We start from the raw sequence: 57671 nt of genomic DNA, 5'->3' as shown, positions 1-57671 counted from the left end.
CTCGCCCGGCTGCGGCACAAGGCCGGCCATCTCCTCACGCCCCACTCCCACGAGGCTGCCGACAAGATCGACACCGCGCTCGAATCGTCGGCGAAGGGCATGCGCGCGCTGTGGGTCTCGCTGACCGTCCTCGGCGTGACAGCGCTCGCGCAGGTCGTGGTCGTGGTGCTGTCCGGCTCGGTGGCGCTGCTGGGCGACACCGTCCACAACGCCGCCGACGCGCTCACCGCGCTGCCGCTCGCCGTCGCCTTCATCCTGGGCCGGCGGGCGGCCACCCGCCGGTTCACCTACGGGTACGGGCGGGCGGAGGACGTCGCCGGCATCGTCATCGTGCTGACCATCGCCGCCTCGGCGGTGTTCGCCGGGTGGACCGCCGTCGACCGGCTGCTCGACCCGCGGCCGATCCACTACCTGCCCGCCGTCGCGGCCGCGGCCGTCGTCGGCTTCCTCGGCAACGAGTGGGTCGCCCGCTACCGCATGCGCGTCGGCCGTGAGATCGGCTCGGCCGCCCTGGTGGCCGACGGGCTGCACGCCCGTACCGACGGATTCACCTCGCTCGCCGTCCTGTTCGGCGCGGGCGGCGCCGCGGTCGGCTGGCCGCTCGCCGACCCCGTCGTCGGTCTCCTCATCACGGCCGCGATCGCGCTCGTCCTTCGCGACGCCGCCCGCGAGGTGTTCCGGCGTGTCATGGACGCCGTCGACCCCGCGCTCGTGGACACCGCCGAGGCGGCGCTGCTGGACGTCGAAGGGGTGCGCGCGGTGGGCGAGTTGCGGCTGCGCTGGATCGGGCACCGGCTGCGGGCCGAGGTCGCGGTCGTGGTGAACGGAGAGCTGTCCGTACGTCAGGCACACCACGTCGCAGTCGAGGCCGAGCATGCCCTGCTGCACGCCGTACCGAAACTGACCGCCGCGCTCGTCCATGCCGATCCCGCTGCCGCCCCCGACGGGGCCGATCCGCACGCGGTGCTGACCCACCACACCCACAGCCGGGCCCATGCCCACGGCCACATCCCTGCCCACACCCACACCTGACCGGCGTGGCGATCGCGAGCGCCTGACGGCGGCTCGGACCCCCTGTGGGTAGGGGGATCTCCGCACTCCTGGGCCCTTGTTGGTTACATGACAGCTTCACTAGCGTGTGCCGGGTTCCATCCCCCACAGGAGGAGACCGGCATGAACGACCGAGCGAGATCCCCCTACCGACGGCGGGCCGCCGCGGCCCTGTCCCTGCTCGCCTGCGTGGGCGTGGCTGTCGCCACGCCATCCGCCGGGGCAGCCGACGGCCAAAAATCCACGCGCGTAGAAACCTCGCCGATCTCCTGGTCGGCGGATCTGACGCGCGTCACCGAGGACGACGTCAACGTGCGTTACACGAAAGGCGCGTTGAGCGTACGGGACACCGCCTTCCGCCCGGCGTCGGCGGAGACCGGGCGAGGCTACGGCGCCCAAGTGCTCGCCCCTGAAACGCTCGACGCCCCGGTCAACCGGGTCAGCGCCGAACTCGTCGCCGACCTGCCCGGGGACGCCGGCGCCGAGGTGGTCGTCGACGTGCGGGGCCGCTCGGCACAGGGCACCTGGACCGAGTGGGTACCGGCGGGCGCACGAGGCACGGCGGACCAGAGCACGGAGGAACAGGGCGCGGCGGTCCTGCCCCGCGCGGTCACCACCGTGCAGGCCCGGATCACCCTCTGGGACACGGAGGGAGAGGCGCGCGTCCGGAGCCTGCGGCTCACTGCCGAGAAGGGGGCAGCGCCCCGTACCTCGGCCGGTACGACCGCCGTCACCGCCCGGGTCTTCGCCACGCGTGAGGGACTCGTCGGCGGTACGACCGCCAACGGCCATGTCATCCAGCCCAACGACCACTTCGTCGCGCTGCCCTCGCGACGCGGTCTGTCGCCCAACGGCAGTGCCCAGTACTCCGTGCAGGTCTGCGGTCCCGCTCGCTGCGAGACCGCGCCGGTGTGGGACGTGGGGCCGTGGAACACCAAGGACGACTACTGGAACCCGTCCCCGACCCGCGAGATGTTCAAGGATCTGGCCCAGGGCATGCCCGAGGCGCAGGCCGCCTACGAGACCGGCTACAACGGCGGGAAGGACGGCTCCGGCCGTACCGTTCTCAACCCGGCCGGTATCGATCTCGCCGACGGCACCTTCTACAACGTCGGTCTGAACGACAACGGCTGGGTGACCGTCACCTACCTGTGGACCGGCGACCAGACGGGCAAGTCCTTCCCCACCTGGGGCACGGACGTCCGGATACGTCAGCAGGCGACCACCGCCTCGCCCGAGGTGGCGCGCCTGGCCGGCCCCACCACGGTCAACGTCAAGTGCCAGGTCCACGGCCAGCAGATCACCGTGGACGGAATCACCAATGACGGCTGGGCGTACCTGCCGTCCTTCGGTGGCTACATCTCCAACATCTTCATCGACGTGGTGGAGTCCTGGCTGCCGGGCGTACCGAACTGCTGAACCGGCCGCACCGCTGTACCGGCCGGGGCACCGGGACCGTCGTCCGGTCCCGGTGCCCCGGCACGCCGGGCCCGGTTCAGCCCGTCGCCGACGCACTCGCCGACGTGGCTTCGGGCGTCGCGCCCGGCGTCGTGCCGGGCGTGGCTTCGCGCGTGGCCGGCGGTGCGAGCCGGCCGGTGCGGTGCAGTGCGCCGAGGGCCGCCGCACAGGCCACCCCGAGCGCGAACAGAGCGAACCAGGGGAGCGCGGACACCCCGGCCTTCCGGGCCGCGTCGAGTGCCGCGCCCGTCAGCAGGTTCCCGAGGGTGATGCCGATGCCGCAGATGGTGTTGTAGAGCCCGTAGTGGGTGGCGACGAGACGGTCACCGGCGAGCCGGACGATGGTGTCCATCTCGAAGGGGTACACGATCATCGTGCCCAGTGCGAGCAGCAGCGCGGCGAGCGCCGGCGGAACGGCCGCCAGGGCCCACCGGCCGATCCCGTCGTCCGGCAGCGGAATCGCGGTGGCCGCCAGGAGCGGCAGGAACGCGCCGCCCATCACGGCCGGCCCCCATGTGAGCGCGCGCCCCGGTTCCATGCGCGCCGCGCACCAGGCGGTCACCCGCGTCTGGAACAGGATGGTGGCGAGTCCGGAGATGGCGAAGAGCAGTGCCACGGCCGCCGTGCCGAACTCCCCCTCGCCGCCCACCCGTCGTACCTCCAGCGGAAGCGCCAGATACACCTGGAAGGTCAGCACGTACGAGCCGATCATCGCCGCCGAGAAGAGCAGGAACGGCCGGTTGGCCGGCACCGAGCGCCACTGGGCCGCCACGCCCGCGCGTCCGCCGGCCTTGCCGTCGCCCTCACCACGGCCTGCGCCGCCGTCCTTGCCGCCGTCCTTGCCGTCGGCCCCGCGCCGGGCCGGGAGCGCCCGGATCTGGACGGCGCTCAGCAGCGCGAAGATCCCGGCCGATGTGAGGCAGGTGATCCTGAAGTCGACACCTGTCAGCACCATGCCCACCAGCGGGCCGAGCAGGACACCGGCCTGGTAGAAGACATTGAACAGCGCGAACGCCTCCACCCGCCGCTCTCCGGCGTCCGCCGCGAGATACGCCCGGACCGCCGGGTTGAACAGCGCGCCCGCGAATCCGGTCGCCGCCGAAGCGGCGACCAGCGCGGGTAGAGAGTCCACCAGACCGAGCGTCGCGAAGCCCACCGTGCGCAGTACGCACCCGGCGACGATGAGGGGTTTGTACCCGAACCGGTCGGCCAGTGTCCCGCCGACCAGGAACATCCCCTGCTGGCTGAAGTTCCGTACGCCCAGGACGAATCCGACCAGCCAGCCGGCCAGCCCGAGGGTGCCGGACAGATGGGCGGCCAGGTACGGCATCAGCATGTAGAAGCCCAGATTGATGGTGAACTGATTGACCATCAGCAACTGGACGCCGCGCTCGTACGAACGCGTCTGCCGGATCAGTCCCCTCACCGGGCCTCCCCCTTCGGGGAGTTGACGGCCCCACCGGCCGGAGCGGCGTCGGTCGCACGGCCCGAAGTCAGCGGATCGGCGACCTCGGCGCACCGGGTCCAGCGGCTGACCTCCTTCTCGTCGGGCCGTCCCACCACCTCCGGTTCGGCCGCGGGCGCCGAGTCCAGCAGTCCATGGGCGGCGCAGTAGTCGTCGTCGTACACCGTGCCGAGATAGCGCTGGGGCCCGTCCGGGAAGACGGCGGCGATCCGGCGGTCCGGCGAACCGGTCCGGGCCAGCCAGCCGGCCACCAGGGCGACGGCGCCGACGCTCCAGCCGCCGGTGGCGTAGTGGGACGCGGCGAGTTCGCGGCAGGTCCACACCGCCTCGGACGGCGCGACCCAGTGCACCTCGTCGAAGTTCTCGTACGGGACGTTGCGCGGATGGATGCTCGATCCGAGGCCGCGCATCAGCCGGGTCCCGGCCGGCTGTCCGAAGATCGTGGACCCGACGGAGTCCACCGCGACCACCCGCAGTTCAGGGTAGAGCTGGCGCAGCACCCGCGAGATCCCGGCGGAGTGGCCGCCGGTGCCCACGCTGCACACCAGGACGTCGATATGGCCGAGCTGGGAGGCGAGTTCGAGGGCCAGAGGCGTGTACGCGGCTGTGTTGTCGGGGTTGTTGTACTGGTCGGGGCACCAGGAACCGGGGTGCCGCTCCAGCAGTCGGGCCACGCGCTCGCGGCGGGCCTGCTGCCAGCCGCCGGTGGGGTGCGGCTCCGGGACGGTGTCGACCCGGGCGCCGTAGGCGGTCAGCAGCCGGGTCATCGGCGGTTCGAGGCCGGGGTCGGTGACCAGGGTGACGGGGTGGCCGTGGACCATGCCGGCGAGGGAGAGCCCCAGCCCCAGGGTGCCGCTGGTCGATTCGATGATCCTGCCGCCGGGCAGCAAGTCACCGCGGGCGCGGGCCCGTTCGACCATGTGGAGCCCGGGGCGGTCCTTGATGCCGCCGGGGTTGAAGCCTTCCAGTTTGGCCCAGAAGCCGCGCCCCGCCGGGGCGAAGGGCTCGTGGACACGTAGGAGCGGGGTGTTGCCCACCAGCCCGGCCGGGCTGTGGGCGGCCGGCGGGATGGTGGCCTGCGGGGCGAGGGTGACGGCGCGGGGCGGGGCGGTGGGGGTCTGGTGGCGCATGGTTCGCTTTCGTTCGAAGTACGGGAACGCGGAGGCCCGTCGCGGCGCACGCGAAATCATCTGAGCGCGTGAATGGGTGTGCGCGCGAATGCCTCCGTGTGTGGGCGGTGATCGCGGCTGAACGGGCACGCGGAAATCGGCCGGACCGGTCGCACAACAAGTCGGGCGGCGGATAGCGGCCCGATTTCGTGTTGCGTGTTCGAAGAATCGCGCGTTCGGAAGTCGTGCGGGAAATCCCGTGTTCGAAGAATCGCGCGTTCGAAAAGGGAAGCGACCGATCCGGAAGGGCGTTCTACACCCGCAGAATTCCGGGGTCTCTCAGTTCTGCGCACGACGTCGGGAAGGTATCGGCCGTCGCCGAGGAAGCGGGGGCGTGAATTCGCGGCAGTTCCGCGACACACAATGGTGTGGTGCCACGAGCGGGCAGGTCGGCGCGGTACTGCGGCTGGCCGGACGCGCAGCTCTCCGACCCGTGCTCCGCCTCGTCCCCGTCGTGGTGACAGGGCGCGGTGTCGTGATTACCGAACTCGGCCGGAGCCGTCGCGGTCACCGCGACGACCGGAGACGCGTGGGTGGCGGCGTTGTGGCCGTTGACGCCGTGCGTATAGAGCAGCGCCAGAAGAAGTACGGCCAGCCAGAACGCCCGCGACGGGCCCGCCAATTTTCGGCGGGCCCGTCGCGGGCGTGAAATCCGGAAGGCCGTGAACATACCGTGATCGTAGCGTCACTTCGTGTGTGGTGCGCGAGTAACACCATTGCCGACATCGATCGTGAAAACAGCCGGAAAATTCACTTGGTGACGCCCGTTAGCCGACAACGGCCAGCCCCCGGTCCGTGGCGTTGAGCCGACGGCCGCCGGTCTCGGTGACCGTCACGATGTCCTCGATCCGCACGCCGAAGCGTCCCGGCAGATAGATGCCAGGCTCCACGGAGAAGCACATGCCCGGGACGAGCGGCAGCTCCTCGCCCTCGACCATGTAGGGCGGCTCGTGGGTGGTGACGCCGATGCCGTGGCCGGTGCGGTGGATGAAGTACTCGCCGTACCCGCCCTCGTTGATCACCGCGCGCGCCACCCGGTCCACATCCTGGCAGGCGATGCCGGGCCGCACCGCCTCGCAGGCGGCGCCCTGCGCCGCGCGCACCAGGTCGTGGACGCGCCGCTCCTCCTCGGTGGGCTCGCCGACATGCACGGTGCGGGAGGTGTCGGAGCCGTAGCCCTGGCACAGCCCGCCGAAGTCGAGCACGACCATGTCCCCGTCGCCGATGACCCGTTCACCGGCCTCGTGGTGGGGGTTGGCGCCGTTGGGGCCGGAGCCGACGACGGTGAAGTCGACCTGGGAGTGGCCGAAGCCGCGCAGCAGTCCGGCGAGGTCGGCGGCGACGTCGGTCTCCCTGCGGCCAGCGAACGGGACCTTCTTGATCTCCTCGTAGGCGGCGTCGGCCGCGGCGCCCGCCAGCGCGAGCCGCTCCACCTCGCGGGCGTCCTTGACGGCGCGCAGCATCGGCAGCGCGTTCGTCAAAGGGGTGTAGGAGGTGCCGGGCAGGGTCTCCTGGAGGCCGATGAGGTGCAGGGCCCAGGTGTTGTCGCTGATGCCGTAGCGGCCGGTGGCGACGAGCGAGGGCGCGGCCACGCCGTACGGGTCGACGCCGTCGGTCCAGTCGCGCAGGGTCAGCGCGGGCGCGCCGACGGCCTTCTCCGCGTCGGGCGCCTCCAGCTTGGGCACGACGAGGACGGGTTCGGCGTCGGGGGTGAGCATCAGCAGGGTCAGCCGCTCGGTGTCGGCGGGCGGCTGATAGCCGGTGAGCCAGACCATGTCGGGACCGGGCGCCACCAGCACGCCGGCCAGCCCGGCGGCGGTGGCGTCCCGCACGGCGCGGCCCATGCGCGCCCGGTAGTCGTCTGCGGTGAAGGGGGCCGGGGCCGCGGGGGCCCCGGCGGTCGGGTGCGCGGATGTCGCGTCGCTGCGAGTCATGCGCCCATCCTGCCGCCGTTCCGAGCCGCGGCCGCGGCTGGGCTCCGACGACGTGGCAGGGCGGGGCTCCCTTACGACTTCGGCTGGGTGAAGCGGATGTTGTTGCCGAAGGGGTCGCGCAGTCCGCAGTCGATGCCGTACGGGCGCTCGGTGGGCTCCTCGGTGAACTCCACGCCACGGGCCAGGAGCGTCTCGTACGTCTTGCGGCAGTCCTCCGTGCTGAAGATGAGCGAGCCGCCCGTCGCGCCCTTGGTCAGCAGCTCGCGGACCTCCCGCGCCGTCTCCTCCGACATCGCCGGGGGGCCGGGCTTCTCCAGCAGGATCTGGCGGTCCGGGTGGCCGGGGACGTTGACGGTCAGCCAGCGCATGAAGCCCAGGTCGGCGTCGGTGTTGACCTCCAGGCCGAGTGTGCCGACGTAGAAGTCGAGCGCCGAGTCCTGGTCCAGGACGTAAATCTGTGAGTGTGTGATCGCGGTGAACATGCGTTTCACGTTACGGGGCATGCCGGGGAGAAACTTGTCCAGAACTGCTCAGTCGGCGCGTGGCGCTCGCGGCGGGTGCGGGTGCGGGGGGCGGGGAGCGGGCAGGTGGGGACGGTCAGACGCTCGGCCGGGTCCACGCCTTCGTGAAGCACGTCGGTACGGCCCCGGCCGTACGCGGCGCCTCCTTGCGGTACGTCCTGGGCGGCCGGCCGACGATCTCGTGGAACGTGCGGCTGAAGGTCGCCGGGCTGCCGAAGCCGACCTCGTAGCAGATGTCCGTCACGCTGCGGTCGGTCTCCCGCAGCAGGAACATCGCACGCTCGACACGGCGCCGCTGGAGATACCGGTGCGGCGTTTCACCGAACGTGGCCCGGAAGGTCCGTGTGAAGTGCGCCTGCGACACGTGCGCGATCCTGGCCAGGGCGGGGACGTCCAGCGGCTGCGCGTAGTCACGGTCCATCGCGTCCCGCACCCGGAGCATGCGGCGATTGGTCTCTTCCACGTCACGGCCCACGGATCCATCAGACCACGGACCGCCCGCCGGCCCCGGAGCGGTGTGCCGGTGGCTCCCGAGCGAACGCCCGGCTGGCCGCCGCGATGGGGCGGTCCTAGCGTGGACAGTCGGGGGTGAACGCGGTGCGAAGACCTCGGGACATCCGGTCTCCGCGGGTGTCGGACGCCTCCGGCGGTCCGCGCCCTTCGACCTCTGTGAAGGAGCACGACATGGCTGACAAGCCGTCGATCGTCCTTGTCCACGGTTTCTGGGGCGGAGCCGCCCACTGGGGCGGTGTCATCACCGAGCTGCACCGGCGCGGCTACGGCTCGCTGCACGCGGTGGAGATGCCGCTCACCTCGCTGGCGGACGACGCCGAGCGCACCGCCAAGATGGTCCGGCAGGTCCAGGGGCCCGTACTGCTGGTCGGCCACTCCTACGGTGGGGCGGTCGTCACCGAGGCGGGCGATCTGCCGAACGTCACCGGGCTCGTGTACGTCGCCGCGTTCGCGCCGGACGCCGGGGAGAGCCCCGGACAGATCACCGAGGAGATGCCGCCCGCCGCCGCCGACGACCTGGCCCCGGACTCCGACGGGTATCTGTGGATCCCGCAGGACAAGTACCACGAGAGCTTCTGCCGGGACGTGCCCGCCGACCAGGCGCTGGTCATGGCCGTCACCCAGAGGGCTCCGCTCGCCTCCACCTTCGGCGACGCCGTCACGTCTCCCGCGTGGCGGTCCAAGCCCTGCTGGTATCAGGTCTCCACCGAGGACCGCATGATCCACCCCGACAACGAGCGCCGCATGGCGCAGCGTATGAACCCCCGTAAGACCGTCGAACTCCCCGCGAGCCACGCCTCCTTGGCCTCCCGGCCCGGCGACATCGCAGACCTGATCGATGTCGCCGTCGCGGGCTGAGCGGCCGGCATTGGAGGCAGACTGACGCCGCATGACTGACATCGCCGCGGCCGACTGGTGGGACCTGCTGCCGGCCGGAGTCCGCGAACAGGTCGACGGGTACGTCCTTCAGGACGCCCGCATGCGCGCGATACGAGCCGTCTTCGAAGCCGGCCGGGCCCGTGGGCTGGGGCTCGTGGACGCCCAACTCGTGGTGCACGAGCGGTATCTCCTGCACGGTGACCGGATCGCCCGTACGCCCGAGAGCCCGCTCGACCTGGAGTCGCTGGCCGCGCGGGCCGCGGGCGCCACCGGGCGCGTCGTGGTGATCGAGGCCGTCTGGGACGGGGACACCGTCCACGACTGGTTCGTGGATCTGCTGGCCGTGACCGCCGATCCGGCGAGTGAGCTGCGGCTGGCCACCATCTACCGGAGTACGGCCGCGCGGCATCTCGGGGACGTCGACCTCGGCCCGCTCCACCCGTCGGCGGCGGCGGCCGAAAGCGCGGGCCGGGCCCTGGCCGCCCATCTCGCGGTGCCCTTCCACTTCGTGAGCCCGCACACCCCGGACGATCAGGTCCAGCGCTGGAAGCCCTGAGCGTCAGCTGTGGCGACGAGGCTGCTGCCTCAGTGCCCGTGGCTCTCGCCCTCCCCGCTCTCCTCGCTCTCCTGGCTTTCCTTGCTCGCACCGGCGCCCGCGGCCGGTACGTCGACGGTGAACGCGGCCGTGCGGACCTCGCCCTTGTGCTGGAAGTCGAGGAAGAGGCGGTACGCGCCCGAACTGGGGGCCGTGGCGGTGAAGGACACCTCCGGGCCCGGCTCGGTGACGCCGTCGTCCGGCTCGCCGTTCGGGTGGACGTGCAGGTAGGCGAGGTCCCCGGCGCGCAGTGCGACGAGGTGGCCGTACGCCCCGAGGTAGGGCTGGAGATCGGTGACGGGCTCCCCGTCCTTGCTGACGGTCAGCTTCAGTTCGCGCGCCTTGCCGGGGGCGAGGGCGCCGTCGAGGGTGACCCGGTAGCCGTCGACCTCGGCCGAGGCGCGGACGGGCGGGAGCGCGGCGGGCTCGGACGTGCCGGAGACGGCCAGGTCGGCGCCGAGCGTGATGCCCGTCGCGCCCTTCCCGGCGGGCTTGAAGTCGGCGAAGGCCCGGTAGCCGCCCGCCGCGGGCAACATGGCGGCGACGCTCCAGGTGCCGTCGCCCGCGCGGGTCGGGTGGAGATGCCGATAGACCGTCAGATCCCTTGAGGCGACGATGAAATGCAGTTCCTTGCCGTGCTCGCGCTCGTACGAGGTGAGGTTGCGCCCGCTGTCGTCCTTGACGGAGAAACGCAGGACGGTCGACTTCCCGGCCACCACACGCGGTGTGTCGAGCGCGAGTGTGTAGCCACCCTCGGAGATCTGCAACCCGCCGGCCGCCGCGCTCGCGGCGCCGCCTTCATCCGCCCCGCCGTCGTGCCCCGCCTCGTCTCCGCCCGTCTCCTTGTGCTCGTCGTGGGCCGCCGGCGGCTTCTCGGCCACGACGGGGCCGATGCTCGCGCCGACGCCGTACGCGGTGCCGAACGTCGCGACGATCGCGGCCGCGAAGGCGCTGATCCTGAGTCCCGTGTTCATCGGGGTCTCCTCCGTGAGGGGCCACTCCGCAATGGCGGCCGACACCTTCAACATACCCTCTAGGGGTATGTAGTCAAGTCGGATCCCGCTCTGCGTCAAATACCTGCGGGGGGTATGTGTGGGAAACCTCGAGTCCGGTCCGGCGGGCAGGCTTTAATTGGCTGGCGCGTCCGGCGGGGGAGCGGCTATGTTCGCTCGTGTTCCCGACGGACCGATCGGGCCCCGTCGGCCGTGTGTGATCCAGGAGGTGTGTACCGATGACTGTCTCTGCGCCGGGCCTTGCCCGCGATCAGCTGATCGTTCATGTCACCTCCGTGGTCTCCGGCTGACCTTCCTCTCTTCCGCGCCCCGTCGGCGCGCGTGCCGGGACCGCCCTTGTGAAGGGTTTCCCGTTGTCTTTCTCTCCCGCCTCTCCTGAGGCATCCTCCGCTTCGCATCCGCTCGCCCCGTACGGCTGGGACGAGGGCTGGGAGGCGGAGTTCACCCCGTACGCCGCACAGGGCCTGCTGCCGGGCCGTGTCGTGCGGGTCGACCGGGGGCAGTGCGACGTCGTCACGCCCGGCGGCACGGTACGGGCCGACACCGAGTTCGTCGTACCGCGCGACCCGCTGAAGGTCGTGTGCACCGGGGACTGGGTCGCGGTCGACCCCGGCGGTGATCCGCGGTACGTGCGGACGCTGCTGCCGCGCCGTACCGCCTTCGTACGCTCCACCTCGTCCAAGCGCTCCGAGGGGCAGATCCTCGCGGCCAACGTCGACCACGCGATCATCGCCGTCCCGCTCGCGGTCGAGCTCGACCTCGGGCGCATCGAGCGGTTCCTCGCCCTGGCCTGGGAGAGTGGCGCGCAACCGCTCGTCGTACTCACCAAGGCCGACCTCGTGCCGGACCCGACCGGACTGTCGTATCTCGTCGAAGACGTCGAGACCACGGCGCCCGGCGTACAGGTCCTCGCCGTCAGCGCGGCGACGGGGGAGGGCGTCGACGTACTGTCCGCCGTCGTCTCCGGGAGTACGAGCGTGCTGCTCGGCATCTCGGGCGCCGGCAAGTCGACCCTCGCCAACGCCCTGCTCGGTGAGGACGTCATGGAGGTCCAGGCCACCCGTGACGCGGACGGCAAGGGCCGGCACACCACGACCACCCGCAATCTCCTCGTGCTGCCCGGCGGCGGCGTACTCATCGACACACCGGGGCTCCGGGGCGTCGGACTGTGGGACGCGGGGCAGGGCGTGGGGCAGGTGTTCGCCGAGATCGAGGAACTGGCCGAGAAGTGCCGGTTCCACGACTGCGCCCACGGCAGCGAGCCGGGCTGCGCCGTGCTCGCCGCACTGGAGGACGGCTCGCTGCCCGAGCGGCGGCTGGAGAGCTACCGCAAGCTGCTGCGGGAGAACCAGCGCATCGTCGCCAAGACCGACGCCCGGCTGCGGGCCGAGATCCGGCGCGACTGGCGGCTGAAGGGCGCGGAGGGCCGTGCGGCGATGGAGGCCAAACGGGGGCGTATCCGGTAGGCGCGTCCGGCGGGTGCGTCCGGAAGGGCCGGGCTTCGACCGGAAGCCCGGCCCTTCCACCTCCATGTCCGAATCCCGCGAGTGCCACGGCCGGGGGCGGCGCACACTGGGCGGTGTGATGGACGAGGAGACCAGGTACGAGGCGGTGGCCAGCCGCGACGCGCGCTTCGACGGCGCGTTCTTCTTCGCCGTCGAGACCACCGGCATCTACTGCCGGCCGAGCTGTCCGGCGGTCACCCCGAAACGCAAGAACGTCCGCTTCTACCCCACCGCCGCCGCGGCCCAGGGCAACGGCTTCCGCGCCTGCCGCCGGTGCAGGCCCGACGCCGTGCCCGGGTCGGCGGAGTGGAACGTACGGGCCGACGTCGTCGGCCGCGCCATGCGCATGATCGGCGACGGCGTCGTGGACCGCGAGGGCGTGCCCGGACTGGCCGGGCGGCTCGGCTACAGCGCCCGGCAGGTCCAGCGCCAGCTCACCGCCGAACTCGGCGCCGGACCCGTCGCCCTCGCCCGCGCGCAGCGCGCGCACACCGCGCGGACGCTGCTCCAGACCACCGTCCTGCCGGTCACGGAGATCGCCTTCGCCGCCGGGTTCGCGAGCGTGCGGCAGTTCAACGACACGATCCGGCAGATCTACGCCCGCACACCGAGCGGCCTGCGCGCCGAGTCCGGCACCAGAGGCGCGCGAGCCACCCCCGCCGCTCCCGCGCTCGCGGGCATCCCGCTGCGACTCGCCTACCGCGGCGTCTACGCGGCGCGCGCCATGTTCGACCTGCTCGCCGACGAGGCCCTGACCTCCGTCGAGGAGGTGATCGGCCTACCGGGCGCCCGTACCTACCGGCGCACGCTGCGCCTGCCGCACGGCCCCGGAGTCGTCTCGGTGGACGAAGCGCTGCCGTCCACCGATGCCCCGCGCCCCGGCTGGCTGGAGGCCCGGATCCACCTCACGGATCTGCGCGACCTCACCACCGCCGTACAACGGCTGCGGCGCCTCCTCGACCTCGACGCCGATCCGTACGCCGTGGACGAACGCCTCGGCGCCGACCCGCTCCTCGCGCCCCTCGTCGCGGTTCGCCCCGGACTGCGGGCGCCGGGCACCGCCGACCCCGAGGAGTACGCGCTCCGCGTTCACCTGGGCGGGGCCGAGGCGCGGCGGCTCGTCGCGGCGTACGGGGATCCGGTCGAGCGCCCGTGCGGCACCCTCACCCGCCTCTTTCCCGCACCGGCCGCCCTGGTGGACGACCCGGTGGCCGGCCCGCTCGCCACCGCCCTCGCGGACGGCGCCGTACGGCTCGACACCGGCGCGAGCCGCGAAGAGGCCGAGCGGTCACTGCTCACCGTGCCCGGCGTGAGCGCCCGGACGGCGGCGCTGATCCGGATGCGGGGCCTGGGGGATCCCGATGTCGCACCTGACGGCGAGTCCGGTGACGCGGCCTGGCGGCCGTGGCGTTCGTACGCGGTACGGCACCTGCGTGTGGGGCTGCCCGACCGCCGGAATCAGCCGGTCTCCTCCAGCCCCCAACTGTGAATCTTCCGTGGATGGATACGGATCAGTTCTTCACTGAAGTGCGGCCCCAAGTCGTGCGGGCCGGTGAGCAGTTCGGCCTCGCCGCGGATGTCCACACCCCGCACCTTCCACGGCTTGAGGCTGACGATGTCGTCCACCACCAGTGCCACCCGCGGGTTGGACCGCAGGTTCCGCCACTTCTTGGTGGTGCCCAGCGCGTACCCGCCGACCAGGATCGTGCCGTCCGCCTGCGGGAAGAACCCCACCGGGTTGGCCTGCGGCTGGCCCTTCGGGTCGACGGTGGCCAGCCGGCCCAGCCGCTGGGAGGAGAGGTACGAGCGCTCGGCCTCGCTGAATTCGGTCATGACTCCAGCCTCACACGCCCGCCGCGCCGGTAGGCCTTCCCGCCCGTCCCCGGTGTTTCGCACCCGCCCGCGCCACCCGCGGAGTGTCTGACGGCGAGGTTCGGCCGGAAAGCGGAATGCAATCGGCCGATGGCGCAGCAGTTGCTCCCCACCTGGCCCTATTTCTTCCCTCATGATCATCACGGGCCGTTCACTCGCGCTGTGGGCAGGTGGTCAACTCCCCTAAACTGGCAAAGCTTTGGCATGATCCCTCACCTGGATGCGGCGGCACTCGATGGCGGAAGTCCACCGGTGTACTCGCCCGTGCCTCCTTCGAACCCCTAGGACCCCTTTTCCGTGATCTCTCCCTCAGAACCCGCCCTTGCGCTCGGCGCCGTGACCGTGGTCATGGCCGCCGTCGCACTGCTGCTGGCGCTCTCCCGTCGCAAACAGACGCGACGGTGCAGAGAAATGGACGCGGCGCTGAAGAGCGCCGAATCCCGGACGCGGGAAGCCGAATCCCGCACGCGCTTTGCCGATTCCCGTACGCGGGAGGCCGAAGCCCGCGAGGAACGGTTCCGCGCCGAGGTGACTCACCTCGTCTCCGCCCGGCTCCCGGCCGTTCCGCTCCATCTGATCAGCTCTCACCACCCCATACCCGGGCTGCTCAACGTGGGGGAGGCGCGACCCGAGGACGCGGAACTCCTCGACTCCGTACTCACCCGGGTCTCGGAGATGGTCCTGAAGGAGCGTCGTCGCGTGGACGCCGCCGCCAGGGCGGCCCTGCGCGGCGCGAGCCAGGACTCGCAGGCGTTGTCGTACCGGTTGCAGTCGGAACTCGACTCCCTGCAACGGGAGTTCACCGGGTCACGGCATCTGACGCACCGGATGCTCGCCGCCGACCACCTCAACGAGCAGAATCTGCGCCTCATCCAGCGGACCGCCATCGTGTGCGGCGCGTGGCCGGGGCACGTCCGCAAGGACACCTACGTCGCCGAGATCGTCACGGGTGCCTCCTCCCGTCTCCGCGGCTTCGACCGGATCAAGATCAACTCCCGGATCGCCACCAACGTCGGGATCGTCGGCCGTGCCGCCGAGCCCATCGCCGTGGCCTGCGCGGAGCTCATGGCCAACGCCCTGGAGCACTCCCGTGACGACCTCGCGGTGGATGTCGGTCTGATCCAGAGCGGAAACGGCAACGTCTGCATCACGGTTGACGACGCCGGCAAGGGGATGACCGCGGAAGCGGCCACCCGGGGTGCGCGGCTGGTGTCGGCCGACACGCACGACGTCATGCTCACCGAGCTCGGCGACCCGCCGTCTCAGGGTTTCGCCGCCATCGGCCGCCTCGTCGCCGACTACGGCTTTCATGTCTCCATCGACCATTCGTCTCCCTATGGCGGGGTGCGCGCTGTGGTGACCATTCCCCCGAACCTGCTCGCCTCGATCGACGAGGAGGCCGAACCACTTTCTGCCATGGCTCCCCAGGCGGCCGTCGCGCCGAAGGCGGAGAGGCGTCCCTCCTCGGTCCCCGAAACCCCGGTGGACGACGACGAGAAATCGCGAACTCCCGTACCGGACAGCGCGGACGGTCTGCCACAGCGTCGCCGCCGCGGCCCCGCGGGACCCGCCGGAGGACTCGCCGCTCCCACGTACCGCGCCCCGGACCCGGAGCGGTCCCTCAAAGCCTGGAGTGAATTCCAGGACGGCCTTGAAAGCGGCCGAACCGGTACTGATTTGGAGGAAACACAGTGACCATGCCCCACGGCGAAAACGAGACCTGGTACCTGACCCCCATCACCGAGATCCCAGGTGTCCGACACGCCCTGCTGATGACCCTCGACGGGATGGTCCAGGCCAGGTCCGAGAACCTTTCGGCCGACGACGCGGACGGAGTGGCGGCGATGACCTCCGCACTGCACGCCGCCTCCCGTGCCGCCGTCATCCCGGTGCTGGGGGCCGCGGCGGACACCCCCATCGAGACCGTCACGGTGAAGGTGGCCGAGGGCACTTACATGGTCATGCCGGCCGGCGCGAACACCCTGATCGCGGCCGCCGGAGACGATTCGATGCACATGGGTGTGGTCGTCCACATGATGGCGCGCCAGGCGAAGAAGCTGGGGGAGCAGCACATGTCTGTCTCGGCGCGTACCCATGACGGCGCGTCATGAGCCGCGGTCAGCATCAACGGCGGCTGCTTCCGGCGTATCTGGCGACCGGAGGCGGCGGCGGTGCCCCGTTGCCCACCACCCTCGACACGCTGACGGCTCTGCGTGCCAGCGGCCATCCGTTCTCCTCGTACCACACGACGGTGCACCGCCGTGTCGTCGAGCTGGTGACGGGCGGTTCCCTCACCGCCGTCGAGATAGCCGCCTATCTCGCGCTGCCGGCCAGTGTCGGCCTGATGCTCGCCGAACAGCTCGTCAGTGACGGCTTGTTAAACGCCAGCGTGCCGATCCCGGAAGCTCTCGCCCCCTCGCGCGCCGGACGGCCGTCGTTGCAACTCATGGAAGAGGTGCTGAGTGGACTCCAATCCCTCCGTGTCGCCTAGCCCGCGTCCCGTGTACCTCCCCGAGGGGGAGCACCAGAGGGTCAAGATCCTTGTCGCGGGTCCCCTCGGCGTCGGCAAGACGACCGCGATCAAGACACTTTCACAGATCCCCACGCTGCACACCGACGAAGTCATGACGGACGCGGCGGCCGACGCCGACGACGTCAGCCTCGTCGGTCTGCGGGACAAGAAGACCACCACGGTGGCCATCGACTTCGGTCGTATGACCCTGCCCGGCGACCGGATCGTCCTGTACCTGTACGGAACTCCGGGGCAGCGTCGGTTCCTTCCCCTGTGGGAGGGCATCGCCTTCGGGGCCCTCGGCGCGCTCGTCCTGGTGGACACCCGGCGCCTCGACGAGTCCTTCGAAGTGATGGATCTTATCGAGGAGCGCGGTTTGCCGTACGCCGTGGCAGTCAATACCTTCCCTGACTCACCTGACTACGACCTGGAGATCGTTCGCAAGAAGCTCGACCTCGCCCCGGACACCCCACTCGTCACATGTGATGCCCGCGAGATGAACAGCAGTCTCAGCGCACTCATCGCACTGACCGCCCATTCCATATCCTCGGCCGGAGTCGGAGCCTCGTGAGTATCACACCACCGGACGCCACAGCTGTGCCCCTGCACGGGCCGGAACACGCGGCCGATCCCCAGCGCAGCTATGAACTGCTGCGCCGCCAGGGGCCGGTCGGCGTCGCCGAGATCTCCCCCGGCGTCTTCGTCAACCTGGTCACCGACTACCAGGCGGCGCTCGCACTCCTCCAGGACACGGACACCTGGACCAAGGACACCCGTAAGTGGCTGCCCCAGGTGCCGGAGAGCAGCCCGATCAGACCCCTGGTGGAGTGGCGGCCCAGTCTCCTCTTCGCCGACGGTGAGGAGCACGCGCATCTGCGCAAGGTGATCACCGACAGCTTCGCTCTCCTCGACCCCAACGATGTCCGCGTCGTGACGTTCCGTTTCGCCGACAAGCTCCTTCAGGACTTCGCGGACACCGGGACGGTCGACCTCGTCAGCCAGTACGCCCAGCAGCTGCCGTTGATGGTTTTCAACGCTCTGTTCGGTATGGAGGACGAGCACGGTCCCCGGCTCGTGGGGGCACTCGCGGCCATGATGGACACGGATCCGGAACGCAAGGCGTACGGCGCGCAGGTGTTCGGCGCCTACCTCCAGACCCTGTATCAGACCAAGGCCGAGAAGCGCGGCCATGACCTGACGTCCTGGTTCATCGACCACCCCAACGGGCTGAACCCGGAAGAGGTGATGAACCAGATCATCATCATCTTCGGCGCGGGGAACGAGCCGACGGCCAACCTCATCGCGAACACCTGCGTCCGGATGCTGAGCGACGACCGGTACTTCGGCACGCTCACCACCGGAAGCCTGCCCGTCCAGCACGCCATCGACGAGGCGCTGTGGCACGACTCGCCGCTCGCCAACTACAGCTTCCACTTCCCCAAGGAGGACGTCACCTTCCACGGCAAGCGCATCCCCGCCCACTCCCCGGTCATGGTCTCGTACGCCGCCGCCAACACCTGCCCCCACTCGGGGGTTCCGGCCGACGGCTACCGCTCGGGAACCAAGGCGCACCTGGCGTTCGCCGCCGGACCGCACGCCTGTCCGGCACGTGATCTCGCCCTGCTGATCGCGACCGCCGCGATCGAACGACTCGCCAGCTACCTGCCGGACATCGAACTGGCCGTAGCGCCCGATCAGTTGACATACCGCGACGGACCCGTCCACCGGACGCTCACGTCGCTTCCCGCCCGGTTCACTCCGCTGACTCCCGACGCCAAGGGCATCACCCCCTGGAGCCGCAGCTCCGCCGGCCCGGAGACAGCCACCGGGGCGTCCTCGACAGCAGGCGACCGTGTGTCGGTGACAACTTCCTAGCCTGCCCTCCCATGCCGTGTCGCGGTGGTGCCGTCGGCCAATGACCCGCACCACCGTGACACCCGCGGGAAAGCGGTGTCCTGGCCGCGTCCTCTGCCCGAACGGAACCACCATGACGGTTCTTGACCGAAAGGGGATCAACCACCGATGGCAACCACACCTCCCGCCACCAGTCCGCCGGACCTGATGTCCGTACGGCACAAGGTGAGTGCGGCCCTGACCAGTTTCCTCGACGCCAAGGACGAGGCCGCGCCAGGAACCGAACTGCTCTATCTGACCTCCACGTTGCGCGCGTTCCTCACCGGCGGGAAAAGGCTGCGATCCGTGCTGTGCGTCTACGGATGGCAGGCCGCCGGCGGGGACGGAGAGATGACGGCCGCCATCCGCGCGGCCGCGAGCCTCGAACTCTTCCAAGTGTTCGCCCTCGTGCACGACGACGTGATGGACGACAGCGACGTCCGCCGCGGCCGGCCGTCCGCACACCGTGCGCTGGCCGCCGCGTACACCGACAACGGCGGTCCCCGCGGCCGTGCCGCGGCGCACGGACTGGGCGCCGCCGTCCTCCTCGGAGACCTGGCGCTCGTGTGGTCCGATGAATTCCTCCACACGGCGGGCCTCGACCCGGACAGGCTCGCCCAAGTGCTGCCCCTGGTGGCCGAGATGCGCAGTGAGGTCATGTACGGCCAGCTCCTGGACCTCCAGACCACCGGTCGGCTGACCGGCGACGTCGAAACGGCACTGCACGTCATCCGGTACAAGACCGCCAAGTACACCGTGGAACGCCCTCTTCACATAGGAGCGGCGGTGGCGGGAGCCCCGCCGTCCGTGCTCGACGCCTGCACCGCGTTCGGCATCCCACTAGGAGAAGCGTTTCAGCTGCGCGACGACCTGCTCGGTGTGTTCGGCGATCCCGCCCGGACCGGCAAACCGATACTGGACGATCTGCGCGAGGGCAAGGCCACCGTACTGATGGCCCTCGCCGTCCAGCGAGCCTCCACCACCGAGCGCAGGACCCTGCGCGGACTCGTCGGCCGCAGCGACCTCGACGAGGACCAGGCCGCCGAGATCCGGAACATTCTGGACTCCACCGGCGCCCGGCAGACCGTCGAAGAGAAGATCACCACGCGCCGGGACGCGGCCCTCGCCGCGCTGGACGAGGCGCCCTTCCCGGAAGAGACCACCGACCAATTGCGTGAGATCGCCCTGGCCGCCACGGAGCGACAGACATGACCGCCCGCCCGTCCGCCGTCACCGCAACCGTGAGGTCGAACAAGCCGATGAGCGACACGGTCGCGAACGCGACCTACCCCGAAGAGGCCGCCCGACTGGTGGCGAGCGTCGACCGGGACCCGTGGGGCAGCGTCCGCCCCTCCCTGTACGAGACCGCCCGGGTCATCTCGGCGGCCCCCTGGCTGTCCAGGGAACCGCGCCGGATCGCGTATCTGCTCAACGAGCAGGCGCCCGACGGGAGTTGGGGTGAGGGGCCGGAGCGCTACCGCCTGCTGCCGACGCTCAGCGGTGTGGAAGCCGCACTGGCGGTCCTGCGGCGGGGCGCCGCGCCCGAGGAGACGACCCGGCGGCTCACCACGGCGGTCGACAGCGGCCTCGCCGCGCTGCGCGCGCTGCCGCCGGCCGGACCGTGGCCCGACACCGCCGCTGCCGAAATACTCGTCCCCAGCCTGGTCGCGAAGATCCACGAGCAGCTCACCCTCATCGGCGACGACAGGACACCGGCCGCCGGCCACTGGCGTCCGGGGCCCGCACCCGCACTTCCCCGAGGCTACGACCAGGCCGTGCCCGCGTACGTGGCCAGGCGGTACGCCTCGGCGGGCAGCCTCCCCGTCAAGCTGCACCACACGTTCGAAGGCGTGGCCGGGTACATAGCCGGGGCGCTCATACCCGACGGACCGGACCTGCTGGGCAGTTCACCGGCCGCCACCGCCGCCCGGGCCGCGGCCACGCAGGCGCCATCGGCCGGAACCGTCGCGGCCCTCGAAACCGTGGCGGAGCGCTACTCGGGCCTCTTCCCGGAGGCTGCCCCGATCCTCGTCTTCGAGCGTCTGTGGGTCGCCGCCGCGCTGGCCGGCGCCCATCTGCCGGCCGCCAGTGTGCCCACCGTCCGCAAATGGGCCACCGACCTCTACGACCCCCGGGGAGTACGCGGCGCACCCGGACTCATGACGGACGCCGACGACACCGCCATGGCCGTGCTGGTGTCCTCACTGGTCGGCCTGGACCACACCCCCGAGCCGCTCGACCTGTTCCACAACGGCAGTCACTACGACTGCTACATCGGCGAGGACACCGGATCGGTCACCGCGAACGCCCACGCACTCCAAGCGCTCGGCAGCTATCTGAGTCACCACCCCGAGGCACAGCACACCTACGGCCCCCGGACGGACAAGCTGATCGACTGGCTCGTCGGGCAGCAGCGGCCCGAAGGGCCGTGGCCCGACAAATGGCACGCCTCCCCCTACTACGCCACCGCGCGGTGTGTGGCCGCGCTCTCGCGTCACGGTGGAGACCGGGCGGCAACGGCCGTCGGGACCGCCGTGGCCTGGGCCGTCGACACCCAGCGTGACGACGGCTCCTGGGGGACATGGGGCGGCACCACGGAGGAGACCGCGTACGCCGCGCAGATCCTGCTGTCGGCCGCCGACCACCGGCCGCGGCACGCCCGCGCCCTGGACCGTGCCGAGACGTATCTGAACGAGGGGGCCGGATCCGGCCACCACCCCGCACTGTGGCACGACAAAACCCTGTACGCGCCCGGCGCCATGATCGAAGCCGAAGTCCTCGCCGTGCGGGAGCTGCTGCGGACACGTCATGGCGTGAACCGGCAGACCACACCGACCGACGCGCGAGGGTAGGACAGACACGTGACGACCGACATGATCGTTCCACCGATGGCGCCCGGGAAACTGCCGCTCGTCGGCCACGCCGTACCTCTGATCAGGGACCGCCTCGCTTTCATCCAGCGCCTGCGCACGCACGGCCCCGTCGTCCGCGTCACCGTCGGCCCCAAGACGCTGACCGTGGTCAACTCGCCCGAGCTGATGCACGAGATGCTCACCAGCCAGGCCGACGAATTCACCAAAGGGCTGCTCTTCGAGAAGCTCAAACTCTTCGGCAAGGACGCCCTGCCCGTAGCGGAAGGCAAGCCGCACCTGCGTCGGCGCCGTCTGATGCAGCCGGCCTTCCACCGCCGGCAGATCGCCGGCTACGTCAACACCATGCGACAAGCCGTGGAGCCGTACGTCGCGGGCTGGGACGGCGGAACCGCACTCGACGTGAAGACCGAGATGCAGCTCATGGCGCAGGGCGTCGTCATGTCGGCCCTGTTCTCCGCGGCGCCCCCGCGGGAATCCGCCTACACGATCCTCGACAGCGTCGACACCGTCTTCAAGGCCGCCCTGCAACGTGCCCTGCTGCCCATCTCCGCCCTGGAACGACTGCCCACCCGGCGCAACCGGAGGGCCGAGGCCGCCGGCACCGCGCTACGCACCGCGGTCGCCGGCATCATCGCGGAACACCGCGCGCACCCCGATACGTACGACGACATCGTGTCGTTGCTCCTGACCGCACAGGACGACACCGGCGCGACGCTGCCCGACGACGAGATCCTCTCCGAGATCGTCGCACTGCTCGCGGCGGGCTCCGAGACCACCGCGGTCGTCCTCGCCTGGCTCTTCCACGAACTGGGCCGCAACCCGGACATGGAGCGCCGGCTCCACGAAGAAGTCGACTCCGTGCTCGCCGAGGGTCCACTCACCGCCGAGCGCGTTCCCCGCCTCGTCTACACCCGCATGCTCGTCAGCGAAAGCCTGCGTCTGTACAGCCCCGCGTGGCTCGTGACCCGGCAAGCCGTCTCGGACGTGAGACTCGGCGAGTTCACCCTGCCGGCCGGCTCGGATGTGATCTGGAGCGCCTACGCACTGCACCGGGATCCCGACATCTACCCCGATCCGCTGCGCTTCGACCCCGACCGCTGGCTCCCGGAGCGCCCCCAGCCACCGAAGGGCGGCTTCATCCCCTTCGGTTCCGGCAAACGCATGTGTATCGGGGACGCGTTCGCCTGGACCGAGACGGTCATCATCACCGCGCTGATCGCGTCCCGCTGGCGGCTGCGGCCGACACCCGGCACCGTACGTCCGGTCGGAGCGATCTCCACGCACCCCTCGTCCCTGCGGATGGTGCCCGAGCTCAGACACCACACCATCGGGAGGAACGCCCGATGAACGACACGATCCGCACGGACTCGCGCGCCCTGCCGATGCCCGATCTGCGGGACTCCTTCCCCGGCCCCTTCCCGACCAGTGCGTACGCCGACGACATCGAGCGGCACGCCACCCAGTGGCTCGGAACGTTCCCGCTCGTCGGCTCACCGCGCAAACTGGGCGCCCTGGCCAACATCACGGGCCACGGCATGGCCCGCACCTTCCCGACCGCCGAGCGGACCGACCTCTTTCTCTGCGCCGACCTCTTCCTGTGGCTCACCGCGTTCGACGACACGCACGGCGAGGCCGCAGGAGCCCGCGACCCGGCCCGCCTGGTCCGCACGATCAGTGAGTGCGTCCACCTCCTCGCCGGTCACGACGAGCCACCGGGAAACCCGAGCCCCTTCGGCGCCGCCCTGGCCGACCTCCTGGCCCGGTTCGGGCAACTGGCCACTCCCACGCAGTACTTGCGGCTCACCGCACATCTGCGGGACAACCTCCTGGGCATCCTCTGGGAGGCACACCACATCGGCGGACCCGACCACGTCACCATGTCCGACTACCGCGCGATGCGTCCGCACACCGTCTTCGTGCGGACCCTCATGGCCACGGCGGAGATCGCGCTCCGGTACGAACTGACCGAACAGGACCGGTCCTTGGAGCCGGTCCGAGAGCTCCAGACGGCCGTCGCGGACCTCGCCGGCTGGATCAACGACCTCGCCTCGTACGCGAAGGAGACGGCCGACGATGGACCGGCCTCGCTCAACCTGCCGTCACTGCTGATGCGGCAGCACGGGTGTGACATCGAAGAGGCGTTCCGGCTGGCCTCCCGCATGTGCGAACAGCGGGCCGCCGTGGCCGCCGCCCGAATCGCCGAACTGGCCGCCGGCGAAGGCCCGCTCTCCATTCACGCACAGGCCCTCGGGTCCATCGCCTCTTCGTACGTCTGGCACATCGATCACTCCCGCTACCAGACCTAGAACATGTCCGTCGGATCGGGCCGGACCGGGCCGTGCGCGACCGCGATCACCGCGCGACCCGGTCCCGCTACACTCCGGCCTGAACGCACAGGCTTTCCGGGGGAGTCCAACGTGCTGCGAGTCGATCTCCGTGGACGGGAGCTGAACCGGCTGCGCGTGGCGGACGGGGCCGACGCTCTGTGGGAGGCCGCGCTCAGCCTGCACCTGCTCCAGAACCAGCACGTCCCGCCGGCCTTCGCGCCCTGGCGGCGCGAAGTCCGTTCGGCCCTGGAACGCGCCGGACTCGCTTCCGCCGTACGGGAGTTGATGCTCCTGTGCCCGTCGGCCGAGTACTTCCCCGACTTCCTGACGCCCGGCCGCGGCGAGCTGGACCTCGACATCGGGGTGGACCGGCTGCTGTCGACTCCCCGCCGTCGCCTGGTCGCCGATCTCACACGACTCTACGCGCGCAGACGCGGGCCGGTCCCGGCCACCGTACGGCGGCTGTCCGAGGGTGATGTGGAGGCACTGCGCTGGCTCGGGTCGACGCTGCGGCGCTACTACTCGCTCGCCGTGGCGCCGTATCTGCCCGCCATCCGCGCGCAGGCCGCGGCCGACCGCTCCCGCCGCGCCGAGGCGGCGCTGACCGGCGGAGCGGAGGGGCTGGTGGCCAGCTACGAGGAGATGCCCGGCTGGCGCTGCGAGGAGGGCATCCTGCGTACGCCGTACCCGGTCAGCCGTGAACTCCAGTTGTCCGGACAGACGTTGACACTGATTCCGGGATTCTTCTGCGTCGGCACGCCACTGGCCCTCGTCGACGACGAGCTTCCCCCGGTGCTGGTCCACCCGCTCTCCCCGGCGCCCGGCTGGCTGGTGCGCCACCGGCAGGGTGAGGTGACGCCACCGGTGGCCCAGCTGATCGGGACCTCGCGCGCCCGGCTGCTCGAACTGCTCGACCGGCCGATGACGACGACGGGTCTGGCGGGGGCGCTGCGGATGGCTCCCTCGACGGCGAGCCGTCATGCCTCCGTACTGCGCGAGGCGGGACTGCTCACCTCGCACCGGCACGGCAACCGGATGATGCACCACCGCACCCAGCTGGGCACGGCCTTGCTGGACGGCCCCGCCCGCTGAGGCGGCGATGCATCAACTACGACTGAGCGGTCAGCAGTTGGGCACGCCCGGCAGCCACGCGTCCGAGACGTCGATGAAGATGTTCGAGATGTAGCCGCCGTAGTCCGGCAGATACGACCAGGCGTCGTTGCTGTACCCCTGGTAGTTGACCAGCTCTCCGCGCTTCTGGCACTGGACCTTGACCGATGTCGGTCCCGCCAGACTGGCCACCTGCGCCGAGGTGGTCGCCGCCTCCTGACGGATGCTCACGCCGGTGCCCCACGTCGGGAACGAGGTGCCGGGGCCGGGGCCCGGGTCACCCGTGCCGCCGTTGACCAGCGACATGTAGTAGGTCCAGTTCCAGTTCGCACCGGGGTCGGTGTGGTCGTTGCCCGGCACCTCGCTGTGGCCGACGACGCCCGTGCGGGTGCGCGGGATGCCGTACTTCGCGGTGAGGTGACGCGTCAGCGCGGCCGACGAGCGGTACATCGAGTCGGTGAACCAGGACGGGTCGGCGACGAAGCCCTCGTGCTCGATGCCGATGGAGCTGGCGTTCGCCGAGCGCGCGTGCCAGGCGGTGTTGGCGTCACGGACCATCTGGGTGACCTGGCCGTCCGAGGAGCGGATCACATAGTGCGCGCTGACCTGCGAGGACGGGTTCTGGAACCAGCTGATGGAGCCTGCGTACGACCCCTGGGTGACGTGGACGACCACCTTGTTGATCGCGGCCGTACGGCCGCTCTGGTAGTTCGACGTGCTCGCCGGGACCCAGAGCGCCGGTCCGTAGTCGTCGCTCAGCACGCCGAAGTCGGAGGCGATGCTCGCGTACTTGCCGCGGTCGGGCGTCACCTTGCGCGCCTTGACGAGGATCTGCTCGTTGCCGGCGGCCTGGGCGCGCAGACCCTTGTTCAGCAGGTCGTACGCGGTGTCCGCGTACAGCCGCGCCGTCTGGTCGTTCGTCGCCGCGCCGTACTCGGCGGCGACCGGGTACCACTGGGCGAGCGAGTCGCGGTCGGCCGAGTCCAGACCCTGCTCGTCGGCGACGGCGCGCAGGACGGCGGCGCCGCCGCGGATGTTGGCCGTGGTGTCCTTCTTGAGCTCGGCCACGGACTCGCCGGTGAGCTTCGCGGCCCGCTCCAGCGTCTGGTGCTTCGGCTGGCTGACCAGGTGCATCACACCGTAGCCGTTCGCCTGACTCGGTCTGCCGCCGTGGCCGTCGAGGTGCGTCTCGCCGTATCCGACGGCGACGAGCAGGTCACGGGGTACGTCGAACTCGGCGGCGGCCTTCGAGAACGCGGTGTTCATGGTGCCGGAGCCGGCTTCTGAGCCGGCGTCGGAACCGCCGCCGGGGTACGGCGCGGCCGCCGCCGGCTGGCCGGCGAGGGCCAGCGACGCGGCGACCACGGTGCCGAGGAGCGCGGCCCGGCCGCGCTTCCAACCTGTCATGCCTGTCATCAAGGTCATCGATCTTCTCTCCGCTCTGTGGTGCGCGGGTCCGGGACCTGTGCGCACAAGTGGGGGCAAGGCGGGGTGAGGAGCTGTCAACTCCTGCGGGATACAGGTGACTTGTGGGGTGGTGCCAGGTGGGGCAGTGGGGGTGGGGCAGGCGGGACGTACTCTGCCGCACCGGCGGCACCGACGCCATGATGGAGCGCCGACTTGTCAGGAGCAAGACATTTCATCTCCGACGAAACGCGCTGTCCAGTCGTTGTGGGACGGTGCGCCCGTCGCTACTTTTGCCGGGTCTCGCAGTGGTCGCGGCCCGCCCGCCCGACCGGCTGCTTCCCCCACACCCGGGAGCATTCGTGACCCGTCTCAGACGCCTATCGACCACATTCGCCGGTGTGCTCCTCGTACTAGTCGGGGTGCTGACGGTACCCGCTGGAGCGGCCGAAGCAGCTGAAGCCGGCACCGCCGACACGGCCGCCGCGGCGGCGGGCCCCAACTTCAAGGCGCCCTACCCGTGCGGGCAGCGGTGGACCTACAGCCACCACTCCGCCGAGGTCCGCCGTGCGCTGGACTTCGTACGGGCCGACGGCGGCACCACCAACGGCACCCCCGCCCTCGCGTCGGCCGCCGGCACGGCGACCCGGCACAGCCAGCCGAGCGGCGCGGGCAACTACATCTCCATCGACCACGGCGGCGGCTGGAAGACGTACTACTTCCACCTCGGCTCCTACTCGGTGGCCAGCGGACAGTTCGTCAACCAGGGCCAGCAGATCGGCACCACCGGCTCCAGCGGCAACTCCTCCGGCCCCCATCTGCACTACGAGCAGCTGCTCAACGGTGTCGGACAGAACATCGTCATCAACGGCGGCGGCCTGCCCTACCCCGGCAGCTACAACCAGCACTTCCTCACCAGTGACAACGGCTGCGGTGGCGGAGGCGGCGGTACCCCCTTCACCACCTGGGGCACCGGCGTCAGTGTCCGCGCCGACGCCCGGCTGAACGCCGCCGTGGTGACCCGGCTGGCCGGCCCCACGAACGTCCACGTCGTGTGCCAGAAGCAGGGCGACACCGTGAACGCCGAGGGGTACAGCAACAACTGGTGGAGCAAGCTGCGCGACCAGGGCGGCTTCATGTCGAACATCTACATCGACCACCCGGCCGCCCAGCTCCCCGGCGTGCCACTCTGCTGACCGGCCCATCCGCACGACGTACACCCGCGCAAGCACGACCGGCGGCTCGGAAGGCAGACTTTTTCCGAGCCGCCGGAGCGTTCGCCTCGACCGGCTGCATACGTGGCACCGGCCGGTCACCGACCGCGGTGATCAGCGCCGCGTCCCCCGTTCAGCCCCAGACCAGCACCCCCAGCCACGCACCCGCCACGAGCAGGCAGCAGAACAGCTCGACCAGCACCGGGACGCCGGCCGAGCGCATCACCGCGCGGGTCGAAGCCCAGCCGTCGCGGTGGCTGCCCAGCCGTACCCGCTCGACCGCGTAGATCCCCCCGACGAAGGCCGGCGCCGTGCCCACCACCGGCACCACGAAGAAGCCCACGATCCCCGCCAGCCCGCCGGCCAGCAGCGTCCGCCGGCGGGTCCCGGTCTCGCGTGTACGACGGGACGGCAGCAGTGGTCTGAGCGCCTGATTGAGCAGCAGCAGCGCCGTGGCGGCGATCAGCACCGCCCAGGCCGTGGCCGAGGTGTCGCTCAGCGCCCACCAGACCACGGCGGCCCAGACGATGGCGGGTCCCGGCACCCCCGGAATCAGCACACCGAGGACGCCCAGCAGCATGACCAGACCCACCAGCACGAGCTGCCACACGTCCATCTGCCAAGAGTGCAGGATCCCGGTCGGAGTGGCACGCGGGCGATCCGCCCCGCCCCCGTGCCCTCACTCCCGCGGGTCGCGGGCCACCCAGCCCTTCTCGTACGCGTGCCAGCCCAGCTGGAGCCGCGTCGTCACGCCCGCCAGCTCCATCAGGCCCTTCACCCGGCGCTGCACGGTCCGCAGCCCCAGATCGAGCTGCTTGGCGACGCTCGCGTCCGTCATCCCCGCGAGCAGCAGGGACAGGACCTCCAGATCGGTCTCGCCCGGCCCCTCGACCGCGTCCTCCACGACCGTCGCCCCGTCCCCGCCCGGGACCAGCCGCAGCGGCAGCGCGTCGCGCCACACCGCCTCGAACAGTCCCGACAGTGACTCCAGCAGCCCACTCGCGTGGACGACCAGGGCCGCGGGCTCCGCGTCACCCGCCGTCAACGGCACCATCGCCAGGGCGCGGTCGGCGATCACCAGCTTGGTCGGTACCCGGTCGACGACCCGTACCTGCTCGTCACGGCCGAGCGCCGCCGACAGCTCGGTGATCCCGTCGGGCAGCGACAGCACCTCGCGCTCGATCACCACGCGGTAGCGGACGCCGCGCGTCACCACCCGCTCCTCGGACTCGTTGTCGATCCCCGTCACCACCACCGGCCGCCCGGTGACCAGTGCCCGGATCTCCTCCGTCGCCCCCAGCTGGAGCTGGTGGAAACGGTGCGCCACCGCGCTCGCGCCCGTCACCACCTCGACCAGATCGTGCACGGCGGGACCCGCCGACTCCGCGCGGTACTCCTCCGCGAGCAGCACGGCGGCCAGCTCGGCCCGCTCCAGCTCATGACGCTGCTGGGTGAGCAGCGCGCCCAGCGCCACGGCGGGCGGCGCGGCCACCCAGCGCCCGGTGCGGGCCGACGACTGCGCGGCCAGCCCCTGCTGCTCCAGCCGGCGCAGCGCGCGCTCGGTGTCCTGCTCGGGCATCGCGAGCCGATGCGCCAGATCGGCCGCCTCGGCGGCGCCGAGCGCCACCAGCGCGCGATACGCCGATTCCTGTCTCTCGTCGAGACCTATTGCTCCCAGCACCCCTGCACCCCTCCCCGGACGGACGTTCAAACCCGGCGGGGTGTGGCGGATACCGGCCACGGCGTAAACCCGCCGCGCACATCATCCCCGTATCACCCGTCACTCTGCCAATGTGGCGACATTGCCGGATCGACAGACCTCAGGGATATGCCCCGGTCGCGTCGGTGCGTGTCCGCCCCTGTCCGGCGGACCTCGTATGCCGGATAAGCTGACTACCCGGACGTTCCTGTCGAACCCCGACGAGTCGCTACGATTCGAATCGGCGTACGGTCGACACTACGGCCGGTCTCCGGCCCCGAATCCTGGTCGGCGCACCTGGTGCGCTCCGACCTGCCGAACGTCCGCCGGGCGTCCTTCCCGTGGGGGGTGGGGTCGCCCGGCGGACTTGGGCCGGGTGCTCGCGGCGTCATCCGGCCACGCCTCTTATTTTTCTCGGTGCCCCGTTTTCTGACGCCTCGTGCGGTCGACAATAGGAGCATGAGCCAGCAGGGGGACCGGCCCGCCACCACCGACGACTGGTGGGGCCGGCTGTACGACGAGTCCGCACGCGACACCGGTCCGGCCGAGGCGCCGGACGACACGATCGACGACCGTTTCGACTCGGCGGCGGACACGCTCGGCGCCGAGGGCGCGGCGGACGCGACGACGCGGGCGGGGTACGGGCAAGCGGTCGACGCGATCGGTGTGGACGACGAGGACGACGAGGACGACGCGGGCGACGAGGACGACGACGTGGACGTGGACGTGGCGGCCGCCGCGGGCAGCGGGCCCGTCTCGCGGCCGCTGGCCTGGTGGGAGGCTCGCGGCGCCTACCCGGTGATCCAGGCCCCCGCGCCCGCGCCGGCGTCACCGCCCACGATCGTCGACACGCCACCGGCAGTCCCGCCGCCCCCGCCTCCGCCCCCGCAGGCTCCGACGCCCGCGCCCAGCCCCGTCGCGCCGGCCCCTCTCACGCCCCGGCCACGCGCGCCGTGGGAGCCGCCGCCCGCCGCGTTCGATCCCAGCGACGCCAGACCGCTGCCGGGCGCCGTCGATCCGGCGCCGCCACGGCTCACCACCCCGGCCCCGGCCCCTGCCCCGGATCCGCGCGCCGCCGCTCCCGAGGTCCCGATTCCTCCCGCGCCCGAGCCGGCACCCGCCGCCCCGCTCACCTACGTCGGCGACAGGCCGCCCACCTACGACGCCGAACCCACCGCGCTGCCCGCCACCGAGGCCGAAGCGCTCGGCCAACTCGTCGCCGACACGGTGCTCGACGGCGCGCGGTACGGCACGTACACCCTGCGCGCGGCCTCCATGCGCGGCGATTCGGCGCGCTATCGGGGCGAGCCCCGCAGGGACGCCCTGCTCACCGCCCGCTTCGGCGCCGGCCCGAGCGCCCTCGTCCTGGTCGCCGTGGCCACCGGCGCGCGCGCCACCGAGGGCGCGCACCTGTCCGCCGCCGACGCCTGCCGGTGGATCGGCGGCGCCGTCGGCCGCAGCCACAGCCGGCTCGGCGAGGACATAAGAGCCGGCCGCCGGGGCGACCTGAAGTCCGGTCTGCACCGGCTCACCGACCGCACGTACGGCAAGCTGCGCGCCCGCGCGGCCGAGTTGGGCCGCGAACCGGAGGACTACACCGCGAGCCTGCGCTGTCTGCTGCTCTCCGCCGACCCCGACTGCCGGACCCGCGTCTTCTTCGGCGTCGGCGGCGGCGGGCTCTTCCGGCTCAGGGACGGCGCCTGGCAGGACCTGGAGCCGCTGCTCCCCGAACCGGCCGACATCAGGGGCGAGCCGGTGCTGGGTTTCGGCTCCGCCCGGTCCGAAGCCTCCGCCGAACAGACCCCCGAGGGCGACCGCCTCACGATGGATCTGGAGATCACCAAGCCTCCGGGGCCGGTCGTCGAGGATCCCGTTCCGCCGCCGCCGGAGCCGTTCCGCTTCCGGGCCTCGGTGGCCCGTCCGGGCGACACACTGCTGCTGACCAGCGTCGGGCTCGCCGAGCCGCTGCGCGGCGAACCGGCACTGGGCGACGAACTGGCCGCGCGCTGGGCGTCCGCCGAGCCGCCGGGGCTCGCCGAGTATCTGTCGGACGTCCGGCTGCGGGTGAAGGGTTACGCCGACGACCGTACGGCCGTGGGGGTCTGGGAGGCGTAACCGCGCGGGGCGTGGGTTGATGGACAGCGGGTACCGGGGGGGACCCCGGGCCGCGTCCCACCGGCCCGGCACCCCGGACAGCAGAAGGGCGCGCTTCCATGGCCAGGCAGAACGTGGCGGAGCAGTTCGTCGACATCCTCGCCCGCGCGGGCGTGCAACGCATGTACGGAGTCGTCGGCGACAGTCTCAACCCCGTCGTCGACGCCATCCGGCGCAACGCGGCCATCGACTGGGTGCAGGTCAGGCACGAGGAGGCGGCGGCCTTCGCGGCGGGAGCCGAGGCCCAGATCACCGGCAAGCTCGCCGCCTGCGCCGGCTCCTGCGGGCCCGGCAATCTGCACCTCATCAACGGGCTGTACGACGCGCACCGTTCGATGGCCCCGGTCCTCGCGCTCGCCTCGCACATCCCCACCGGGGAGATCGGCCTCGGGTACTTCCAGGAGACGCATCCCGAGCGGCTGTTCGAGGAGTGCAGCCACTACAACGAGATGATCTCCAGCCCCGAGCAGATGCCCCGGCTCGTCCAGACGGCCATCCAGCACGCGGTCGGCCGGGGCGGTGTCAGCGTGGTGACGCTGCCCGGCGACATCGCCTCCCGGCCGGCCCCGACGAAGGCGATCGAGCACGCCCTGGTGACGTCCCGGCCGACGGTCCGGCCCGGCGACCTGGAGATCGACAAGCTGGTCGACATGATCGACGACGCGGACCGGGTCACGCTCTTCTGCGGCAGCGGCACGGCGGGGGCGCACGACGAGGTCATGGAGTTCGCCGAGCGGATCAAGTCCCCGATCGGCCACGCCCTGCGGGGCAAGGAGTGGATCCAGTACGACAACAAGTTCGACGTCGGTATGAGCGGACTGCTCGGATACGGCGCCGCCTACGAGGCCACCCACGAGTGCGATCTGCTCATCCTGCTCGGCACCGACTTCCCGTACAACGCGTTCCTGCCCGACGGCACCGACGTGAAGATCGTCCAGGTCGACGTCCGGCCCGAACGCCTCGGCCGCCGCTCCCAGTTGGACCTCGCCGTGTGGGGCGACGTACGCGAGACGCTGCGCTGTCTGACGCCCCGGGTGCGGATGAAGAGCGACCGCCGGTTCCTGGACAAGATGCTCAAGAAGCACGCCGACGCGCTCGAAGGCGTCGTCAAGGCGTACACCCGCAAGGTCGACAAACACGTCCCTATCCACCCCGAGTACGTCGCGTCGGTGCTGGACGAAGTGGCCGACGACGACGCCGTGTTCACCGTGGACACCGGTATGTGCAACGTCTGGGCCGCCCGCTATCTGTCGCCCAACGGCCGCCGCCGGGTGATCGGTTCGTTCAGCCACGGGTCGATGGCCAACGCCATGGTGCAGGCCGTCGGCGCGCAGTTCGTGGACCGGGAGCGTCAGGTCGTCTCGATGTCGGGCGACGGCGGGTTCACCATGCTGATGGGTGACTTCCTGACCCTCGTCCAGTACGAACTGCCGGTGAAGATCGTCCTGTTCAACAACTCCTCGCTCGGCATGGTCGAGCTGGAGATGATGGTGGCCGGGCTGCCGTCGTACGGCACCACCAACCGCAACCCCGACTTCGCGGCCGTGGCCCGCGCCGCCGGGGCGTTCGGGGTCAGGGTGGAGAAGCCCAGGCAGCTCGCGGGCGCGCTCAAGGACGCCTTCAAGCACAAGGGTCCGGCCCTGGTGGACGTGGTCACCGACCCGAACGCCCTGTCCATGCCGCCGAAGATCAGCGCCGACATGGTGCAGGGCTTCGCACTCTCCGCCGGGAAGATCGTGCTGGACGGAGGGGTGGGCCGCATGGTCCAGATGGCGCGCTCCAACCTGCGCAACCTGCCGCGACCCTGACCCCTCCCGCCCGCCTTCCTACGCCGGTGTGAACCGCAGTGTGAGGATCTGGAACGGGCGCAGTGACACCCGAAGACCCTCCGCACCCGTGCCCGCCTCGTGCAGCGGTCGCTCCAGCAGATCGGTGACCTGTGCCTGCACGACGGGGAAGCCGGTGCGCAGCAGGGCCGACGCGCGGTTGCCCGCCGACTCGTAGAGCCGTACCACCACATCGCCGCTACGGTCCTCGGCGAGCTTCACCGACTCCACCGTGACCGCCGGATGGTCGACGGAGACCACCGGCGCCGACGTCGCAGCGGCGGCCACCCGCAGCGGCAGATTGAGCGCCAGTCCCTCCCTTACCGCGTCCGTCACCTCGGCGCCCGGCGCCAGCGCGTAGCTGAACCGGTGCGTGCCCAGGTCCGTCTCCGGGTCCGGGCTGTGCGGCGCCCGCAGCAGCGTCAGCCGTACGGTCGTACCCAGCCCCTCGTCGTGCGCGGTGCGGGTCACGTCGTGGCCGTACGTCGAGTCGTTGACCACCGCCACCCCGTAGCCGGGCTCGGCGACCCGCAGCCAGCGGTGCGCGCAGATCTCGAACCGGGCGGCGTCCCAGCTGGTGTTGGCGTGCGTGGCGCGGTGCACATGCCCGAACTGGATCTCGGCGGTGGACCGTTCGGCGTGCACGTCCAGCGGGAACGCCGCCTTGAGCACCTTCTCCGACTCCTGCCAGTCGACCTCGGTGACGATGTCGACGCGCCGGCTGCCGGCCGCGAGCCGGATCTCCTGCACGATCCACGACGAGCCGAACGTACGGACCACCCGGACCGTCGCCCGCAGCGGCCCCTGCTCCACCAACTGAACGGACTCCGCCGCCGTGAGGTCGGTGTGCCGGTGCCGGTAGTGCCGGTCGATGTCCCAGGCGTCCCACTGGTTGGGGTGGTCCGGGTGGAGCTGGAGCAGATTGCCCCGGCTGCCCGGCGCCAGGACCTCACGGTCCGCCGTCAGATCGCGTACGGAGGTGAGCAGGCCGTCGCGGTCGACGGTGACCCGCAGCAGCCCGTTGTCGAGGGTGATCACGTCGGAGCCCTCGGCGCGCGTCGTCACGCCCGCCAATTCGTCCGCCGTCCCGGCGGCGGTCAGCGCCGTCGCGCCAAGCCCCGGCACGCGTACGGCGACCGCCGAGCGGCCGTGGCTGTTGAGCGCCTGCACCGCGCTGCCCTCTGGAATGTCGGCCGTGTCGGCCTCGACGACCTCGGTCCGCTCGTACGGCGAGGTGTTGAGCACCGCCGCACCGCCACCGGCACCACTGCCGCCGAGGGCCGCGACGGCCGCCGCCGTGATCTCCGTCAGCTCCTCCCGCACCCGCGCGTAGGTGTCCCTGGCCTCCCGGTGCACCCACGCGATGGACGAGCCCGGCAGGATGTCGTGGAACTGGTGCAGCAGCACCGTCTTCCACAGCCGGTCCAGCTCGTCGTACGGATAGGCGTACGCCGGCGTCCGCAGCGCGGCGGCCGTCGCCCACAACTCGGCCTCCCGCAAAAGGTGTTCACTGCGCCGGTTGCCCTGCTTGGTCTTCGCCTGCGTCGTGTACGTCGCCCGGTGCAGCTCCAGGTACAGCTCGCCCGACCAGACCGGGGCCTTCTCCCCGTACTCCTCCTCGGCGGCGGCGAAGAACGCGGCGGGCTTCTCGATCTCGACGCGCGGTGAGCCCTCCAGCGACTTCAGCCGACGCGCCTTTTCCAGCATCTCGCGGGTGGGACCGCCGCCGCCGTCACCCCAGCCGAACGGGACCAGGGAGCGTGAAGCCCGGCCCTTGTCGGCGAAGTTCCGCTCGGCGTGCGCCAGTTCGGACGCGTGGAACTGCGCGTTGTAGGTGTCGACGGGCGGGAAGTGCGTGAAGACACGGGTGCCGTCGATGCCCTCCCACCAGAACGTGTGGTGCGGCATCTTGTTCGTCTGATTCCACGACAGCTTCTGGGTGAGGAACCACTTCACGCCTGCCAGCTTGGCCAGTTGGGGGAACGCGGCCGTGTAGCCGAAGGAGTCCGGCAGCCAGATCTCCTCCGTCCCGATCCCCAACTCCTCCTGGAAGAACCGCATCCCGTGCACGAGCTGCCTGGCCAGCGCCTCGCCACCCGGCATGTTGGCGTCCGACTCCACCCACATCGAGCCCACCGGAGACCAATTGCCGTCCGCCACGGCCTTCTTGATGCGCTCCCAGATGTGCGGCTGGTGCTCCTTGACCCACGCGTACTGCTGCGCCTGCGAACAGGCGAAGACCAGCTCCGGATACTCCCCGGCGAGCGCGGTGACGTTGGCGAACGTCCGCGAAGCCTTCCGCACGGTCTCGCGCAGCGGCCACAGCCACGCCGAGTCGATGTGCGCGTGCCCGGCCGCCGAGACGCGGTGGGCGCTCGGCGCCGCCGGGCTGGCCAGGACCCCGGCCAGCTCGGCGCGGGCCGCGACCGCCGTACCCGCGACGTCGTGCAGATCGAGCGCGTCCAGCATGGTCTCCAGGGCGCGCAGGATCTCGTGCCGCCGGGACCGGTCGGTGGGCAGCTCCGCCATCAGCTCGGACAGCACCTCGATGTCGAGCACCAGATGCCACACGTTTTCGTCCAGCACGGCGATGTCGGCGGCGGCGAACGTGTACAGCGGGGTGTCACCGGCCGTCGTCACGTCTCCGAGGCGCGTCGGCAGGAAGTGGGCGGGCATCGACGGGTTCGCCGCCGCTTCGAGGAGCAGATGGACCGCCTCGCCGCCCTCGGCGGGCGCGCCGACCGGAACATGGCGGTTACGCGGGTGTACGCCCTTGATGGGCACGCCGGCCGCGTCGTACACCATCCCCTCGGCCTGGAAGCCGGGCCCCTCGCCGGTGAACCCGGGGTCGATCACGACCTCCACGCGCAGCCCGGCGTATTCGTCCGGTACGACGCCCTCCAGCCGGAACCAGCTGGTCGACCAGGGCGGACCCCACGGTGTGCCGGTGTGGAACGGCTCGTAGGTGGCCTGGAGGGCCTGCTCCACGGGCACCGGCTCGCCCGGCACATCCCAGACCGAGAGAACGAGCGGCGTCCTGGCCGCGTACTGGGCGGGGCGGATGAACTGGCGAAGGGCCCGTTCGAGCCGGCCCTCCACCAGGGTGCGGTCGTCGTGCATCAAGGCTCCTCAGGTCTACGGCTCAGCCTTCCGGAACGGCAGACTCCAGGTGTCCGGCCGATCTCGCAACCCCTCACTTCCCACCAGAAGTATCAGGCACTCACCGTCACACCGTCCCGCATCGTCATGAGTGGCGGGTGGCGAGAGGGGAATGCATCTGTGGAGAGCGTTCAAGAGAGGAAGCTCGTCCGGACAACGGGGGCATGGGGGAGATGGGGGACATGAGAGGCACGGGGGAGCAGACGCGGCTGCTGCGCAAGCAGTTGCTCCGCAGAGTGGAGAGCGCCGATCTCACGGCGGTGCCCGAGGTGCGGCACGCGCTGCGGGAGCTGCTGAGCCACTGGCGGGAGCGCGAGTCGGCGGAGGTGGCGGAGCTGCTCACGAGCGAGCTGGTGACCAACGCGCTCGTGCACACCGAACACGGAGCGGTGGTCAAGGCCACGGTCGCCGACTCCCGACTGCGGGTGGAGGTACGGGACTTCATCGACGCTCCGCCGACGCCGAACGCACCGACGCAGGACGACGGGACGCACGGGCGGGGGCTGGTCCTGGTGGAGGGACTCGCCGACGCCTGGGGGGTGCTGTCCCAGGGCCTGGGCAAGATGGTCTGGTTCGAGCTGAACTGCGAGACGGCGTGAGACAGGGCAGCGACCGCCGTACGGGAAGGCGCGGGGCACGGAAACGACGGACCGGCGCGACGGTCTCCCGCCACGCCGGTCGCCGGTCATGTGTCGACCAGTGGTGATGCGTCTCGCTTCAAGGACGCTCAGCCGAACTGCTGCTCCAGATGCCTGAGTTTGCGCTCGAGGGAGTCGAGCCGGGGCAGCGCCTGGGTGTCGTCCTCGGCGGTCAGGTCGACGGTGCGTGCCTCGTACCCTTTCACCGGCAGGAGAGAGGGCTGGGACCGTCCGAGCGACGAGTCCGCTTCGCGTAGTTCGCCTATAGCAGGCTCCGGAGAGGCGGCTCCGACGGCGGGCGGTGAACCGCTTCCGCCGGCCACGGCCGGTACCGGCGCCGCTCCCGGCAGCTCCACCTGGCGGCCACGGCCGCGTCCCCAGGCCCGGTGCTGCCGGTTGAGGGCCTTGATCCTCGCCCGGCCCAACTTCTCCTGCTCGCGCCGCTGGTGCTTGTTCTGTTCCTTCTGCCTGCGGTCCTCGCGCACCTCGTCGACCGCCTCGTCCAGCGTGCGCACGCCTTCGAGAAGCATCAGCGACCAGGCGCCGAACGTCTCACGGGGCGCCCGCAGCCACCGGACGATCCGGATCTGCGGCAACGGACGGGGCACCAGGCCCTGTTCGCGCAGCGCGGCACGGCGGGTCTGCTTCAGCGCCCGGTCGAAGAGCACGGCTGCCGAGAGCGACATGCCGGCGAAGAACTGCGGCGCGCCCGCGTGCTCCATGCCGCGCGGCGCGTGCACCCAGTTGAACCAGGCGGCTGCCCCGGCGAACGTCCACACCAACAGCCGGGAGCCGAGTGCGGCATCGCCGTGGCTGGCCTCACGCACGGCCAGTACGGAGCAGAACATCGCCGCCCCGTCGAGGCCGAACGGCACGAGATACTCCCAGCCGCCCGTGAGGTTGAGGTTTTGCCGGCCGAAGCCGACGAGGCCGTGGAAGGAGAGCGCGGCGGCCACCGCGGCACAGCAGAACAGCAGCAGATAGGACGCGCTGCCGTAGATCGCTTCCTTCCGCCTGCGCCGCTCCTCGCTGCGTTCCCAGGAGTCCTCGGCCGCGGTCTTGACCCCGGCGCGTTTACCGCGCGCGATCAAAGCCACCGCTACCAGGACTCCGATAAGCATCAAGCCGCCCGGAAGCAGCCAGTTGAGCGGTGGGTCGGTCAGTCGCATCCGGTGTCTGTCCCTTGCATCGCAGTGGGGCGTTTCGGGCGCCATATTGGCCGAACCACGGCTGCGCGCAGGAGGGTTTCGGGACAAGAGAACGCCAACGAGGCGCAAGGATACGCGAATAGGAGGAGTCCGCTCGAACGGGTGGGCGATGGGCCCGAGTTGCATTCGAATCCGACCCGCCCCCATGCAACCCGGACGAGTGGCATGGTCCAACGAAGGCCGTACGAAGGTCAGTTGCGGCTTGCGCTCAGCCGCCGGACCCGGTCGGCGTCGCACGTACGCGGGCAGGTGACGCAGGTGTCCTCGGGCCGCAGGGTGTAGAAGAAGCAGCAGCTCGCCCGGTCCCTGGTCGGCAGCGACTCGCCGTCGGTGCCCCGCAGTTCACGGAAGCCCGCCGTACCGACGTAAGGCTTCGTCGTCCCCGGCAGCAGCAGTTCGAGCTCCGCCATCGCGCGCCGCTCCTCGCCCAGCAGTTGCGAGACGTACCAGAGCCCCTCGACGATCTCGTCCGTCGCCATGCCCCACAGGGCGTGGTTGCGACGGCGCATGCGGGGCCCGAACGCGGCCAGTACCGGGCCGAGATGCTCCGCCACCGCCGAACGCACCTCCGCGCGCAGCGCCTCCTCGTCCGGTACGACCCTGGCACCGGGCAGCTCGGCGGCCGGGTCACCGGGCAGACAGGCGAACTCGTTTACGCGGGCGGCGATGCGACCCCGCGCCCGCTGGAAGGAGACGTGCTCCACCGGGATGCGCGGCACCCGGCGGCTCACGAACCACGGCACGGTGATCAACAGACAGACGGGCCAGGCGTATCGGTGCAGTCCGAAGGTCGCGACGACGTCCGGGCGGGCCCGCTGACCGTAGTCGCGCACCACCTGCGCCTCGTCCCAGGCGAGAAACGTGTCGACGGCGGATCCGCCCGCCGCGAGATCGGTCGCGGTGACCCACCCGTCGCCCGCCGCCGGACGCTCACCGTCCGTCAGCTCGTCGATGCCCAGCGAGGGGAAGACCTCGGTCAGTCGCCGGTAGGCATCGGCGACCGGTGAGGAGAACCGGCCGGGCAGCGACGCGTGCGCAGACATTCCTGGGGACCACCGAATCGCGATCGATTGAAGGTGAGGCTTACCTTACCCGACACGAATCATGTTTGAACTGTCACCCTGTCCGCCTATGGTGCTCCGGGGGCCCGGTTCGCGCGAGCCGGGACGACCTGGAAGAACGCGACAGCCGGAGGAGGACGCGCGATGGAGCAGGGCAGCGCGCACGACGACGCGACAGCGCCCTCCGCCCCTCACGAGCCGGTGGGCCGTCGGCGGACCGCGGCGTCGCCCGGCCGTACGCGGGCCGACGGCTCCCCGCGAGTTCCGGAGCAGGCGCGCGGCGAACACACGCACGACGCGCCACACGCCGTGCCCGCCACCTCGCCCGAGCCCGGCGTACGCCGTACGGTTCGGCGGCACTCCGTACGCGGCCAGATCCTCGACGCGCTCCGTACCGCCCTCGTCAGCGGCGAGCTGGTGCCCGGCGAGGTCTACTCCGGGCCGGCGCTCGGTGAGCGCTTCGGGGTGTCGGCCACCCCCGTGCGCGAGGCCATGCAGCGGCTCGTACTCGAAGGTGCCGTCGAGGTCGTGCCCAACCGCGGCTTCCGGGTCGCCGAGCGCACCGCCCGCGATCTCTCCGAGCTGGCCGAGGTACGGGCGCTGATCGAGGTCCCGGTGATGCTGGGGCTGGCGCGAACCGTCGCCGCCGAGCGCTGGGCGGAACTGCGCCCGCTGGCCGAGGCGACCGTCACGGCGGCGGCGTGCGGCGATCTCGCCGCCTACGCGGACCACGACCGCGCCTTCCACGGCGCGCTCCTCGGACTGTCCGGCAACCGGCAACTGGTCCTGGTCGCCGACGACCTCCACCGCCGCGCGCAGTGGCCGCTCGCCAGTGCGCCGAGGACCATCAGGGCCACGCTCGTCGCGGACGCCGCCGAGCACTCCGCGCTGCTCGACGCGCTGATCGCCGGGGATCTGCCGGTCGTGCGCTCGCTCGTACGGGAGCACTTCACCGGCGGCGCGGGCTGAGCGCTCCCGGCGGGTCCGCGGGGTACGTACCCGGCTTTGGCACCGCGCGCGTGTACGGGTAGCGTCACTCACTCTTCATCTTCCGGTCACCCACACCACGGGACGTCATGCGCGCCAGCAGTGCTCGTCAGCCAGCCCCCACAACGGACCGGGCAGGTCTGTCAGGACGGGACCGGCTGCCGTCCCTGACCGGTCTGCGGTTCTGGGCCGCGTTGATCGTGGTGCTCTACCACCTGTCGCGGCAGGTCGGGGAGATCCCCTGGATCAGCGAGGCCACCTGGTACGGGCGCAGCGGCGTCACCTTCTTCTTCGTCCTGTCCGGCTTCGTACTGGCCTGGACCTACGACGGTCAGCGGGTGCCGGCCAAGGTCTTCCTGTGGCGGCGCTTCGCCCGTATCTGGCCCCTGCTGGTGGTGACGTCGGCGGCCTCCGTCGCCGTCTGGATCGCCATCGGCAAGGAGGTGTCCACCAAGGCCGTCCTCGCGACGCTGCTCATGGTGCACGCGTGGGTGCCCGACACGGTCATCCAGAAGGGCGCGAACCCGGCGGCCTGGTCGCTCAGCGACGAGGCCTGGTTCTATCTGATCTTCCCGCTCCTGATGCTGCTGCCGATGCTGAAGTCCGGGCGTGGCCGCTTCTGGGTCGTGGTGACGATGACCGTCGCGCTCGCGGGCGTGTGGTTCGCGAGCGCGCTGATCGAGACGGGCGCCACCCGTGTGTGGCTGCTCGACTACTTCCCGCCGACGCGCATGCTCCAGTTCGTCATCGGGGTGGCCGCCGGGCTCGCCATCAAGCGCGGCTGGCGCTCACCCGTCGGGCTGCCGACGGCGATCGGCCTGGTCGTGCTCTGGCACGTGGCGCTCGTCCCGTGGCGCGAGGCCGCCCCCGACGGCCTCTGGTACAGCCCGTACAGCGCCTCCCAACTGCTCTCCGCGCCGATCTTCGCCCTGCTGGTGTGCGCGGCGGCGCAGGCGGATCTGCGGGGCAGCCGGACGGGGCTCGGCGGGGCGTGGGCGGTACGGCTGGGGCACTGGTCCTTCGCCTGGTACCTGGTGCACGAGATCGTCATCCGCGCCATGCTCGCCCGCTACGGCCGCACGGAGACCCTGACCACCACCGCCGGATTCTGGCTGCTGGCGATCGTGATCAGCCTCGCCGTGGCGGGGATGGCGTACCAGTGGGTGGAGCACCCGCTGGAGCGGCTGCTGCGCAAGGCGGGACCGCAGGCGAGGAAGAACCCGGCGCCGTCGGGCGAGACCAGCCCCGCGACCACCGGGTCCCTCGGCTAGGACTTTCAGGGCCGGGCGGTGTCGCCGGGGTCCGTCCGGCGGCCGGTTCGTCCGGCCGCCCCGGATCAGGCCGCGGTGCTCGGTGCGAGTTGCGCCGCGAGCCAAGTCGGGACGCCGTCCAGCAGACGGAACAGTCGGCCCGCCTCCGCGCGCAGCCGCGTCGCCTCCGGCTCCGGTTCGGCGTCGGCCAGCGCGGCGAGCGCCGGGGCCGTACCGACCAGATAGCCCAACTCCTCACGGATCCGCAGCGACTCGCCGAAGCCGTGCCGCGCCTCCGCCAACTCGCCCTCGCGCAGGGCGAGTCCGGCCAGATGGCGCCAGGTGAAGGAGAGCAGCAGCGACTGCCCGTGCGCGGTGGCGCCCGCGTGGGCGCGCCGGTACGCGGCGAGGGCCGACTGCGGGGAGTCCGAGAGGTGTTCGGCGATCAGGCCCCGCCGGAAGTCGAGCAGCGGGCGGCCGGGCGCCGTCGGGGCGAGCAGCGCGGCGGCCCTGCCGAGCGCGGCACGCGCCTCGTCGGCGCGGTCGCGCACTTGGAGGACGGTGGACGCGTAGGCGAGATGGCCGCGCTCGCACGCGGCGGCGCCCCGTTCGTCGTCCTCGCGCGCCGTGGCCTCCGCGACCCGGAGCGCGTCCTCGGCCTCCGGCCAGCCCTCACCGGTGAACAGGCAGCGCTCCACCAGCAGTGACGCCCGCTGAAGAGAGGGCGCGGCTCCCGGATGGGGCGCGAGCAGGGCGGCAGCGTCGGTCCAACAGCCGCGCGAGCGCAACCGCCATACCGCGGTCTGGAGTGGGTCGTCACCGGTAGTGAATCCGGAACCAGACATGGCGGTATCCGCCACATTGCCCTCCCCGAGCGCGCCATTGTGCTGTTGAGTTCTCACGCATCTCAGCACGGATCGGCACGCCGGGCCAATAGTTCAGGTGAAAAAATTCACAATGCCTTGGTCAACAAGGGGTCGACAGGGGGCTCTTCGATGCTCCCCCGGGGCGGTCGGAAGCACCGTCCGGCAGGGTCCTCGGGGGTGTCGTCGACCGGGCTGACCAGGGAGATCGGTACGCCGCCGGGTGGTGGGGAGTTCACCGCGCGGGCGGCCACGGGCCGTTCGCCGTCACACGGTTGGATCTCACCCGTGACCGCAACGGGTGACGGCGGTCAACCTGGCACCGGGTGACGCGTGTTGGGCGCGGTCAGCTCATCCGGAGCGCCAGGAAGAAGTCGAGCTTGTCCTCCAGGCGGGACAGATCGCGGCCCGTCAGCTGCTCGATGCGCCCCACCCGGTACCGCAACGTGTTCACGTGCAGATGCAGCCGGGCCGCGCACCGCGTCCACGAGCCGTCGCAGTCGAGGAACGCCTCAAGCGTCGGCACCAGTTCGGCGCGGTGGCGGCGGTCGTACTCCCGCACCGGGTCGAGCAGCCGCGCGGTGAACGCGCGCCGGACGTCGTCCGGGACGAACGGCAGCAGCAGTACGTGCGAGGCCAGCTCGTGGTGGCCGGCCGCGCACACGCGGCCTGGCCGTGCCGCCGCGACCCGGCGCGCGTGTCTGGCCTCCTCCAGCGCGCCGCGCAGGCCCTCCGCCGAGTGCACGGCCGCGCTGACGCCCAGGGTCAGCCGGCCGTCGTCGGCGAGTCCGGCTGCCAGTGGTTGGCGTACGGCGGCCAGCAGCACGTCGGCCCGCAGGCCCGCGTCCGCCGGCTTCGCGTCGGTGGCGTCCCCGGTCGGCGCCGTACCGTTCCCGCTCGCGTCCCCGCTCGCGTCCCCGCTCCCGTCCTCGCTCCCGTCCTCGCCCGCACCCTCGTCCGCGTCGGAAGGCACCGCCATCGGGACCAGCGCGATCGCCTCGCCGCCCGTGTGGGCCACCGCGATCCGGTCGCCCGGCTCCATGCCCGCCGTCGCCGGATCGACCAGGATCTCCTCCAGCAGCGACTGGGCGACCGGGCCCGTGTCGACCTCGTCGCCCTCGCCCCCGGCCGCCCGGCCGTCCCAGTCGACGCGCGCCACGACCAGCTGCCAGTGCGGGGCCGTCCCGTCGCCGGGCAGCAGCACCGGCGCCGCGACCCTCAGCCGCGCCGCGATCTCGGCGGGCGGGGCGGCGCTCTGGACGAGTTCCAGGATCTCCTGGGCGAGCCGGCGCCGTACCGTACGCGCCGCGTCCCGCCGGTCCCGTTCGACCGCGATCAGCTGCGTGACGCCCTGGAGCAGATCCAGCCGGGCGCCGGCCCACTCGCCGGCGTCCGCCTCCACGGCCAGCAGCCAGTCGGACAGGGCACTCTCGCGCACGTCCGTGCCGGGACCGCCGCCCGGACCGCCAGGCCCCCCCGAACCGCCCGCCGCCGCGCCGCGTCCCGGACCGCGCACCGGGAACAGCGAGTACGTCCTGCCGTCCACGGCCACCCGGTGCGGCGCCCGCCGCCCCGCCCGCGTCGCCGCCAGATGCTCCGCCGCCAGCGCCGCGCCCGCCGCGCCGGACAGCGGCTCGCCCGCGATCCGCCGTCCGGTGGGGGAGAGGACCCAGGCCCGCAGATCGAGGTCCGAGCCCAGCAGGTCCAGGACGACCTCGGGGCCGCCGCCGGCCGGGCCGGACGTCATCAGCCTGCGGTGCCGGTCGACGACGGCGGCCAGGTCCCCCGCGCGCTCCCCGGACACCTGTCGCACCACGTACTCGGTGATCGTCGCGAACGCGACGGACTCGTTCACCGCGAAGAGCGGCAGCCGGTGCCGCAGACACGCCCCGACCAGATCGTCCGGGACGGCGCCCAGCTCCGCCTCGCCGGCGGCCAGCCCCGCCACCCCGGCGCCGGCGAGGAGCCGTACGAAAGGCTCGGAGTCCTGGGGCGTACGCCGCCAGGCCAGACCGGTCAGGACCAGTTCGCCGCCCGACAGATAGCGGCTGGGGTCCCGCAGATCGGTGGTCATCACACCGCGTACGGTCCGGTCGAGTTCGTCCTGACCGCCGAGCAGCCGCAGGCCCAGCGCATCGGTTTCCAGCAGTGCGCGCAGCCGCATCTCGTCGCCGCCGATCTCTTCTCTCGTCCCGGATGAGCCGTGTTCCGCGAGCGTCCGCCGCATCGCCATTTGTTCGAATCTACAAGACCCGGAAGCCGCCCAGCCAACTCCTTCATGGTTTCGGTGACTGCACCGGACGGAGCACGGCCGGTGTACTTGGGCCACACAGCGTTAACAGCTAGTGAATATCCGTGTGAGAAAACCAGACCGACAGTCGAGACTCCGGCCGTCCCCCGGGCTCCAGTGAACGACCGATCACGAATGAAGAGAGCCACTCATGGACTTCCTTCGCCCCGCCGGCTGGGAGGAGGCGCTCGCCGCCAAGGCCGAGCACCCCACAGCCGTACCCATCGCGGGTGGTACCGATGTCATGGTCGAGATCAACTTCGACCACCGGCGGCCCGAGTACCTCATGGATCTGAACCGCATCGGCGAACTGAGCGAATGGACGGTCGGCGAGGAGAACGTCCGCCTGGGCGCCTCCGTCCCGTACACCCGGATCATGGAGCACCTGCGGACCGAGCTGCCCGGACTCGCGCTGGCCTCGCACACCGTCGGCTCGCCCCAGATCCGCAACCGCGGCTCCGTCGGCGGCAACCTCGGCGCCGCCTCACCCGCCGGCGACTCGCACCCCGCGCTGCTCGCCGCCGGCGCCGAGGTGGAGGTGGAGTCCGTACGCGGCGTCCGCCACATCCCCGTCGAGGAGTTCTACACCGGCGTGAAGCGCAACGCGCTGGCCCCGGACGAGCTGATCAAGTCCGTCCTCATCAAGAAGGCGTCCGGACCGCAGCAGTTCTCCAAGGTCGGCACGCGCAACGCGATGGTCATCGCGGTCTGCGCGTTCGGCATCGCCCTGCACCCCGACACCCGCACCGTGAAGACCGGCATCGGCTCCGCCGCGCCCACCCCGCTGCGGGCCCGCGCCGCCGAGGACTTCCTCAACGCGGCGCTGGAGGAGGGCGGCTTCTGGGAGAACGGCAAGGTCATCACCCCGTCGGTCGCCAAGCAGTTCGCGGACCTCGCGTCCGGCGCCTGCAACCCGATCGACGACGTGCGCGGCACCGCGAAGTACCGCCGCCACGCGGTGGGCATCATGGCCCGCCGCACGCTCGGCTGGACCTGGGAGCAGTACCGGGCCACCGGCACCACGCTGGAAGGAGCTGCATAGCGATGCGCGTGAACTTCACCGTCAACGGCCGTCCCCAGGAGGCCGACGACGTCTGGGAGGGCGAGTCCCTCCTCTACGTCCTGCGCGAGCGCATGGGCCTGCCCGGCTCGAAGAACGCCTGTGAGCAGGGCGAATGCGGCTCCTGTACGGTCCGCCTCGACGGCCTGCCCGTCTGCGCCTGCCTCGTCGCGGCCGGCCAGGTCGAGGGCCGCGACGTGGTCACCGTCGAGGGCCTGGCGGACTTCGCCAAGCAGCGCGAGGAGCAGGGCAGTTGTGCCACCTCCGCCCACTCCGACGGCTCCGCAGGCTCCGGGGCCTGCGGTACGAGCCTCCAGGGGGCCCAGCGGTGGCAGGCCAAGGGCACCGACTCCCTGACCGGCGAAGGCGGTGACCTCTCCCCGATCCAGCAGGCGTTCATCGACGCGGGCGCCGTGCAGTGCGGCTTCTGCACCCCCGGTCTGCTGGTCACCGCCGACGAGATGCTGGAGCGCAACCCCTCGCCGTCCGACGCGGACATCCGCGAGGCCCTCTCCGGCAACCTGTGCCGCTGCACCGGCTACGAGAAGATCCTCGACGCGGTCCGCCTCGCGGCCGCCCGGCAGTCCGAGGCGGTCTGACCATGGCGACCACGGGCACACCCACCGACATCACGCAGGGCTCCAGGACCAGGGGCGGCATCGGCGAGTCCACGCTCCGCCCCGACGGCACCCTCAAGGTCACCGGCGAGTTCGCGTACTCCTCCGACATGTGGCACGAGGACATGCTGTGGGGGCACACCCTGCGCAGCACCGTCGCGCACGCCGAGATCCGCTCCATCGACACGGCCGAGGCGCTGGCCACCCCCGGCGTGTACGCGGTCCTCACCTACGACGACCTGCCGACCGACGTGAAGCGGTACGGCCTGGAGTGCCAGGACACCCCCGTCCTCGCCCACGGCAAGGTCCGCCACCACGGCGAACCCGTCGCGATCGTCGCCGCCGACCACCCCGAGACCGCGCGCCGCGCCGCCGCCAAGATCCGGATCGACTACGCCGAACTGCCGGTCGTCACCGACGAGGCGTCCGCGACGGCCGAGGGCGCGCCGCTGGTGCACGAGCACCGCGACGACCACCACGCGGAGCACGTGACGCACCCGAACATCGTGCACCGCCAGCCCATCGTGCGGGGCGACGCCGACAGGGCCGCCGCGCGCGCCGACGTCATCGTCTCCGGCGAGTACGTCTTCGGCATGCAGGACCAGGCGTTCCTCGGCCCGGAGTCCGGCCTGGCCGTACCGGGCGAGGACGGCGGCGTCGACCTGTACGTCGCCACGCAGTGGCTGCACTCCGACCTCCGCCAGATCGCGCCCGTCCTCGGCCTGCCCGAGGACAAGGTCCGTATGACGCTCTCCGGCGTCGGCGGCGCCTTCGGCGGCCGTGAGGACCTGTCGATGCAGATCCACGCGTGCCTGCTGGCCCTGCGCACCGGCAAGCCGGTCAAGATCGTCTACAACCGGTTCGAGTCCTTCTTCGGGCACGTCCACCGCCACCCGGCGAAGCTCTGGTACGAGCACGGGGCCACCAGGGACGGCAAACTCACGCACATGAAGTGCCGGATCGTGCTGGACGGCGGCGCGTACGCCTCCGCGTCCCCGGCCGTCGTCGGCAACGCCTCCTCGCTCTCGGTCGGCCCCTACGTCGTCGAGGACGTCGACATCGAGGCACTGGCGCTCTACACCAACAACCCGCCCTGCGGCGCGATGCGGGGCTTCGGAGCCGTTCAGGCGTGCTTCGCCTACGAGGCGCAGATGGACAAGCTCGCCGCCGAACTCGGCATGGACCCGGTGGAGTTCCGCCGCCTCAACGCCATGGAGCAGGGCACGCTCCTGCCCACCGGCCAGCGCGTCGACTCGCCCGCGCCCGTCGCCGAACTGCTGCGCCGCGTCAAGGCGCGCCCGATGCCGCCCGAGCGGCAGTGGCTCGCGGCGGGCGAGGCGGCCGACGTACGGGCGCTGCCCGGCGGGCTGTCCAACACCACGCACGGCGAAGGCGTCGTACGGGGTGTGGGCTACGCGGTCGGCCTCAAGAATGTCGGTTTCTCCGAGGGCTTCGACGACTACTCCACCGCCCGGGTGCGGATGGAGGTCGTGGGCGGCGAGCCGGTCGCCACCGTGCACACCGCGATGGCGGAGGTCGGGCAGGGCGGCGTCACCGTCCACGCGCAGATCGCCCGCACCGAACTGGGCGTCGCGCAGGTGACGATCCAGCCGGCCGACACCCGTGTGGGGTCCGCCGGTTCGACCTCCGCGTCCCGCCAGACGTACGTCACGGGCGGCGCGGTCAAGAACACCTGCGAGCACGTCCGCGAGAAGGTCCTGGAGATCGGCCGCGCCAAGTTCGGCACGTACCACCCGGCCTGGGCCACGGCCGAGCTGCTGCTGGAGAGCGGCAAGGTCGTCACCGACGGCGGGGAGGTCCTGGCCGATCTGGTGGACGTCCTGGAGGGCGAGTCGGTCGACCTCGAACTGGAGTGGCGCCACCGTCCCACGCAGGCGTTCGACCTGCGTACGGGGCAGGGGAACGGCCATGTCCAGTACTCGTTCGCCGCACACCGCGCGGTGGTCGAGGTCGACACCGAGCTGGGCCTGGTCAAGGTGGTCGAGCTGGCCGTCGCGCAGGACGTCGGCAAGGCGCTCAACCCGCTCTCCGTCCTCGGCCAGATCCAGGGCGGCACCACCCAGGGCCTGGGCGTGGCGGTCATGGAGGAGATCCTCGTCGACCCGAAGACCGCGAAGGTGCGCAACCCGTCCTTCACGGACTATCTGATCCCCACCATCCTCGACACGCCGACCATCCCGGTCGACGTGCTCGAACTGGCCGACGAGCACGCGCCGTACGGGCTGCGTGGTATCGGCGAGGCCCCGACCCTGTCGTCGACTCCCGCCGTGCTCGCGGCGATCCGGAACGCGACGGGGCTGGAGCTGAACAGGACCCCGGTACGGCCGGAGCATCTGACCGGCACCTGACCGGACGCTCCGGGCGGCGCGTACGAGTGCCGCCCGGAGCCCGACCGCCGCCGCACCGCTCGCGGCGGCATCGCACCACCGCAACGCCCTCGCAGGACAACCCAGTTCGCCTCGGGCCGTCCCCCGGGTCGTGCAGCCCACGCACCGTCCCAAATCCCGCATCTGAAGTCTCTTCGCGGGTGCCCCTGTGAACCTTGGGAGTAGGCACCATGACCCAGCAGTCCGTGGAGCCCAGGACAACCGCCGAGGACGCCGGCCCAGGCTCGCGTCCCCCGGCCGGAAGGTCCTGGCTCGACCGGTATTTCCACATATCCCAGCGGGGATCCACCGTCGCGCGTGAAGTGCGCGGCGGCGTCACGACCTTCATGGCCATGGCGTACATCCTGCTGCTCAACCCACTCATCCTGGGCGGGAAGGACGTCGCGGGCAATGTGCTCAGCCAGCCCGCGCTGATCACCGCCACCGTCGTCGCCGCGGCCGTCACCACGCTGCTGATGGGCTTCGTCGGCAAGGTGCCGCTGGCCCTCGCCGCCGGCCTCTCCGTCTCCGGCGTCATCTCCACGCAGGTCGCCCCCAACATGACCTGGCCGCAGGCCATGGGCATGTGTGTGATGTACGGCGTCGTGATCATGCTGCTGGTCGTCACCGGCCTGCGCGAGCTGATCATGAACGCGATCCCGCTCGCGCTCAAGCACGCGATCACGATGGGCATCGGCACCTTCATCGCGCTGATCGGCCTGGTCAAGGCGGGCTTCGTACACGCCTCGCAGGGTGGCGGACCCGTCACCCTGGGCCCGGCCGGCGAACTGGCCGGCTGGCCGGTCCTGATCTTCGCGGTCACGCTGCTGCTGATCTTCATGCTCCAGGCGCGCGACGTGCCCGGCGCGATCCTGATCGGCATCGTCGTCGGCACGGTCGTCGCCGCCGTACTCAACGCCACCGGTGTCATCGGCGCCAAGGCGTGGGCGGGCGGACCACCCGAGCTGACCGGCGGCGCCGTCTCCATGCCGGACTTCTCGCTCTTCGGAGACGTCGAGTTCGGCGGCTGGGGCGAGGTCGGCGCGATGACCGTCGGCATGATCGTCTTCACGCTCGTGCTCGCCGGCTTCTTCGACGCCATGGCCACGATCATCGGCGTCGGTACGGAGGCCAAGCTGGCGGACGACAAGGGCCGGATGCCCGGCCTGTCGAAGGCGCTGTTCATCGACGGCGCGGGCGGTGTCGTCGGCGGTGTCGCGGGCGGCTCCGGCCAGACCGTGTTCGTCGAGTCCGCGACCGGTGTCGGGGAGGGGGCCCGTACGGGCTTCGCCTCCGTCGTCACCGGCCTCTTCTTCGCCGCCTGTCTGTTCTTCAGCCCGATCACCCAGATCGTCCCCGGCGAGGTCGCCGCGGCGGCCCTGGTGGTCATCGGCGCGATGATGATGCAGAACGCCAAGCACGTCGACTGGAACGACCGCGCCGTCGCCGTACCGGTCTTCCTGACCGTGGTGATCATGCCGTTCACCTACCAGATCACCGCCGGGGTCGCCGCCGGTGTCATCTCCTACGTCGCCATCAAGATCGCCCAGGGCAGGGCACGGGAGATCGGCGCGTTCATGTGGGGGCTGACCGTGATCTTCGTGGTCTTCTTCGCGCTCCATCCGATCGAGGGCTGGCTCGGCGTGAGCTGACGCCACCGGGCCCCGTGGCGGCGCCGACGCGCCGCGCCGCTGCGCACATCCGATACTGAGAGAACCAGAGGAGGCCGACATGCTGGACATCGCCGACGAACTGAACCGGTGGGTCGAGCAGGGCCGGGACTTCGCCGTGGCCACCGTGGTGGCCGTCGGCGGCAGCGCGCCCCGGCAGCCGGGCGCCGCCCTCGCCGTCGACAGCGAGGGCACCGCGATCGGCTCGGTCTCCGGCGGATGTGTGGAGGGCGCCGTCTACGAGCTGTGCCGGCAGTCCCTGGACGACGGCGAGACCGTACTCCAGACGTTCGGATACAGCGACGAGGACGCCTTCGCCGTGGGCCTGACCTGCGGCGGCGTCATCGACATCCTCGTCACCCCGGTACGCGCGGACTCTCCCGGCAGGGACGTGTTCGCGTCCGCGCTGTCCGCCGCCGCCGGAGGTGAGGCGGCGGCCGTCGCGCGGCTCACCGACGGGCCCGCGGAACTGCGCGGCCGAGGACTCCTCGTACGCCCCGGGGGAGCGTACGAGGGGACGCTGGGCGGCCACCCGGCGCTGGACGGCACGGCGGCGAACGAGGCCCGCGCCCTGCTGGACGCGGGCCGCACCGGCACCGTCACGATCGGCGAGGACGGCTCGCGCTGCGGACAGCCGCTGACGCTTCTCGTCGAGTCGAGCGTCCCGGCCCCGCGCATGATCGTCTTCGGTGCCATCGACTTCGCGTCCGCCCTGGTCAGGGTGGGGAAGTTCCTCGGCTACCACGTCACCGTCTGCGACGCCCGCCCCGTCTTCGCCACCCGCGTCCGCTTCCCGGACGCCGACGAGATCGTCGTGGACTGGCCGCACCGCTATCTGGAGTCGACGGAGACCGACGGCCGTACGGTGCTCTGCGTACTGACCCACGACGCCAAGTTCGACGTCCCCCTGCTGCGACTCGCCCTCAAGCTCCCCGTCGCCTACGTCGGCGCCATGGGCTCCCGGCGCACCCACCTGGACCGCAACGAGCGGCTGCGCGGCGTCGGCGTCACCGAACTGGAGCTGACGAGGCTGCGCAGCCCCATCGGCCTCGATCTCGGGGCACGTACGCCCGAGGAGACCGCGCTGTCCATCGCGGCGGAGATCGTCGCGAACCGGCGCGGCGGCACCGGCGTCTCACTGACCGGCGCCCACACCCCGATCCACCACGACGGGAGCCTGGCCGCCGCGGGTCGTATCGGCTCCGTCGCCTGAGGGGACGAGACCGTCACCCCTCGGCCGCTGTCCGCGCAGGACCGCTCGGGTCATATGGACGCTCCGCGACGCGATCACCGCGGCCGACGCCAGGGCCGCCGCCGCGACGCACACCACCAGTGCGGGCCACACGTACACCACCTGGCCGAACGTGCCCTCCCGCCGCATCAGCAGGCCCACCAGATCCGCGAGCCACACCAGACAGGCGACCGGGAGCACGTACGGCAGCGTCCGCAGCCCCGCACGCCACAGCGGGCGCCCGGTCGCACGCCGCGCCCAGCCCGGTGCCCGTACGGCGCCGAGCGTGCCGAGCCCCAGTGCCAGCAGCGTCAGCGCGGCGAGGACGTGGTCGGCGGTCATGGTGAACGGTTCCCTGATCTCCGCCGGGCGGCCCTCGGCCAGATCCCGCAGCCCGTCCGCGATGCCCGCGCTGTCGTCGCCGGAGATCATGCCGGTGTTGCTGACGACGGCGATGCCGACCTTCCGGTCCGGCAGCAGGACCTGGATGGCGTTCTGGGTGAGCAGCTCACCGGTGTGCTGGAGCGGGGGCTCGCCGTCCCCGGTGGCCTCGCCGAGCGACCAGCCCATGGCGTAGTTCTCGCCCTCGGGCGGTGTGTGCATGGTGGCCACGCTCCGCGCGGAGACGACCCGCCGGCCGTCCGCGCCGACGCCGCCGTTGTTCTGTGCGATCAGCCAACGGGCCAGGTCGTCGGCGGTGGTGACGACACCGTGGCCGCCCGCCGTGAACCAGCGCGGGTGCGCGCGCTCCACCACCCGGCCGTAGGCCCGCACGAACCCCCGCGCGTCCTCGGGCATGCCGGTGGTGGAGTCGACGGAACGCGAGTCCGCCATCCCCAGGGGTACGAAGACGTGGCTGCGGAGGCGGTCGGCGAACGGCTCCCCGGTGACCACCTCGACCAGCCGGGCCGCGACGAAGTAGTTGGGGTTGTGGTAGCTCCACCGGGTCCCCGGCTCGGCGGCGAGACGGGCCCCGCGCATCCGGGCGACCGCCCCCTTCAACGTGTGCGCCTGCGGCAGGGCCAGATCGGGGAAGGCCGAATCGGCCATGCCGGACGTCTGGTCGAGCAACTGACGGACGGTGATCCTCGCGGCCCGCTCGTCGGCCATGGTGAATTCCGGCAGATAGCCGTGTACGGGCCGGTCGAGTCCGACCTTCCCCTCCTCCACCAACTGCATGACGGCGAGCGCGGTCATGGACTTGGAGAGCGAGGCCACCGGGACCGGCGTGCGCCCCGTCATGGCCGTCCCGCCGGCCGTGCGCCCGTACCCGCCGGTGTGGACGACCTTCCCGCCCCTGGTCACCGCCACCACGGCGCCGGGCAGCCCGGTCTCCGTGAGATAGCTGTTCACGAAGCGGTCTATCGCGGCGGGGGTCAGGGTGGCGGGCGCGGGGGCCGGTTCGGCGAGCGCGGTCGGGACGGGGCCCACGAGGGCGACGGCCGTGAGACCGAGCGCGGCGACGAGCCGCCCCGCCGTACGCCGGACGGGCGCGAAGCCGCTGTGACGGCTCGTCCGACGGCTGCTCGTCCGCCGACCGCTCGCGCCGAGCCCGTCCGCGCCGAGCCCGTCCGTGCCGAGCCCGTCCGTGCCGAGCCTGTTGGTATCGAGCCCGTCCGTGCCGAGCCTGTTCGTACCGAGTCTGTTCGTGCTGATCCACATGTCCCGTATCCCACCGCCCGGCGGGGGCCCGGCGCATTGGCGTACGTGGGAGTCCGAAGGTAGTGCTGGTCCTACTGTCCGGACCTCGGCACGCGGCTACGGTCGACGGGTGCACCATTCAACAGCCTGGCGGGCCGTGGGCCAGAGCCCGTGGAAGTTCCTCACCTCCTCCTGGCCCTGGCGTTCCTTCCTCTACCTCCTCTCCGGCGGTCTCCTCGGCGCGCTCGTCCTGACGGTCCTGGCGGCGATGACGCTCGCCGGTGTCGTCTCCCTTGTCGTCGGCGTCGGGGCCGTACTGCTACTCGGCGTGAGCCTGTCCGGCATCGTCGTCAGCCGTGTCGAGCGTCGGCGGCTGCGTCTGATGGACCCCGACCCACTCCCCGACCCGCACCGCCCGCCCGCCGAACCCGGAGCGCGCGGCTGGCTGGCCACCCGGCTGCGGGAGCCCGCCACCTGGCGCGAACTGGGCTTCACCGCCGCGTCGTTGGCCGCGATGTGGTGGATGGACGTGCTGGTACTGGGGGTCTCGCTCGCCGTTCCGGTGCTCCTCGCCACCTCACCCGTCGACGATCCGGACGCCTGGCCGCTGGCGGTCCTCGCCGTGTGCCTGGTGCCGGTCGCGCCGTACACGATCACCGTCTGGGCCGGTGCGCGGGCCGCCATGACCCGCGCGATCCTCGCCCCTCGCGACGGGGAACTCGGCTGGCAGCTGACCGAGGTCCGGGCCTCCCGCGCCCGGCTGGTCGGCTCCTTCGACGCGGAGCGCCGCAGGATCGAGCGGGATCTGCACGACGGGGCCCAGCAGCGGCTCGTCTCGCTCAACGTCCTGCTCGGCATGGCGAGGCTGGACGCGGAGCCGGGCTCGTCCGTCGCCCGGCAGCTCGACATCGCACAGGAACAAGTCACCCTGGCCGTCTACGAGTTGCGTGAGCTGAGCCGGGGTGTGCACCCCAAGGCGCTGACGGACCACGGGCTGCCCGAGGCCGTCGGTAATCTCAGTGCCCGCTCGGTCCTGCCGGTCACCGTCGACATCCGGCTGCCGCACCGGCCGCCCGCCGCGGTGGAGACGGCCGCGTACTTCGTCGTAGCCGAATCCCTCGCCAACGCGACCAAGCACAGCGCCGCCACCCGCGCCGAGGTGCACGCGCGGCTGCACGCCGACGTACTGACACTCAGCATCAGCGACAACGGTGTGGGCGGCGCCGATCCTGCGGCCGGGACCGGGCTGGTCGGCCTGGCCGACCGGGTCGCCGCCGCCGATGGCAGACTGCGGATCTCCAGCCCGGCCGGTGGCCCCACCCTGCTGCACGCGGAGATCCCATGTCGCTGACCGTCGTCCTCGCCGAGGACTCCCCGCTGATGCGTGACGGCCTGGTCGGTGTCCTGACCCGGTTCGGCCACCGGCTCGTGGCCGAGGTCGGTGACGCGGACAGCCTGATCACCGCGGTCCGCGCGCACCGGCCCGACATCGTCGTCACCGACATCCGCATGCCGCCGGACCACTCGGACGACGGCCTGCGTGCCGCCGTCGCCCTGCGCCGTGAACACCCCGCGCTGCCGGTCCTGGTACTCAGCCAGTACGTGGAACAGTCCTACGCCGCGCGTCTGCTCGACCTCGGGAGCGCCGGCGGTGTCGGTTATCTGCTCAAGGACCGGGTCAGCGCGGTGACGGAATTCGTCGACGCGGTCGCCCGTGTCGCCGCGGGCGAGACGGTGGTGGACCCGGAGGTCGTACGCCAACTCCTCAACCGGCAGCAGGATCCGCTCCAGCGGCTCACCCCCAGGGAGCGCGAGGTGCTCTCCCTGATGGCGGAGGGACGGGCGAACGCGGCGATCGCGCGGCATCTGTATGTGACGGAGGCGGCGGTCAACAAGCACGTCAGCGCCATCCTGCAAAAACTGGACCTCCGCGTGGACGGCGAGGGCCACCGGCGCGTGCTGGCCGTCCTCGCGTATCTGCGCGCCTGACCGGGGTGTCGGACAACCGAGTCCGAAAACTCCCGTTACGTTCTCTGCGACCTGATCCCAGTGGTGCCGCGCGGAGGAGTCGACCCTTGCGTAATCCCCTGTTCCGCTCGCTGTCGCTCGCCCTGGTGGCCGTCGCCGTGACGCCGACCGTGTTCAAGCAGCCCAGGGCCGACGCCCCGGCCGATCCCGGCCCCGTACGGGTCAACCAGATCGGCTACGCGACCGGCGCCGACAAGATCGCGACCGTCGTCGCCACGGCCACCGCTCCGCTGAAGTGGCAGCTCACGGACGGCAAGGGCCTCACGGTCGCCTCCGGCACCACGAGCGTCGTCGGGTCCGACAAGGCCTCCGGCGACCATGTCCACCGGGCCGACTTCTCGCGCGCCACCGGGCAGGGGGTGCACCGGCTCACGGTCGCGGGCGTCGGCACCAGCGTGCCGTTCACCGTGACCGGCGAGCCGCTCTACCCGGACCTCGGGCGGGAGGCCATGCAGTACTTCTACTTCCACCGGATGGGCACCCCGGTCGAGGCCGAGTACCTCCAGAGCGCGGCCCACGCGCACGCCGCGCTGCACCCCGGCGACAAGTCCGTTCCCTGCTACAAGAATTGGTGCGACAAGGACAGCAGGAGCGGCGCGGACGGCAAGAGCGACAAGGTCAGCCAGGAACAGCGGCTGAACGTCGCCGGCTCCTGGGCCGACGCCGGTGACTTCGGGATCTACCCCGTCAACCACGCCATCTCCGCCTGGGTGCTGCTGAACCTCTACGAGCGCCTGCCCCAGGCGTACGCGGACGGCAGCCTGTCCGTACCGGAGCGGGCCAACGGTCTGCCCGACCTCCTCGACGAAGTCGCCTACGGCTCACGCTTCATGTCCGGCATGCTCCCGAAGACCGGTCCGGCGTCGCACAAGGTGCACAACCACGCCTGGAGCGCCTTCCCGGTCAAGGACATCGCCGCGGAGAACGCCCTGCCGCGCTCCGCGATGCCGCCGTCCACCAACGCCACGTACGCCGTTGCCCGAACCAACGCCCAACTCTCCCGCGTGCTGAGGAAGTTCGACGCCGAGAAGGCATCCGGTCTCTGGACGTCCGCGCAGGACGCCTGGAAGCGCGCCGAGGCGCACCCCGACGTCGACTACCCGGAGGCCGGCGACGGCACCGACGCCGAGGGCGGCGGTGACTACCCCGACACCCAGAACAGCGACGACCGTTACGCGGCGGCGGCCGAGCTCTACCTCACCGCCGAGCAGCGCGCCGACGGCTCCGCCGAGGGCTACCGGACCGCCGTGACCGGCTCCCCGCACTACGGCGAGATCGGCGCCTTCGACTGGGGGCGGGTGGCCGCCGCGGGAAGCCTCTCGCTGCTCACCGTGCCCAACAGCCTTCCGCCCGCCGATCTCTCCCGGATGCGCGAGAGCCTGCGCACAGTCGCCGACTCGTTCGTAGCCACCCAGCGGAGCGAGGGGTACCCGGCGCTGATCTCCGGCGCCACCGCCTATCCGTGGGGCTCCAACTCCGCCGTCGTCAACCGGATGATGCTGCTCGGCACCGCGTACGACCTCACCCACGACCGCGGCCATCTGAGGGCCATGCACCGGGCCATGGACTATCTGCTCGGCACCAACGCCATGGGGATCTCCTATGTGACGGGCTACGGCGCCCACCGGGAGACCGATCTGCACGACCGGCTCGCCTGGGGGCAGTACCCCGCGACCCCGTATCCCAGCGGCTGGCTCTCCGGCGGCCCGAACAGCGCCGACATCAGCGACCCCGTCACACCCGCCGGCCGCCCCGCCGCCAAGTCCTACGCCGGGCCCGGCACGGCGCCCAGCGCGTGGAGTTCGAAGGAGAACACCATCAACTGGAACGCGCCGCTCGTCTGGGTCGCGACCTACCTCAAGTCGACCGCCCCGGACCTGACTTCACGCTGACCCCGCCCTGTCGCGAGAACTCCGAGGTGTTCACGACGACGCGCGCCGTACCAACTCCGTCGGCAGCACGGCGTGTTGGTGCGCCGCGCCGGGATTGTTGATCCCCTCCAGCAGCACCCGCGCCATCGCCTGCCCCATCTCCTCCACCGGCTGCCGTACAGAGGTGAGTTGGGGATCGGTGTGCCCGGCGATGGGGGAGTCGTCGAAGCCCACGACGGCCACGTCCTCGGGCACCCGGCGGCCCGCGGCCCGCAGTGAGTGCAGGGCGCCCGCCGCCATCACGTCGGACGCGGCGAACACCGCGTCCAGGTCCGGATGGCGCGCCAGCAGCTCCGTCATCGCCCGGCGCCCGCTCTCCTCGGTGAAGTCCCCGTGCGCCGTCCAGGAGGGATCCGGATCGCCGCCCGAGGCGGCCACGGCCTCCTGGTACCCGCCGAGCCGGCACTGCGCCACGTACATGTCCAGCGGCCCGGTGACCGTGGCGATCCGCCGCCGCCCGGTCTCCACGAGATGCCGTACGGCGGAGCGGGCGCCGCCGACGTTGTCGGAGTCGACGTAACTCACGGGCTCGTCCGCCGAGCGGCGGCCGCTCAGCACGGTCGGCAGGCCCATCTCCGCGAGCAGGTCGGGCAGCGGGTCGTCACCGTGGACGGAGACCAGCAGCACGCCGTCGACCCGGCCGGCCCGCGCGTACTGGAGGAAG

General features: G+C 71.4%; 48 protein-coding genes (2 of these 48 cut by a window edge). 30 read left to right on the top strand and 18 right to left on the bottom strand.

Features of this window, described 5'->3' with window-relative positions; genetic code table 11:
* Positions 1–1032: the 3' portion of a cation diffusion facilitator family transporter gene (locus ACFWHU_RS02630; protein WP_387223408.1), read on the top strand. 96 nt of this gene lie to the left of the window's left edge; 1032 of the gene's 1128 nt are visible here — the last part of the coding sequence; its start codon lies beyond the left edge, outside the window; its stop codon occupies positions 1030–1032.
* A gap of 141 nt (positions 1033–1173) precedes the next feature.
* Positions 1174–2469 (top strand): hypothetical protein, encoded by a 1296-nt coding sequence (locus ACFWHU_RS02625; protein WP_387223406.1) that lies wholly within the window; start codon positions 1174–1176, stop codon positions 2467–2469.
* Between the two features lie 76 nt (positions 2470–2545).
* On the opposite strand, the gene ACFWHU_RS02620 is transcribed toward ACFWHU_RS02625, so the two are convergent.
* From ACFWHU_RS02620 to ACFWHU_RS02595, 6 genes are all read right to left on the bottom strand, one after another.
* Positions 2546–3880, bottom strand: a complete 1335-nt coding sequence (locus ACFWHU_RS02620; RefSeq protein WP_387223964.1) for an MFS transporter — start codon at positions 3878–3880, stop codon at positions 2546–2548.
* Positions 3881–3930: 50 nt separating this feature from the next.
* On the bottom strand, positions 3931–5103 hold the full coding sequence (locus ACFWHU_RS02615) for a PLP-dependent cysteine synthase family protein (protein ID WP_387223404.1): 1173 nt from the start codon (positions 5101–5103) through the stop codon (positions 3931–3933).
* A gap of 292 nt (positions 5104–5395) precedes the next feature.
* Positions 5396–5812, bottom strand: coding sequence for a hypothetical protein (locus ACFWHU_RS02610; RefSeq protein ID WP_387223402.1), 417 nt, complete (start codon positions 5810–5812; stop codon positions 5396–5398).
* A gap of 97 nt (positions 5813–5909) precedes the next feature.
* Positions 5910–7076, bottom strand: coding sequence for an aminopeptidase P family protein (locus tag ACFWHU_RS02605; protein ID WP_387223400.1), 1167 nt, complete (start codon positions 7074–7076; stop codon positions 5910–5912).
* Positions 7077–7147: 71 nt separating this feature from the next.
* Complete coding sequence (locus ACFWHU_RS02600; protein ID WP_385799523.1) at positions 7148–7558, bottom strand: VOC family protein; 411 nt, start codon at positions 7556–7558, stop codon at positions 7148–7150.
* A gap of 115 nt (positions 7559–7673) precedes the next feature.
* Entirely contained in the window at positions 7674–8072 is a 399-nt protein-coding gene (locus ACFWHU_RS02595; RefSeq protein ID WP_385799521.1) for a helix-turn-helix domain-containing protein, read from the bottom strand.
* A 209-nt stretch (positions 8073–8281) separates the two neighbouring features.
* On the opposite strand from ACFWHU_RS02595, the gene ACFWHU_RS02590 reads away from it, so the two are divergent.
* Both ACFWHU_RS02590 and ACFWHU_RS02585 read left to right on the top strand, forming a co-directional pair.
* Positions 8282–8968, top strand: a complete 687-nt coding sequence (locus tag ACFWHU_RS02590) for an alpha/beta hydrolase (RefSeq protein WP_385799519.1) — start codon at positions 8282–8284, stop codon at positions 8966–8968.
* Positions 8969–8999: 31 nt separating this feature from the next.
* Complete coding sequence (locus tag ACFWHU_RS02585; protein ID WP_385799517.1) at positions 9000–9545, top strand: hypothetical protein; 546 nt, start codon at positions 9000–9002, stop codon at positions 9543–9545.
* Between the two features lie 29 nt (positions 9546–9574).
* Here ACFWHU_RS02585 and ACFWHU_RS02580 read toward each other — a convergent pair whose 3' ends face one another.
* Positions 9575–10558 carry a DUF748 domain-containing protein gene (locus ACFWHU_RS02580; protein WP_387223396.1) on the bottom strand — a complete coding sequence of 328 codons (984 nt, stop codon included), beginning with the start codon at positions 10556–10558 and terminating at the stop codon, positions 9575–9577.
* Positions 10559–10950: 392 nt separating this feature from the next.
* Here ACFWHU_RS02580 and rsgA point away from each other — a divergent pair, with 392 nt between their 5' ends.
* Together rsgA and ACFWHU_RS02570 are read left to right on the top strand one after the other, a co-directional pair.
* The gene (gene rsgA, locus ACFWHU_RS02575; RefSeq protein WP_387223394.1) at positions 10951–12063 is read left to right on the top strand and encodes a ribosome small subunit-dependent GTPase A; all 1113 of its coding nucleotides are present in this window, start codon (positions 10951–10953) and stop codon (positions 12061–12063) included.
* Between the two features lie 118 nt (positions 12064–12181).
* Entirely contained in the window at positions 12182–13591 is a 1410-nt protein-coding gene (locus tag ACFWHU_RS02570) for a DNA-3-methyladenine glycosylase 2 family protein (RefSeq protein WP_387223962.1), read from the top strand.
* Here ACFWHU_RS02570 and ACFWHU_RS02565 read toward each other — a convergent pair.
* Positions 13561–13935: a PPOX class F420-dependent oxidoreductase gene (locus tag ACFWHU_RS02565; protein ID WP_385799509.1), complete on the bottom strand. Its 375-nt coding sequence runs from the start codon at positions 13933–13935 to the stop codon at positions 13561–13563. The two genes, ACFWHU_RS02570 and ACFWHU_RS02565, sit on opposite strands and share 31 nt — an antisense overlap.
* Positions 13936–14271: 336 nt before the next feature.
* Here ACFWHU_RS02565 and ACFWHU_RS02560 point away from each other — a divergent pair, with 336 nt between their 5' ends.
* The 10 genes from ACFWHU_RS02560 (at position 14272) to ACFWHU_RS02515 (ending at position 24671) form a co-directional block, all read left to right on the top strand.
* On the top strand, positions 14272–15669 hold the full coding sequence (locus tag ACFWHU_RS02560; protein ID WP_385799507.1) for an ATP-binding protein: 1398 nt from the start codon (positions 14272–14274) through the stop codon (positions 15667–15669).
* A 2-nt stretch (positions 15670–15671) separates the two neighbouring features.
* Entirely contained in the window at positions 15672–16085 is a 414-nt protein-coding gene (locus tag ACFWHU_RS02555; RefSeq protein WP_381792620.1) for a roadblock/LC7 domain-containing protein, read from the top strand.
* Entirely contained in the window at positions 16082–16465 is a 384-nt protein-coding gene (locus ACFWHU_RS02550) for a DUF742 domain-containing protein (protein ID WP_385799503.1), read from the top strand. Before ACFWHU_RS02555 ends, ACFWHU_RS02550 begins: the two co-directional genes overlap by 4 nt.
* Positions 16466–16475: 10 nt before the next feature.
* Positions 16476–17057: an ATP/GTP-binding protein gene (locus ACFWHU_RS02545; protein WP_147875026.1), complete on the top strand. Its 582-nt coding sequence runs from the start codon at positions 16476–16478 to the stop codon at positions 17055–17057.
* The gene (locus tag ACFWHU_RS02540) at positions 17054–18361 is read left to right on the top strand and encodes a cytochrome P450 (RefSeq protein ID WP_387223391.1); all 1308 of its coding nucleotides are present in this window, start codon (positions 17054–17056) and stop codon (positions 18359–18361) included. The genes ACFWHU_RS02545 and ACFWHU_RS02540 overlap by 4 nt, the downstream gene beginning before the upstream one ends.
* A gap of 147 nt (positions 18362–18508) precedes the next feature.
* Positions 18509–19591: a polyprenyl synthetase family protein gene (locus tag ACFWHU_RS02535; RefSeq protein ID WP_387223389.1), complete on the top strand. Its 1083-nt coding sequence runs from the start codon at positions 18509–18511 to the stop codon at positions 19589–19591.
* Complete coding sequence (locus ACFWHU_RS02530; protein ID WP_387223387.1) at positions 19588–21231, top strand: prenyltransferase/squalene oxidase repeat-containing protein; 1644 nt, start codon at positions 19588–19590, stop codon at positions 21229–21231. Before ACFWHU_RS02535 ends, ACFWHU_RS02530 begins: the two co-directional genes overlap by 4 nt.
* Positions 21232–21240: 9 nt before the next feature.
* The gene (locus tag ACFWHU_RS02525; RefSeq protein ID WP_387223385.1) at positions 21241–22599 is read left to right on the top strand and encodes a cytochrome P450; all 1359 of its coding nucleotides are present in this window, start codon (positions 21241–21243) and stop codon (positions 22597–22599) included.
* The gene (locus tag ACFWHU_RS02520; protein WP_387223383.1) at positions 22596–23558 is read left to right on the top strand and encodes a terpene synthase family protein; all 963 of its coding nucleotides are present in this window, start codon (positions 22596–22598) and stop codon (positions 23556–23558) included. The genes ACFWHU_RS02525 and ACFWHU_RS02520 overlap by 4 nt, the downstream gene beginning before the upstream one ends.
* A gap of 111 nt (positions 23559–23669) precedes the next feature.
* Positions 23670–24671 (top strand): ArsR/SmtB family transcription factor, encoded by a 1002-nt coding sequence (locus ACFWHU_RS02515; RefSeq protein WP_385799491.1) that lies wholly within the window; start codon positions 23670–23672, stop codon positions 24669–24671.
* A gap of 30 nt (positions 24672–24701) precedes the next feature.
* On the opposite strand, the gene ACFWHU_RS02510 is transcribed toward ACFWHU_RS02515, so the two are convergent.
* Entirely contained in the window at positions 24702–26114 is a 1413-nt protein-coding gene (locus ACFWHU_RS02510) for an N-acetylmuramoyl-L-alanine amidase (RefSeq protein ID WP_385799489.1), read from the bottom strand.
* Positions 26115–26455: 341 nt separating this feature from the next.
* Between ACFWHU_RS02510 and ACFWHU_RS02505 the strand changes: the two genes are divergently transcribed.
* Positions 26456–27289, top strand: a complete 834-nt coding sequence (locus ACFWHU_RS02505; RefSeq protein WP_385799487.1) for a M23 family metallopeptidase — start codon at positions 26456–26458, stop codon at positions 27287–27289.
* Positions 27290–27440: 151 nt separating this feature from the next.
* On the opposite strand, the gene ACFWHU_RS02500 is transcribed toward ACFWHU_RS02505, so the two are convergent.
* Together ACFWHU_RS02500 and ACFWHU_RS02495 are read right to left on the bottom strand one after the other, a co-directional pair.
* The gene (locus tag ACFWHU_RS02500; protein WP_385799486.1) at positions 27441–27923 is read right to left on the bottom strand and encodes a DUF456 domain-containing protein; all 483 of its coding nucleotides are present in this window, start codon (positions 27921–27923) and stop codon (positions 27441–27443) included.
* A 63-nt stretch (positions 27924–27986) separates the two neighbouring features.
* Complete coding sequence (locus ACFWHU_RS02495; RefSeq protein WP_385799484.1) at positions 27987–28988, bottom strand: helix-turn-helix domain-containing protein; 1002 nt, start codon at positions 28986–28988, stop codon at positions 27987–27989.
* Between the two features lie 477 nt (positions 28989–29465).
* Between ACFWHU_RS02495 and ACFWHU_RS02490 the strand changes: the two genes are divergently transcribed.
* Positions 29466–31121 (top strand): protein phosphatase 2C domain-containing protein, encoded by a 1656-nt coding sequence (locus ACFWHU_RS02490; protein ID WP_387223379.1) that lies wholly within the window; start codon positions 29466–29468, stop codon positions 31119–31121.
* Between the two features lie 98 nt (positions 31122–31219).
* Positions 31220–32968 (top strand): pyruvate dehydrogenase, encoded by a 1749-nt coding sequence (locus tag ACFWHU_RS02485; RefSeq protein ID WP_385799480.1) that lies wholly within the window; start codon positions 31220–31222, stop codon positions 32966–32968.
* An 18-nt stretch (positions 32969–32986) separates the two neighbouring features.
* On the opposite strand, the gene ACFWHU_RS02480 is transcribed toward ACFWHU_RS02485, so the two are convergent.
* The gene (locus tag ACFWHU_RS02480) at positions 32987–36106 is read right to left on the bottom strand and encodes an alpha-mannosidase (protein ID WP_387223377.1); all 3120 of its coding nucleotides are present in this window, start codon (positions 36104–36106) and stop codon (positions 32987–32989) included.
* A 221-nt stretch (positions 36107–36327) separates the two neighbouring features.
* Here ACFWHU_RS02480 and ACFWHU_RS02475 point away from each other — a divergent pair, with 221 nt between their 5' ends.
* A complete protein-coding gene (locus ACFWHU_RS02475; protein WP_387223375.1) occupies positions 36328–36744 on the top strand; it encodes an ATP-binding protein in 417 nt (138 codons plus the stop codon).
* 128 nt (positions 36745–36872) lie between these two features.
* Here ACFWHU_RS02475 and ACFWHU_RS02470 read toward each other — a convergent pair whose 3' ends face one another.
* Both ACFWHU_RS02470 and ACFWHU_RS02465 read right to left on the bottom strand, forming a co-directional pair.
* Positions 36873–37952: a DUF2637 domain-containing protein gene (locus ACFWHU_RS02470; protein ID WP_385799474.1), complete on the bottom strand. Its 1080-nt coding sequence runs from the start codon at positions 37950–37952 to the stop codon at positions 36873–36875.
* Between the two features lie 230 nt (positions 37953–38182).
* The gene (locus ACFWHU_RS02465; protein WP_387223373.1) at positions 38183–39034 is read right to left on the bottom strand and encodes a (2Fe-2S)-binding protein; all 852 of its coding nucleotides are present in this window, start codon (positions 39032–39034) and stop codon (positions 38183–38185) included.
* A 162-nt stretch (positions 39035–39196) separates the two neighbouring features.
* Here ACFWHU_RS02465 and ACFWHU_RS02460 point away from each other — a divergent pair, with 162 nt between their 5' ends.
* Together ACFWHU_RS02460 and ACFWHU_RS02455 are read left to right on the top strand one after the other, a co-directional pair.
* Entirely contained in the window at positions 39197–40021 is an 825-nt protein-coding gene (locus ACFWHU_RS02460) for a GntR family transcriptional regulator (protein ID WP_385799470.1), read from the top strand.
* 107 nt (positions 40022–40128) lie between these two features.
* On the top strand, positions 40129–41310 hold the full coding sequence (locus ACFWHU_RS02455) for an acyltransferase family protein (RefSeq protein WP_387223371.1): 1182 nt from the start codon (positions 40129–40131) through the stop codon (positions 41308–41310).
* 65 nt (positions 41311–41375) lie between these two features.
* Here ACFWHU_RS02455 and ACFWHU_RS02450 read toward each other — a convergent pair whose 3' ends face one another.
* Together ACFWHU_RS02450 and ACFWHU_RS02445 are read right to left on the bottom strand one after the other, a co-directional pair.
* Complete coding sequence (locus ACFWHU_RS02450) at positions 41376–42134, bottom strand: hypothetical protein (RefSeq protein WP_387223369.1); 759 nt, start codon at positions 42132–42134, stop codon at positions 41376–41378.
* A gap of 364 nt (positions 42135–42498) precedes the next feature.
* Positions 42499–44316 (bottom strand): PucR family transcriptional regulator, encoded by a 1818-nt coding sequence (locus ACFWHU_RS02445; protein WP_387223960.1) that lies wholly within the window; start codon positions 44314–44316, stop codon positions 42499–42501.
* A 277-nt stretch (positions 44317–44593) separates the two neighbouring features.
* Between ACFWHU_RS02445 and ACFWHU_RS02440 the strand changes: the two genes are divergently transcribed.
* The 5 genes from ACFWHU_RS02440 to ACFWHU_RS02420 all read left to right on the top strand — a co-directional run bounded on the left by ACFWHU_RS02440 (position 44594) and on the right by ACFWHU_RS02420 (position 51389).
* Complete coding sequence (locus tag ACFWHU_RS02440) at positions 44594–45484, top strand: FAD binding domain-containing protein (protein WP_385799465.1); 891 nt, start codon at positions 44594–44596, stop codon at positions 45482–45484.
* Between the two features lie 2 nt (positions 45485–45486).
* Positions 45487–46101, top strand: a complete 615-nt coding sequence (locus tag ACFWHU_RS02435) for a (2Fe-2S)-binding protein (RefSeq protein ID WP_385799463.1) — start codon at positions 45487–45489, stop codon at positions 46099–46101.
* Between the two features lie 2 nt (positions 46102–46103).
* Positions 46104–48488, top strand: a complete 2385-nt coding sequence (locus ACFWHU_RS02430; protein WP_387223366.1) for a xanthine dehydrogenase family protein molybdopterin-binding subunit — start codon at positions 46104–46106, stop codon at positions 48486–48488.
* A 209-nt stretch (positions 48489–48697) separates the two neighbouring features.
* Complete coding sequence (locus ACFWHU_RS02425) at positions 48698–50158, top strand: NCS2 family permease (protein WP_387223364.1); 1461 nt, start codon at positions 48698–48700, stop codon at positions 50156–50158.
* A 79-nt stretch (positions 50159–50237) separates the two neighbouring features.
* Positions 50238–51389, top strand: a complete 1152-nt coding sequence (locus tag ACFWHU_RS02420; RefSeq protein WP_387223362.1) for an XdhC family protein — start codon at positions 50238–50240, stop codon at positions 51387–51389.
* On the opposite strand, the gene ACFWHU_RS02415 is transcribed toward ACFWHU_RS02420, so the two are convergent.
* Positions 51312–53069 carry a serine hydrolase domain-containing protein gene (locus tag ACFWHU_RS02415; RefSeq protein ID WP_387223360.1) on the bottom strand — a complete coding sequence of 586 codons (1758 nt, stop codon included), beginning with the start codon at positions 53067–53069 and terminating at the stop codon, positions 51312–51314. The genes ACFWHU_RS02420 and ACFWHU_RS02415 overlap by 78 nt on opposite strands.
* A 109-nt stretch (positions 53070–53178) precedes the next feature.
* Between ACFWHU_RS02415 and ACFWHU_RS02410 the strand changes: the two genes are divergently transcribed.
* From ACFWHU_RS02410 to ACFWHU_RS02400, 3 genes are all read left to right on the top strand, one after another.
* Positions 53179–54399: a sensor histidine kinase gene (locus tag ACFWHU_RS02410; RefSeq protein ID WP_387223358.1), complete on the top strand. Its 1221-nt coding sequence runs from the start codon at positions 53179–53181 to the stop codon at positions 54397–54399.
* The gene (locus ACFWHU_RS02405) at positions 54390–55037 is read left to right on the top strand and encodes a response regulator (protein ID WP_387223356.1); all 648 of its coding nucleotides are present in this window, start codon (positions 54390–54392) and stop codon (positions 55035–55037) included. Before ACFWHU_RS02410 ends, ACFWHU_RS02405 begins: the two co-directional genes overlap by 10 nt.
* 86 nt (positions 55038–55123) lie before the next feature.
* Positions 55124–56968: a glycoside hydrolase family 9 protein gene (locus ACFWHU_RS02400; RefSeq protein ID WP_387223354.1), complete on the top strand. Its 1845-nt coding sequence runs from the start codon at positions 55124–55126 to the stop codon at positions 56966–56968.
* A 30-nt stretch (positions 56969–56998) separates the two neighbouring features.
* On the opposite strand, the gene ACFWHU_RS02395 is transcribed toward ACFWHU_RS02400, so the two are convergent.
* Positions 56999–57671: the 3' portion of a LacI family DNA-binding transcriptional regulator gene (locus ACFWHU_RS02395; protein WP_385799448.1), read on the bottom strand. It continues 362 nt past the right edge of the window; only the last 673 of its 1035 coding nucleotides appear in the window; the start codon falls outside the window, past its right edge; it ends in the stop codon at positions 56999–57001.

Origin of the sequence: Streptomyces sp. NPDC060366, assembly GCF_042725135.1 — a bacterium.
Taxonomy (GTDB): domain Bacteria; phylum Actinomycetota; class Actinomycetes; order Streptomycetales; family Streptomycetaceae; genus Streptomyces.
The sequence above is the reverse complement of the archived record's forward strand: the minus strand, read 5'-3'. Positions and strand labels throughout refer to the sequence as shown.

Coding starts and splice junctions, on each gene's coding strand:
- ACFWHU_RS02625 (WP_387223406.1), top strand. CDS start 1,174: ATGAACGACCGAGCGAGATCCCCCTACCGACGGCGGGCCGCCGCGGCC.
- ACFWHU_RS02620 (WP_387223964.1), bottom strand. CDS start 3,880: ATGGTCAATCAGTTCACCATCAATCTGGGCTTCTACATGCTGATGCCG.
- ACFWHU_RS02615 (WP_387223404.1), bottom strand. CDS start 5,103: ATGCGCCACCAGACCCCCACCGCCCCGCCCCGCGCCGTCACCCTCGCC.
- ACFWHU_RS02610 (WP_387223402.1), bottom strand. CDS start 5,812: ATGTTCACGGCCTTCCGGATTTCACGCCCGCGACGGGCCCGCCGAAAA.
- ACFWHU_RS02605 (WP_387223400.1), bottom strand. CDS start 7,076: ATGACTCGCAGCGACGCGACATCCGCGCACCCGACCGCCGGGGCCCCC.
- ACFWHU_RS02600 (WP_385799523.1), bottom strand. CDS start 7,558: ATGTTCACCGCGATCACACACTCACAGATTTACGTCCTGGACCAGGAC.
- ACFWHU_RS02590 (WP_385799519.1), top strand. CDS start 8,282: ATGGCTGACAAGCCGTCGATCGTCCTTGTCCACGGTTTCTGGGGCGGA.
- ACFWHU_RS02585 (WP_385799517.1), top strand. CDS start 9,000: ATGACTGACATCGCCGCGGCCGACTGGTGGGACCTGCTGCCGGCCGGA.
- ACFWHU_RS02580 (WP_387223396.1), bottom strand. CDS start 10,558: ATGAACACGGGACTCAGGATCAGCGCCTTCGCGGCCGCGATCGTCGCG.
- ACFWHU_RS02570 (WP_387223962.1), top strand. CDS start 12,182: ATGGACGAGGAGACCAGGTACGAGGCGGTGGCCAGCCGCGACGCGCGC.
- ACFWHU_RS02565 (WP_385799509.1), bottom strand. CDS start 13,935: ATGACCGAATTCAGCGAGGCCGAGCGCTCGTACCTCTCCTCCCAGCGG.
- ACFWHU_RS02555 (WP_381792620.1), top strand. CDS start 15,672: ATGCCCCACGGCGAAAACGAGACCTGGTACCTGACCCCCATCACCGAG.
- ACFWHU_RS02550 (WP_385799503.1), top strand. CDS start 16,082: ATGAGCCGCGGTCAGCATCAACGGCGGCTGCTTCCGGCGTATCTGGCG.
- ACFWHU_RS02535 (WP_387223389.1), top strand. CDS start 18,509: ATGGCAACCACACCTCCCGCCACCAGTCCGCCGGACCTGATGTCCGTA.
- ACFWHU_RS02530 (WP_387223387.1), top strand. CDS start 19,588: ATGACCGCCCGCCCGTCCGCCGTCACCGCAACCGTGAGGTCGAACAAG.
- ACFWHU_RS02520 (WP_387223383.1), top strand. CDS start 22,596: ATGAACGACACGATCCGCACGGACTCGCGCGCCCTGCCGATGCCCGAT.
- ACFWHU_RS02510 (WP_385799489.1), bottom strand. CDS start 26,114: ATGACCTTGATGACAGGCATGACAGGTTGGAAGCGCGGCCGGGCCGCG.
- ACFWHU_RS02500 (WP_385799486.1), bottom strand. CDS start 27,923: ATGGACGTGTGGCAGCTCGTGCTGGTGGGTCTGGTCATGCTGCTGGGC.
- ACFWHU_RS02490 (WP_387223379.1), top strand. CDS start 29,466: ATGAGCCAGCAGGGGGACCGGCCCGCCACCACCGACGACTGGTGGGGC.
- ACFWHU_RS02485 (WP_385799480.1), top strand. CDS start 31,220: ATGGCCAGGCAGAACGTGGCGGAGCAGTTCGTCGACATCCTCGCCCGC.
- ACFWHU_RS02480 (WP_387223377.1), bottom strand. CDS start 36,106: ATGCACGACGACCGCACCCTGGTGGAGGGCCGGCTCGAACGGGCCCTT.
- ACFWHU_RS02475 (WP_387223375.1), top strand. CDS start 36,328: ATGAGAGGCACGGGGGAGCAGACGCGGCTGCTGCGCAAGCAGTTGCTC.
- ACFWHU_RS02470 (WP_385799474.1), bottom strand. CDS start 37,952: ATGCGACTGACCGACCCACCGCTCAACTGGCTGCTTCCGGGCGGCTTG.
- ACFWHU_RS02465 (WP_387223373.1), bottom strand. CDS start 39,034: ATGTCTGCGCACGCGTCGCTGCCCGGCCGGTTCTCCTCACCGGTCGCC.
- ACFWHU_RS02460 (WP_385799470.1), top strand. CDS start 39,197: ATGGAGCAGGGCAGCGCGCACGACGACGCGACAGCGCCCTCCGCCCCT.
- ACFWHU_RS02455 (WP_387223371.1), top strand. CDS start 40,129: ATGCGCGCCAGCAGTGCTCGTCAGCCAGCCCCCACAACGGACCGGGCA.
- ACFWHU_RS02450 (WP_387223369.1), bottom strand. CDS start 42,134: ATGTCTGGTTCCGGATTCACTACCGGTGACGACCCACTCCAGACCGCG.
- ACFWHU_RS02445 (WP_387223960.1), bottom strand. CDS start 44,316: ATGCGGCTGCGCGCACTGCTGGAAACCGATGCGCTGGGCCTGCGGCTG.
- ACFWHU_RS02440 (WP_385799465.1), top strand. CDS start 44,594: ATGGACTTCCTTCGCCCCGCCGGCTGGGAGGAGGCGCTCGCCGCCAAG.
- ACFWHU_RS02435 (WP_385799463.1), top strand. CDS start 45,487: ATGCGCGTGAACTTCACCGTCAACGGCCGTCCCCAGGAGGCCGACGAC.
- ACFWHU_RS02430 (WP_387223366.1), top strand. CDS start 46,104: ATGGCGACCACGGGCACACCCACCGACATCACGCAGGGCTCCAGGACC.
- ACFWHU_RS02425 (WP_387223364.1), top strand. CDS start 48,698: ATGACCCAGCAGTCCGTGGAGCCCAGGACAACCGCCGAGGACGCCGGC.
- ACFWHU_RS02420 (WP_387223362.1), top strand. CDS start 50,238: ATGCTGGACATCGCCGACGAACTGAACCGGTGGGTCGAGCAGGGCCGG.
- ACFWHU_RS02415 (WP_387223360.1), bottom strand. CDS start 53,069: ATGTGGATCAGCACGAACAGACTCGGTACGAACAGGCTCGGCACGGAC.
- ACFWHU_RS02405 (WP_387223356.1), top strand. CDS start 54,390: ATGTCGCTGACCGTCGTCCTCGCCGAGGACTCCCCGCTGATGCGTGAC.